Source organism: Amycolatopsis sp. NPDC041971 (assembly GCF_055588925.1).
Genome location: NZ_JBVJCE010000006.1, coordinates 300,437 through 355,863, shown reverse-complemented (window position 1 = coordinate 355,863; position 55,427 = coordinate 300,437). Strand labels below are relative to the sequence as shown.

Below are 55,427 nucleotides of genomic sequence, written 5' to 3'. Positions count from 1 at the left end.
CGAGCGATCGCCGATATTGCCGCATATATTGAATTGCGCTACAATAATCAACGTCTCCACTCCGGACTCGACTACAAGACCCCCAACGAGGTCTATGCCGAGTACCTGAACCGGCAGCAAGCAGCGTAGGTAAAACCCACTAAACAGCTGTCCGGAAAGACCGAGGCCGCTCAGTGCCGGGAAGCGGTAGATATCGGCCAAGGTCATGTACTCGGTGAAGAAGGGGTCCCACCGCTCTGGGTAGTACATCCCGCTTGCGAGGTCGGTGTCGGTTTCTGCGTCGAGACGCTGATGGAGGCGGGTGATGGTCCGGTCGCAGAGGTGTTTCATCGCCCGGCGGCTGAGCGTGTTCCCGGCGAACCACGAACCGAGGTAATTCACGACGTCGAACGGCCGGGTTCCCGCGTTGAGAAGCCGGGCGTACCCGCCGCTGACGCCTGGCGGAAGTGGGCCGAGTATCCGGACGAGGTTCAGCAGGGCGCGCATGATGAGGAAGCCGAGCAGCATGTGGAACAGCAGCTGCCGGTTGGTCCATCGTGTCCCGTTCGAACGACGGCGCAGGTCGGCGTCGCCCGCTTCGTCGAGGAGGCGAGCGAAGGTGCGGCGCACTCGTTCCCAGTCCTGGTGAACCGCGTCCCGGTCCATCCACCCAGTGTCCGACGCCGGGGCCTGAGTCGCTAGTCGCCGTCCTGGCGGCTGCGCCAGGCGCCGAACGCGGATTCGGAGCAGTACCGCCAATGCCGCGGCGGTGCCGGTGGTGTGGTCCGGCGAGCCGACCCGGCCACGTTTAGGAACGTCACCGCCGCGAGATGGACTACGATCATCCCCGGTTGTGACCTCTCGTTTCAGTGCCAGCAGCATCGCCGAGTCGGGAACGGGTATCGAGGTCGTGTCCAGCTGGAGCACGTGATCGACGCCGCCACGGTTTCGGCACCCTGACGATGCTGAGGCACCGATACGGGCGCTCGTGCTCGTCGACGCCGGCGAGCACGGGGGCGGAACTTCGTTGCCAGTCCGCGCGCCCGTCGATGGAGATCAAGGGCATCGGGTTCCGGGGGATCAAGACCGAGGTGGTGGTCATCGTGTGGGGCGATGACATCAGCGCATCGGCGGGATTCGCGTTGCGGCAGTCCGATATCCGACACTCGCTGGCGGTTGGGTGCCGCGATCACGTTGATTCGCCGACCGCCGGAGGTTAGGCGTAGCCGCGTTTGAGCATCATGCCGGCGGCCTTGTCGAACTCGGCGTCGGTTGGGATGGCGAAGTCCAATGCGTTGGCGTAACGGGTGACGATGTTGAACACGGCTGCGACCGCGGCCGCGTCTTCGAGCTGTTGCCGGGTGGCCCCTGCGGCCAGCGCCGTTCGGATTTGTCCGCCCTCCAGTTCGTCAGGACGCAGGGTCACGGTTTCCAGGACGGTGAGTGTGGCGCGCAGGGGGTCCGAGATCGGCGCGGTTCGGTAGTCGGAGAGGGCCGCGTCGGCCACCGTCTTGTCCATTCCGTGCACGGCGATGGCCCGGTGAGCTCCGATGCAGAACGGACACGAGTTCCACTTGGCGACCATCGCGGCCATCAGTTCCCGCTCTGCTATGGACCATTCGCTCGGCCCGCGCATCGCATCCTGCGTCCACGCGCCGAGCGCTGTGCCGACGAAGCCCTTGTGGTAGAAGGCAACGCGGGCCGCGTCCGGGAGGCGCGCTCCCAGTGCCAGGGAGATGACCCGGATCAGCGTCCTGGTGCGGAGACTGTCACCGCGTTCGACTTCAGGCAGGCGCATCGGTCGCCTCCGCGATCACTCGGGTGGCGGCGTCCCATCGGGCCAGGCCCGCCCCGACGCAGGCGGACATGACGATCTCGAACGCGGCCTTGTCGCTGCCGGCCGCCTGCCGGACGGCGTCGAGTTCGGCGTCGGTCACCCGGTAGGAGGCGTCACCGATCTGCCGGGCCAGATCGTCGTACGGTTCGGCGACAGGCGGCCCGCCCGCCGAGCGGGCCGCCACCGCGGTCCGCAGCGCCACCTCGGTGATTCCGGTGTCGCCGGCCATCGCCGAGCGCAGCGTCTCCGCGTGATAGCGGTGTAAGTCGTCGGTGCCTGTGCTCATGTGGCCTTTCCGCTGACGCTGGGATCGGGTCCGGTGTGGACGGTATCGGCTTCAGTCCCCGGCGGCATCCCGTTGTGTCGCGGCGCGGAACCGCTCGAGATACAGCGGCCAGCCCGAGCCGGCACTTAGGCTCGTGAAGCTCTCCCAGCCCTCGCCGTGCCGGTCGAGATGCCGGTGTTCGAGCGAGACCCGGGTATGTTCGGCACCGTCGGCGATGAACCGGATCTCGACCTCGCTGGTGTGGCTGGGGTCGGACTCCAGCTGCCAGCGCGGGCTGATGTCCCAGCTGAGGACCAGCCGCTCCGACGGCTCGTACGCCAGGACCCGCGCCCAGGTGCAGCGGCTGCCGTCGGAGCCCACGTCGTACACGGTGCCGCCGGCCCGAGGTTCCAGCACGGTCCGCTTGATCGGCGTCGCGAGCAGGTTGTGCTCGCGAGGCTTGATTTCGTCGAACCGTTCGGTGAACACACCGAAGGCGTTCTTCTTGCCGACATCGACGACGACGTCGGCCTTCACGGAGGTCACGGCTTGGGAAGTGCTGTTCATGGGGGTGGTCCTTTCGGTGAATCGTCAGTTGACGCACCAGAGGACGAATGACCACCGGGCTTCTCGACAGCTCAGTTCATCGAGTTTCCGGTTTTTTGAGAGCGCGCATGCGGCCGGCGAGGTAGCGCTGGTCGGCGGGGTTGGTAGCGAGCTCGTGTGCGCGCCGGTACGCCGCGACCGCGTCGTCGGTGCGGCCGAGACGGCGTAGGAGGTCGGCGCGGGCGGCGTGTAGCAGGTGGTAGCCGTCGAGGCCCTCGATCCGGTCGATCAACGCTAGCCCCTCGTCCGGGGTGGTGGCCATGGCAACCGCCACAGCGTGGTTGAGCGCGACCACCGGCGACGGGGTCGCCGTGAGCAGCTGCTCGTACAGTGCGGCGATGGCGGGCCAGTTCGTCTCCTCGGCCGTCGGCGCCTGGGCGTGCATGATCGCGATGGTCGCCTGCAGCAGATACGGCCCGGGCGTCCCGACCCGCAGGGCCCGGTCGAGGAGCCGGACGGCTTCGGCGATCCCGGCGCGGTCCCAGCGGGACCGGTCCTGGTCCTCGAGCAGGACCACGTCCCCGGCCGGCGTGTACCGGGCGGCCGAGCGCGCTTGGTGGATCAGCAGTAGCGCGCTCAGGGCAAGAGCTTCCGGTTCGTCGGGCATGAGGGTGGCGACGAGCTTGGCGAGGCGGACTGCCTCCTGCTGCAACTCGCGGTACTCCGGCTCGCCGCCGCCGGCGGTGTAGCCGCGGGTGAAGATCAGGTAGATCACCGCGAGGACGCCGGAGAGCCGCTCGGGCAGAAGGTGGTCGGCGGGAACGTCGAGGCTGATGCCCGCATCGCGGATCTTGCGCTTCGCCCGCACCAGGCGCTGGGCGAGTGTGGGTTCGGCGACGAGGAAGGTGCGGGCGATCTGCCCGGCGGTCATCCCGGCCACGGCCTGCAGCGTCAGCGCGACGCGGGCTTCTTCGGCCAGGGCGGGATGGCAGCAGGTGAAGATGAGGCTGAGCCGCTCGTCGCCGACGCCGAGCAGGCTGCTCTCGCCGAGGTCCACGGTCGTCGCCTCCGGTCCCGGTCCGAGTTCGGCGAGCTTGTCCCGGCCATTGCGGGCACGCCGGAGCCGGTCGATGGCGCTGTTGCGGGCCGCGGTCAGCAGCCAGGCCACCGGATCGTCCGGCACGGCGGCGTCCCATTTGCGCAGGGCGAGCGCGCAGGCGTCCTGCAGCGCGTCCTCGGCCAGCTCGAAGTCGCCGAGGACGCGGACCAGTGCCGCGAGCATGCGGGACCGGTGTTCGCGGTAGACGGCGCGCAGGACCGGCGCCGGGCTCATACTCCGGCCGAGGGCCGGTGGTCGAGGTCGGGAACTCCGGCGATTGGGCGGACTTCGATCGTGCCCACCTCGGCCAGCGGGCACAGCGCGGCCAGTTCGAGTGCTTCGTCGAGGTCGCGGCAGTCGAGGATGTAGGCGCCGCCGAGGTGTTCGTGGGTCTCGGGGAAGGGGCCGTCGGTGATCAAGGTCTTGCCGTCGCGGACGCTGACCGTGGTGGCGGTGTGCTCGCCTTGGAGCGGATGCCCGGCGACGAACACGCCGCGGCGGCGGCACTCTTCGGCGAAGGCGTTCACCCTGGCGAGCGCCTCGGGGAACGCCGGATCCGTGGGTTCGGGCCGGTCGCAGTTGTAGATCAGCAGCATGTAGTGCACGTGTCCTCCAGCTCGGGCGGTGTCGATCCGTCGAAGAGGATGACGAACGGCTCGACCGTAACTCGACAGGTCGCGTCAAGCTTCTCTGAACCCATCAGGTCGGGGCCCCGTCCCGTGGCGGTGGCGTTCGACGATGTGCCGGGCGAGGTGGGCGGCGTCGTGGCCGACGAAACCGAGCAGGGCCGAGCCGGCGGTCCGCTGCCACGGCAGGCCGAGGACGTACAGTCCGTCGACCGGGGTGTGCGCGCCGTGATGGCGGAGCCGTCCACCGGTGAGCGCGTCCGGGATGTGTACCCAGACAGGAGGTCCTGGTGGGAACGGAACAGCGAGTCCTGGTCAGTCACATTTGTTGACAGCCGGGTTACGCAGACCCCGATTGCCGAGGACGACGTCCTAACCGGGGTCGGCCAAGATAATGAAAGACTGGCAATGAGTGCAGGTCATTCTCTGTTGCGTACGACGTGCAGTGCGAGTTGGGTGCGGTTCTGGCAGTCCAGCAGTGTCATCAGCCGGGATACGTTGCCTTTCACGGTGCCCTCGCTCAGGTACAGCCGGGCGGCGATGTCCGCATTGGTCAGTCCTTCGCCGAGTAGGGCGAGCACTTCGCGTTCGCGGTCGCTGAGCGCGTCGAACCGTGGATCCGGCTCGGGTTTCTTGGCGCTGGCGGCATGGCTGTTGTCGCGCAGCCGTTGCAGCGCTTCGGGGGAGAGCACCGAGGCACCGGCCGCGGCGGCCAGCACGAGCGGGACCAGCCTGCTGGGTGGTGTGGTCTTCAGGATGAACCCGCTCGCGCCGGCGTCGAGCGCGGCCAGCACCTGTTCGTCGGTGTCCACTGTGGTCATCGCCAGCACCGCTGGCGGTTGCGGCAGGCTGCGGATCTCCGCGGTGGCCGCGATCCCGTCCACCTGTGGCATTCGCAAGTCCATCAGCACGACATCGGGCTGGTACCGGACCGCGGCCTCGGTGCCCGCGGCGCCGTCATAGGTCACCGCGTCCACGACGATCCGGCCGGTGTCGGACAGGATCGTGCGCAGGAACTCACCGACCATGGGCTCGTCGTCGACCACGACGACATGCACGACATCATCGGCAGTCAACTCTGCTGCGTCGGCTCGGTCCACGTACCATCCCGGATGTCCGTACGGGCCGCCCCGTCGAGGGGCAGGATCACCTGCACAGCGTAGCCGCCGCCGGATTCGGCGGCATGCTCGCAGCTACCGCCGAGCATGCCGACCCGCCTGCGCATCGCCTCGATGCCCCGCCCGGAGCCGGTGCCGCTACCCTCGGCCGTTCCTGGTCCGTTGCGGATGGTCACCCGCAGCACGTCGCGGTCGGTGGCCACGGTGACCCGGACTTCGCTGCCCGGCGCGTGTTTGCGCGCATTGGTCAGTCCTTCCTGGACGACCCTGGACACGGTGCTCGCGGTCGCCGGTGGCAGTTCCGGTTGCTCCCCCTCGCGGCGCAACTCCACCCGCTGCCCGGCTTCCACCGCCCTGGCGACAAGCGTCTCCGGCGGATCGTCGGCCGGTCGGTTGCCCAGCCGCACCGATGCCGGACCGGCCGGTGCGTCGAGCAGTGCGAGGATGTTCCGCAGTTCGTCCAGCCCCGCGTTGCCGAGTCCGCTCATCCGTTCCGCGGCCGAGCGGGTCTCGGCTTCCTTGCTGCTGACGGTCAACGCGTTGGCGTGCAACACCAGCAGGGTCAGTACGTGACCGAGGGTGTCGTGCAGATCGGCCGCCAGCCGTTGCCGTTCGTCAGCCCTGGCCCGGTAGGCCAGCGCTTCCCGTTCACGCGCCAGGGCGGCGACCCGGTCCCGCCGGGCCCGGCGCAACCGGACGGCGAGGCTCGCGACCAGTCCGCCCAGCAGCGGCGCGGCGGCCCCGAGCACCGCTGTCCCGGCCGAGCCCGTGGTGCCGTCCAGCCCGTCGAGCACGCCGGCGAGTGTCACGTGTGCGACGGCGATCGCGGCGGAAATCTGCAGCTGCCGCGGCGTCCGTGCGCATTCGACGACCCGCACGGTCGCCCAGGCCAGCGCGACGGGCACCCACGGCACCGCCTGCTCGGCCAGGAGATGCTGCCACGGCGAGGGAGTCGCCCGCAGCAGCGACGCCACGAGCACCACGGCGCCGATGCCGAGATCGGGGCGCGCGGGCATGCCCGCCACGAGTGCCGACGCGAGCAGTTGCCCGGCCAGTCCGATGCCCAGTGTCGCCGCGAGTCCCGGCCACGGTTCGCCGAGCACGGCCGCGGCGAACCCGGTGCCGAGCAGCGCGAGCAGCGCGGTGATGATCAGCAGGTACCGCTCACGTCGGGCGTTGCGCACCGGCCGGCCGGATTCGTCCGTCGTGGCCACCCCGCGATGGTAGGCCCGCCCGGCCCGGCCGCAGTCGGGCCGGGCCGAGGTGTGGACGTTCGTCGCGCCGGACTGACTTTCGTCGCACGGATTCCGACGAACGATCCGCCAGGACTGGTCGTCCGCGAGTCGCGGCGCCGACTACACGTGACATAGCTTGCGCGGTGTTCCCGATCCCGACCGGAAGGCCGATCTCCATGCGCCGTGTGACCACCCGTCGCAGGCTCGCCACTGCCCTACTGCTTGCCGCGACCACGGTCGGATCGACGGCCTGCACGAACGAGGCGGGGGCCGATCCGACGCACATGCACACCGGTTCCGGGGAGCTGCGTGGTGTGCGGGACAACGACATCGTCCGGTTCCGAGGCGTGCCCTACGCCGAACCGCCGACCGGTCCGCAGCGCTGGGCGCCGCCGAAACCGGTGCGCCCGTGGGACGGGGTGCGCGAGGCGTCCGCCCCGGGGCCGCCGTGCGCGCAAGCGGGCAACCCGCCGGAGGGCAGCACCGCCGAGGACTGCCTGTACCTCGATATCACCGTGCCGGCGAACTCGGCTACGGTCCGGAGACCGGTGCTGGTCTGGTTGCATGGCGGCGGCTTCAGCAGCGGCGCCGGCACCGAGTACGACCCGCGCAGGCTTGCCGTCCAGGGCGATGTGGTGGTGGCGACCGTCGACTTCCGGCTGAACATCTTCGGCAACCTGGCGCTACCGGGGATGACCGACGGTGGCAGTTACGGCTTGCAGGACCAGCAGGCGGCGCTCGCCTGGCTGAGGCGCAACGCGGCGGCGTTCGGCGGCGATCCAGGCAACATCACGCTGTTCGGCCAGTCCGGTGGCGCGGTCGCAATATGCGGTCAGCTCACCTCGCCCGCCGCGAAAGGTTTGTTCAGCAAGGCGATTTTGCAGAGCGGCTCGTGCCACACCACGCTCGCGGCGAACGCGTCCGGTCCGGAGAGCCCGGCGTTCGGCGCGTTCTGGCGGCCTAAAGTGCAGGCCGAACGCAGCAGTGCCCAGGCTGCGGCCGCGCTCGGCTGCCCGCCCGGCGGCGACCAGCTCGGCTGCCTGCGCGCCCTGCCGGTGGACAAGCTGCTCACCCAAGCCGGGACGGCGACCGCGGCCACAGTGGGCGGCACGACGCTGCCGGTCGATCCGCGGGACGGGCTGAAGCAGGCGCCTGACGTGCCGGTACTGTCCGGGAACACCGCGGATGAACAGCGCATGGTCGCCGGCGTCTACGAACTGCTCGGCAAACCGATCACTGCCGCGCAGTACCCCGAACTGCTGGCCAAGGGATTCGGCGCGGCCGCGGCCGCGGTCCAGCAGCAATACCCGCTGCGTGCCTACCCGACGCCGGGGTTGGCCTGGGCCGCGGTCTACACCGACTCCGGATTCGCCTGCCCACAGCAGCAGACCGACACCGCGCTCGCGGCGCGCGGCCCGGTGTTCGGTTACCGCTTCGCCGACCCCACCGCGCCACCACTGATCCCGGTGCCGCCGACGTTCCATCCCGGCGCCTCGCACGCCTCCGAACTGTTCTACCTGTTCGACGTCAAGGGAAAGCCGGTGCACCTGGACGGTTCGACGTATCCGCTGACAGCGGCCCAACAGCAACTGGCCGAGCGGATGATCGCCGCCTGGTCGACGTTCGCGCACACCGGAAACCCCGGTCACACAAGAACTGCCGACCAGTGGCCGGTGTGGGACTCTGCCGCGCCGAAGGTGCACGAGTTCACCGCCGACGCCGCCCGTCCATCCACAGTAGACCCGGCCGCCGCGCACCAGTGCGGCTTCTGGTCATCGCTGCACTAAACCCGCGAAGCCGAGGAGATCCGACATGCCCGAAACCCGTTCGAAGTCCCAGCGTGTCATCGCGCTCGCCATTGCCGTGGTGTTGATCATCGGCGGCATCACCGGGGTGAGCACCGCGCACGACGTGCCACTAGCCACGATCAGTTCAGCGGTGGCGATCCTGGTCGGCCTGCTATTCCTCCGGATCGCCGCCCGCAAATCCTGACCTCACAGAAGCATCGACCTGCCGATCTGCGCCAGATCACGCTGGTGCAAGGTCCTGTCCGCAGTGACCCGAATTTTCGGGGCCTCGCTCGCGCGACCGGTTCCAGGTCAAACTCCGGACCGGCTCTCGGTCGCCGGGAGATGCCGGCGGTGTTGGCAGCGTTGGATGGGTTGGCTTGGCCCAGTGGGTCGCAGTGATCGGGCGTCCTGGAGCGCCTCCAGGGAACAGCCACGGGTGGATGTCGGCGTGGCTGCGTCGATTGTTGGCGAGCTGGTGCATGAGGTCGTCCAGCGGGCTGGGCAGTCCAGCGGTTCGGCGCCCGACACATGGTCCGGGTTCCCTTGTCGTCGTGGACGATCTGGTCGCGGGTCGGTTGGGCTACTTTGGATAGTGGCTGTCCGAACAGGAGCAGACGGGCGACTGGGCCATGGATGGTGACGGTGTCGTCATGCAGGAGGCGGCGGACCAACGCCCAGCGGTGATCGTCCTCGATGGCGGCTCGGTTGCCACGCCCGCGGAGTTCGTCGGGGATGTCGATGCCGCCGATGTGGTGGTTGTGGTGGGTCCAGAGCAGGAACGCTCGAACCTTCCGGTTGCGAGCCGGGTTCTCAGCCAGCCACCGCAGACCGGTGTTCGGCTCGTTGGCCGCCAGCGCCGGAAGCCATGCGCGCCGCTCACAGCACGCCCGACATCCGAGCCTCGCCCGGTCGATCGAGTGAGGGGTGACCTGCTAGACCCCGGTTACCGCTGGACCCGCCATGCTCTTGCGAGATCGCTGATCGAGCCTGCCTGTCAGGAGAAAGCCGCTACTCTGTGGCCTGTGACCGGTGGTTCTGGACAGCGTCCGCTGCTCTTCCTTGACGTCGACGGGCCGCTCATCCCGTTCGGTCTCGCGCCGCGACAGTATCCGACCTACCGGACAACGCCAGACCCACAGCAGAACAGCTCGAACCCGCTGCTGAGCAGAATCAACCCCGAGCACGGCCCTCGCTTGGCGGCACTGCCGTGTGAACTGGCCTGGGCCACCACATGGATGCACGACGCCAATGAGTGCATCGCACCACGGATTGGGCTGCCGCGGTTGGCGGTCGTGATCTGGCCGGAGCCATCCGGTGTCGATGAGCAGGACGAACGCAACGGACTGCATTGGAAGACCCGTACCCTCGTCGACTGGGCCGCGGGACGCCCCTTCGCCTGGGTCGATGACGAGATCACCGACACCGATCGGGTTTGGGTGTCCGCACACCATCACGGATCTGCTCTGCTGCAGCGGATCGATCCCCGTCACGGCCTGACAGCGGCCGACTATGCCGCCCTCAAGGAGTGGCTACAGAAGACGGAAACTGAAAGTGGCTGAGCTGCCGTCTGTCGACGACCTGCCCGACGGTTTCGCCTACCCGCCGGAATTCGTTCGCGTTGTCGAATTGGGGCTTACCGACCTTGAGCCGTGGTGGATCGTCGAAGGCGACCTGCTCCGCCGCAGCAACGCGATACTGGCGAAGTCGTATCCACACCGGCGCCTGGTGATGTTCGCCAGACGGCAGGACAACGACGACTGGGCCTGCTGGGATCTCGACCGTGGTGACGTCGCGCTCGTGCATGTGGGCGCAACCCCCGGCTGGGAGCAGCGCGGGCACCGGTTCCCGGACTTCAACGCCTGGCTACGACAAGCGATTGAGGACCTGATCGAGTTCGGCACCCTGTGACAACACCTCGAACGACACGCCCAACCACCAACAGACACCAGATTTCTCTCGTCACTGTCCGTGAACGCCGAAGTCAACAGGTCGAGCGATCCGTATTCAATGCTGCCCCGGCTCGATGAATTGCCGTCCGACTTGGAAGACGGGAAGCGCGCGCCGCGTCCGAGGGCCGGCCGGGTGAGATCAAGGGGATTGACCGCACCCTTCAGCGCTTGCGCGGCAAGCGCGCCGACGCGCTGCGGCTCACCCGCATCACCCGCCAGGTCGACCTCGAGATGCCTGCCATCGGCACGGCTCGATATTCACGCAAGCCGGATCGCTCCGAGCGACTGAACCACGCCGGCAGCGATCCGGCCGCGAGCCAGCAGAACGTCCTCGACACGACAGAAGTGGATGTCGACCCAGGGGCAAACAGGGATACGCGTCCCACGGCTTAGCTCCCAGGAGGCTCTAAGGCAAGTTGACGGCTAACGGCGTTAGCCTTAAGCTGAAGCTAACACCGTTAGCCGTCCATTGGGGGTCCTGTGTCTGTCGTTGTCGCACCCGTCCGCCAAGTCGCGAAGCGGGTGGCATGGGCCGCTCTGGCGGCGTTCCTACTGGCTTTCATCGTGCTCGAGGTGATCAACCACGGCGGCTCGGCGCTGGTCGCCGCGCTCCTGTTGCTGATCGCACCCGACCTGACGATGTTCATCGGCTTCGGCGTTGCCGGCAAAGGCAAGCTGTCGCCGAAAGCCGTGCCCTGCTACAACGTCATGCATCGACCATGGATCCCGCTGGCCGTCTTGGTCGTCTACAGCGCCGGCGGACTAGGGGATTGGGTACCGCTGTTCACGGCTGGGCTCGGCTGGCTGGCGCATATCGCGTTGGATCGGGCGTTCGGCTACGGCCTGCGTGAGCGTGACGGGAGCCGGCGTGCGTGAGCGGACCGGGCAGATCGTCGACGCAGCACGCGTGCTGATCGACGAAGGCGGCTCCGCGGCGCTGACCATGCGTGCGCTCGGCGACCGGCTGGGCATCCGCGCTCCGTCGCTCTACAAGCACTTCCCGGACAAGGGTGCGGTTGAAGCGCAGGTGATCACGCTCGCCATGCGGGAGCTGGCGAGCGCGCTGGCACGAGCCGACTCCTTGGTCGCGCTCGCGGCGGCCTACCGTGCCTACGCGCTCGCGCATCCCCATCTCTACCGGCTGATGAACTCCGGACCCCTCCCTCGCCACCTGCTGCCGCCCGGGGCGGAGGAAGCGACCGCGCTGCCGCTGATGCGCGCTGTCGGCGGCGACATCAACCGGGCACGTGCTGTCTGGGCGTTCGCCCACGGCATGGTCATCCTCGAACTCGACGGCCGTTTCCCGCCTGACGCGGATCTCGACAGTGCTTGGCGCACAGGGCTGGCAGCGTTTGCCGATCCCGCTCGACACAGTTGAGCCTGTCCCCGGCGGCGACGGCCAACCCTAAGCTCCGAATCGCCCATGGCCCTACGATCGCTGACCCGGTCGTCAGGCTGGCGGCACAGTCGTGAACACAGTGACGCCATCCCACATGGTGAAGAGGCGCAAGAGCTTTCCGGGAATGACGGTGACTCTTTCAACGAGGCGCAGGCACGCCGCATCTTCGGCCATCTATACGAACAGGCCGGAGGTGCGGTCGAGGGTGCCGGTGTCCGGAGGTCGTTCTCGAACCAGCGGTCGACTTACCAGCCCGACGAGCAGGAAGTCCGATCGGGATGGACTCCTACTGCGTCTCGACCGAACGAGGTATCACGGTGTACGGCTGCCTGCGCGGCGTGCAATTGACCGGTGCGCTGCTCACCCTGGAGTTCACGGCCGAGGACGCGGAAATCCTGCACGTCCCGACGGCCGTGGCGGCATGCCAAGAAAAAAGGCCGCAACCGCAACGCGGGGCCGCCGGTGCACGACGACCTGGTGCGCCGCGACTTCACCGCCGGCGCGCCGAACGTGAAGTGGCTGACCGACATCACCGAGCATCCCACCGCCCAGGGCAAGCTGTATCTGTGCGCGATCAAGGACTGCTACTCCAACAAGATCGTCGGGTACTCGATTTACTCCCGCATGAAATCCTCACTCGCCCTCGCCGCACTCCGCAACGCGATCACACTGCGCGACCCGGCCGGCGTCATCGTGCACTCCGATCGGGGTAGCCAGTTCCGGTCGAAGCCCTACCGGCGCCAACTGCGTAACAACGGCTTGATCGGGTCCATGGGCAGGGTCGGCGCCTGCGGTGACAACGCCGCCATGGAATCATTCTTTTCCTTGCTACAGAAAAACGTTCACGACACCCGACGCTGGACCACCAGAGACGAACTACGCCTCGCCATCGTCACCTGGATCGAAACGAAGTACCACCGCAAACGCCGACAACGAGCCCTGGGCAAACTCACCCCAATCGAGTTTGAGACCATCTACACCGCCGCCTCAGCGGCCTGAAACACCCACCCCCTGGTGTCAACCAAACTCGGGGCAGTCCCCCGTGGGCGGGTTCGGTTCTGCGTCCGCTCGGCGTACCCGGCGCACTAGGGGAGTGGGTCTTCCCACGCCGTCCACCACGCGGTGGCAGCGGGTCGGCCGGCTCCAGCAATGGTAGGAATGCCTGGTGACCGAACCGAATTTGATCGAAGCAGCCGCCGAAGAGGCAGTCACCCTCACCAGTGAACTGATCCGCATCGACACGACCAACACGGGTGACCCCGACACGCTCGTCGGTGAGCGCGTCGCGGCGGAGTACGTCGCCGAGAAGCTCACCGACGCGGGCTACGAGATCACCTATGTGGAGTCCGGTGGCAAGGATCGCCACAACGTGATCGTCCGGTTGCCGGGTGCCGACCCGTCGCGCGGTGCGCTCCTGATCCACGGTCATCTCGACGCCGTTCCCGCTGACGCCTCGGAGTGGTCGGTGCACCCGTTCTCCGGTGCGATCCAGGACGACTACGTCTGGGGCCGCGGCGCGGTCGACATGAAGGACATGTGCGGGATGGCGCTCGCGCTGGCCCGCCACTACAAGATCAACGGCGTCGTCCCACCGCGTGACCTCGTCTTCGCGTTCCTCGCCGACGAAGAAGCGGGCGGCAAGTACGGCGCGCAGTGGCTGGTCGAGAACCGGCCCGAGCTGTTCGAAGGGGTCACCGAGGCGATCAGCGAGGTCGGTGGCTTCTCGATCACGCTGAAGGACAACGTCCGCGCGTACCTCATCGAGACGGCCGAAAAGGGCATCCGCTGGATGAAGCTGCGGGTGCGCGGCACCGCCGGCCACGGTTCGATGATCCACCGCGACAACGCCGTCACGAAGCTGTCCGAGGCCGTCGCCAGGCTCGGCAACCACCGCTTCCCGCTGGTGATGACCGATTCCGTACGCGAGTTCCTGGACGGCGTCACCGAGATCACCGGCTGGGACTTCCCTGAGGACGACATCGAGGGTTCCGTCGCGAAACTCGGCAACATCTCCCGGATGATCGGCGCGACCCTGCGCGACACGGCGAACCCGACGATGCTCGCCGCGGGGTACAAGTCGAACGTCATCCCCTCGGTCGCGGAGGCCTCGGTCGACTGCCGGATCCTTCCCGGTCGCCTCGAGGCGTTCAACGCCGAGCTGGAGGAGATCCTCGGCCCGGACATCGAGAAGGAGTGGATGGAGCTGCCGCCGGTCGAGACGACCTTCGACGGCGCTCTCGTCGACGCGATGACCAACGCGGTCCTCGCCGAAGACCCGGGCGCACGCACGCTGCCGTACATGCTTTCCGGTGGCACGGACGCGAAGTCGTTCCAGTCGCTCGGGATCCGCAACTTCGGGTTCGCGCCGTTACAGCTGCCCGCGGACCTCGATTTCTCCGCGCTGTTCCACGGGGTCGACGAGCGCGTCCCGGTCGACGCGCTGAAGTTCGGCGTGCGCGTGCTCGACCGCTTCCTCCGCTCGGCCTGATGCCCGGTCTGCTGGCGGCCGACGGCACACCCCTGCACTTCGAGCGCTGGGGTGATCCGTCGGCGCCGGTGACCGTCGTGCTCCTCCACGGGTACGCCCTCGACAGGCGGAGCTGGCGCGCCATCGCGCCGGTACTGGCCGAGGCGTCCGAAGCATCCGGGTCTTCGGAGGAACGGATCGCAGTGGTGGCCTACGACCAGCGCGGGCACGGTGAATCCGGGGCGGTCCGGGCGGCGTCGGCCACCATGGGGCAACTCGCCGACGATCTGGCCGAGGTGCTGGAGAAGGTGATTCCCGACGGCCGTGTCGTCTTGGTAGGCCATGACATGGGTGGGCTCGCGATCCTTTCGCTCGCACAGCGCCATCCGGCCCTTTTCGCGGCGCGGGTGGCGGGAATAGGGCTGCTCGCCATGTCCGCGGGCGGTGTCACCCCGGACGCGATCTGGCCGAACGCGCTCGGGAAACTCGGCCGGGACCTGGAGATGGTGTTCGGGTCGAAGCTGATCGGCCTGGTGCGGGAGCATACGAGCAAAGCGGTCACCGCCGGGCTGCGATGGTGGCTCTTCGGCGACGACCCGGTACCCGCCGACGTCGAACTGACCGTGCGGATGATCCGCGGTAATTGGCCGCAAACGGTCTCCGCTTTCCGGCCTGCCTTGGACACCTACACGCGGGAATCGGCGTTGTCGCAGGTCGGCGCGGTACCGGTGACCGCGATCGTGGGGGAGCGCGACAGACTCGTGCCCACGGCGGACGTGGAGGAACTGGCAGGCGCTGTGGAGAACGGGATTTCCGTGGTGCTGCCCGGGGTGGGGCACGTCGTCCCGCTCGAGGCGGCTCCGCAGGTGGTTCCGCGCCTGCTCGCTCTGGTGACCAGGGCTCGCCGACAAGCCTGACATTCTTGACAAATTCTCTTTTCGGTGAAACCTTCTTTCCTATGTTCTCCGTTGCGGTGATCGAGGACGCGGAAGCGGCCGAAGTGTCGCTGGATCCGGTCCGGGCCCGGCTGCTCGCCGAACTCGCCGAACCGGCGTCGGCCACGATGCTGGCCGCGCGGGTCGACCTGCCGAGACAGAAGGTGAACTACCACCTTCGCGCGCTGGAGAAGCACGGGCTGGTCGAGCTGGTCGAAGAGCGGCGCAAGGGCAACGTCACCGAGCGCATGATGCGCGCGACGGCGTCCTCGTACGTCATTTCACCGACGGCGCTTTCGGCCGTGCAGCCCGATCCGGCCCAGTCGCCGGACCGGCTGTCCGCCCGCTGGCTGCTCGCGGTGGCCGGCAGGCTGGTGCGCGACGTGGGCCTGCTGATCACCGGTTCGGCCAAGGCTCGCCAGCGGGTCGCGACCTTCGCGATCGACGGCCAGGTGCGCTTCTCGTCCGCCGCGGACAGGGCCGCGTTCGCCGAAGAACTCACCGTCGCGATCACGAATCTGGTGAGCAAATACCACGACGAAGGCGCCGAACAGGGCCGCGACCACCGGATCGTCGTCGCCGTCCACCCGAGCGTCGAAACCGAGCCCGAGGAGCGCTGAATGGGCCACGAATTCGAGATCACCGACCGCCTCGAGGTCGACGCGACACCGGAACAGGTCTGGGACGCCATCGCCACCGGGCCCGGGCTCACGTCGTGGTTCATGGGGCGCAACGAGGTCGACGGCGGCGTCGGAGGCACCGTGAAGACCGCTTTCGGCGGCTACGAACCCACGTCGGCCATCACGGCGTGGGACCCGCTGGAACGACTCGTCTACGGCACGGAACCCGCGCCGGACGGGCGATTCGTCGCCTACGAATTCCTCATCGAGGGTCGTTCCGGCGGCAGCACCGTGCTGAGGACCGTGACGAGCGGCTTCCTTCCCGGCGACGACTGGGAAGACGAGTTCGAGGCGATGACCGCCGGCGGCGAACTGTTCTTCCGCACCCTGGTCGAGTACCTCAACGGCTTCGCGGGCAGGCGGGCGGTGCCGGTCACGGTGTTCGGTCCGATGATCGGGGACTGGGACAGCGCGTGGCTGAAGCTGGGCCGGGAACTGGGCCTGGCCGGGCGGCCGGAAACCGGGGACAAGGTCCGCCTGTCCACCGGCGCTGTGTCCACTGTGGACGGCGAAGTCTATTTCGCGAACGTGCAGACGGTCGGGATCCGGACCGAGCACGCGCTCCTCAGGTTCGTCCGCGGCTTCGCCGGACCGATGGTCGCGATGCATCACCTGTTCGGCGACGTCGACTCCGCGGAACAGGACGCGCTCTGGGCCGACTGGCTCGGCCGGGTGTTCAAGTGAGCTGAAGTCCCCTTCAGCTCAGGTGATGAGGCCGGGCAGGGGAGTGGCGGTGCGCTTACGGCGCAACCACACCCTCCTGGTCCCATCGGAGTAGAGCCGGACGGTCGAGAGCTCCCATCCGGCGAACTCGGCGTGGATCGACAGCTGTGTCGCCGCCGCCCTCCGGGAAACACCGGGAGGCAGTTGCAGCCGCCGGTACTCCCAATCCCCTTCGACCACCGCCTCGTCCACAGCTGTCATGGCGTGATCACCTGGATCCCTTCTCCGATGGCCGAGCCGACGACCACACGGCCGCTCTCCTCGTCGACGGTGACCGAATCTGGCTGCCGCACGGTGGGGAACCGGTGTTTCTCGATCGGCTCCCCGCCGCGGACGTCGAAGCCGACGACCTCGTTGCGTCCCGTGAGCGTGACCCACACGTGGCCACGCGGGCGGTCGTAGGCAAGGCCGTACGCCCCGCCGGGGACGGGGTAGCGCTGGCGCAGCAGCAACGGCGTCGTGGAGAACGCCAGCAGCGCGCCCGCGCGCGCGTCGGTGACGAAGACGCGTCCGAGGTCGTCGGTGACGGCGTTGGCCGCGCCGTCACCGGCACGCAGGCCCTCGCCGATCTTGCCTTCGGTGAGGTCGACGGCGAACAAGGCGGTCCGCAGTTTGTCGAGCACGACCACGCCGTCGCCGGTGTTCAGCACGTCGTCGGCGCTGTAGATCTGGCCGGTGATGGTCTTCGGACCCGCGTTCTTCGACAGCACCTCGACGGCTTTGCGATCGCGGACCGAGACGAGCGTCGCGTCACCGTCGGCGAGCCCGGCCGACGGCTGCCCCGCGACCGGAACCGTCTCCAGCGCGCCACCGGGCAGGGAAACCTTCGCCAGCAGGCTCTTGCCGGGAACGCTGGCGAGCACCTGTGAACCCGACACCGTGAGCCGCTCCGCCGGACCGGGCAAGGCCACGGTCGTCTTCGGGGAGTCCAGAGCGGCGAGATCGTAGATGCGCAGGGAGGGTGGCTCCGAGACGGCGACGACCAGTGTCTTGCTCACGTCGTCGGTCGCCAATGCCTTCACACCCGGTGCTGTGAACACCGAACCCGCGGGTTTGGTCGTCACCGCGGGGGAAACCGCGGCGGTCGCCGCGACGGGGTTCTGCACGATTTGCAAGGTGTCGTTCGGTGTGTCGTCCGTACTACAGGACGAGAGCACCAGGACACCGGCGAGCGGGATCGCGATCCGGGAAACGGCGGACAGCCGACCCACCTTGGTGCCTCCACCTGCTACTCGTCGGACGGACCTGTCCAGCATCCTCCAGGAACTCCACCACGTCACGTCCGCGTCACCCAACAGACACCTGATCCAGTATTCGAGACGGCTCACAGGCCGCGTTCCGGGTAACCGACCTCGATCGCGCTGACGTCGTCGAGCGCCGAGCGGATGGCGGGCGGGAGCGTGATGTCCTCGGCCGCGAGCGAGCCGGTCAGCTGACCGGTGTCACGGGCCCCGACCACGGGCGCGACCACTCCGGGCCGGTCGCGGACCCAGGCCAGCGCGACGGCCAGCGGCGAGGTCCCGAGGCCGTCGGCTGCCGTCGCGACCGCCTGCACGATCCGGGCCGCGCGTTCGGTCCGGTGATGTTCGACATAGCCCGCGAAAACACTCGAAGCACCGCGCGAATCGGCGGGTGTCCCGCTGCGGTACTTGCCGGTGAGCACACCCCGGCCGAGCGGCGCCCACGGCAGGAGTCCGATGCCGTGGTGTTCCGCGGCCGGGACGACCTCGCGATCGACGCCGCGCTCCAGCAGCGAGTACTCGACCTGCGTCGAGACCAGCGGGGCGACGGCGGAACTGCGGGCCGCGGCGGTCGCCAGCTGCCAGCCGGAGTAGTTGGAGACACCGACGTAGCGGGCCTTGCCGCAGGTCACGGCGTAATCGAGGGCGCCGAGGGTTTCGTCGACCGGCACGGTGGTGTCCCAAGCGTGCAGCTGCCACAGGTCGATGTGGTCGGTACCGAGCCGGCGCAGCGAACCTTCGAGCGCGCTCAGCAGGGCGCCACGTGAGGCTCCGCCGCCGAACGGGCCGTCGGTGCGGCGGGCGACGGCCTTGGTGGCGAGCACGATGTCGTCGCGGGGGACGAGGTCGCCGAGCAGCGCGCCGAGGACGCGTTCACTCTCGCCCTCACCGTAGATGTCGGCGGTGTCGACCAGGGTGCCCCCGGCATCGACGAACGCGACCAGCTGGCTGGCCGCCTCCTCCGAATCGGTGTCGCCACCCCACGTCATGGTCCCGAGGGCCATCCGCGAGACCCGAAGTCCCGACCGGCCGAGCTGTCGCTTTTCCACGACGGGCGAGCCTAGCCGGAAGGCAAGTGAGTGACGCGGAGCAGGTGAGCGTGTCGTCATCGAGTACCACCGTGCGGGTCATCGGCTGTCAACACCCTGAACGGAGGAGTGGCACTCCGATGGATACATTCACGCCGTGCGACTCGGACTGAACTTGGGCTATTGGGGCGCGGGGAACGACGCGGCCAACCTGGCATTGGCGAAGAAGGCGGACGAACTGGACTACGCGGTCGTCTGGGCCGCGGAAGCGTACGGCTCGGACGCGCCGACGGTACTGGCGTGGGTGGCGGCGCAGACCTCACGGATCGACGTCGGCAGCGCGGTGTTGCAGATCCCCGCGCGGACTCCGGCGATGACCGCGATGACCGCCGCGACCCTGGACACGCTTTCGGGTGGCCGGTTCCGCCTCGGTCTCGGCGTTTCCGGCCCGCAGGTCTCCGAGGGCTGGCATGGGGTGAAGTTCGCGTCGCCGCTCGGCCGCACCCGCGAATACGTCGAGATCGTCCGCAAGGCGCTGAGCCGAGACCGGGTCCGCTACGACGGCGACCACTTCCAGCTTCCCCTGCCCGGCGGACCCGGAAAGGCGCTGACCCTGACCGTGCATCCCGTGCGCGAAGAGATCCCCGTGTACCTGGCCGCCATCGGCCCGAAGAATCTCGAACTGACCGGTGAGATCGCGAACGGCTGGCTGCCGGTGTTCTATTCGCCCGAGCACGCCGGTGAACAGCTGAAGCTGATCCAGACGGGGGCCGACAAGGCCGGGCGCTCGCTCGACGGCTTCGACGTCGTCCCCACCGTCCCGCTCGTGGTCGGGGACGACTGGGAAACCTGCGCCGACGCGGTCCGCGGGTACGCGGCGCTGTACATCGGCGGGATGGGCAGCCGGGAGAAGAACTTCTACAACCAGCTCGCCTGCCGGATGGGCTTCGAACGCGAAGCGGCCGACGTCCAGCAGAAGTACCTGAGCAAGGACTACGCGGGCGCCATGGCGGCCGTCCCGCTCGAGTTCATCGACGCGACGTCACTGCTGGGCCCCAAGGAGCGGATCGCCGACCGGATGCGGGCCTTCGCCGAGTCCGGTGTCACGACGCTGACCGTCGCACCGTCCATGCCCGATCCGGAGGGCTCCGCACGCGCCCTCGAGATCGCGGCCGAAGCGATCGAACTGGCCGGTGTCGTCCGATGAGTTGGTTCGAAGCACTGGTCCTCGGTCTCGTCCAGGGCCTCACGGAGTTCCTGCCGATCTCCTCCAGCGCGCACCTGCGGATCACCGCGGCGCTCGCCGGCTGGGACGACCCGGGCGCCGCGTTCACCGCGGTGACCCAGATCGGCACCGAACTCGCGGTCATCCTGTACTTCTCGAGCAAGATCGGGAAGATTCTCCGCGCCTGGTTCTTCTCGATCTACAAGAAGGAGTGGCGTCGCGACCCCGACGCCCGGCTGGGCTGGCTGATCATCGTCGGCTCGATGCCGATCGTCGTCCTGGGCCTGCTGCTGCAGGACGCCATCGATGAAACCTTCCGCGACCTGCGGATCACCGCGACCACGCTGATCGTGTTCGGGCTGGTCCTGCTGGTGGCCGACCGCATCGGGAAGCAGCAGCGCACCCTCGACCACCTGACCGTGCCGCACGGCCTCGGCTTCGGGTTCGCGCAGGCGCTGGCGCTGATCCCGGGTGTCTCCCGCTCCGGCGGCACCACCAGCGCCGGTCTGCTGCTCGGCTACACCCGCGCGGAGGCGGCGGAGTACTCCTTCCTGCTGGCGCTGCCGGCGGTGTTCGGCTCGGGCCTGTACAAACTGACCGACATCGGCAAGGACGGCGCCCCGGCACAGTGGGGGCCGACGATCCTGGCGACGCTGGTCGCGTTCGGCGTTGGCTACGCCGTCATCGCCTGGCTGATGTCCTACATCAAGACCAAGAGCTTCGTGCCGTTCGTGATCTACCGGCTCGTGCTCGGTGCGCTGCTGTTCGTGCTGATCTTCACCGGTGTCCTGGACCCCGGCGCGGGCCCGCACCTGTGAGGCTTAGTACCTACGTGGATTCCGGCTGCGGTTGATCCCAGGCCCGGTCCGTGAAGGCCTCCTTGAGGGACTCTGGGTCCCTCAAGGAGGCCTTCACGGACTCGATAATCGCCACGTTCGCCCCACATGCACCAGCAGTCACAACAGCTACGTGCCCCTTGCCTCGGCTCAGCCGAGGAAACTCGACCTTCACACCTTTCTCGAGCGGGCAAGGAAACTGGCACCTACGCCCGAGCACCTCACCGGTCTCGGGTTGATTGCTCAGCGCACGTCGAGAGGGCGTTCCGGTGTCGGTGCAGGAGGATTCCGGAAGGTCAACGCCCGGAATCCTCCCCGCTCAGGACATCACCCAGCACGAACCCGAAGCGAGAGCGAGGCAAGGCCGGATTCCCGTGGGCAGGCGACTACAGGCCACCAGAACCGTCCCTACCACTCACGAGGCTTCCCGCGGGGCAAAGCACGGCACGTAGGGTGGGCTACGTGAGTACTGTGATCCTTCTGCGCCACGGCAAGTCCACGGCGAACGGTTCGGGCGTCCTGGCCGGGCGCACGCCCAAGGTCGGCCTGGACGACACCGGCCGGGCACAGGCGGCCGCGCTCGTCGAGCGACTGGCGCCGGTACCCCTTGCCGAGTTGGTGGTCTCACCGATGCTCCGCTGCCGTCAAACGGTCGCGAAGCTGGCGGAGGCGCGCGGGATGGACAAGGTCAAGGAGCCTGGTTTGTCCGAAGTGGACTACGGCGAATGGACCGGTCGCGCGCTCAAGGATCTGTTCAAGGAACCCCTGTGGCGGGTCGTGCAGGCACATCCCTCGGCCGCGGTCTTTCCCGGCGGCGAAGGGCTCGCCGAGATGCAGGCCCGGTCGGTCGCGGCCGTCCGCGCGCATGACGCCCGGATCACCGCGAAACACGGGGAAGACGCGGTGTGGCTCTTGTGCAGTCATGGCGATGTGATCAAGGCGATCCTCGCCGACGCGCTCGGCCAGCATCTCGATTCCTTCCAGCGGATCGTGGTCGATCCGGCGTCGGTTTCGGTCGTCCGGTACACCGAGACTCGTCCGTTCGTGTTGCGCGTCAACGACAACGGTGGAGACCTGGCCGGTATCGCCCCGCCGGAACCCAAGGCCAAAGCCAAGCGGGGCAAGGGAAAGCGGAGCTCCGACGCGGTGGTGGGCGGTACCACCGGAGCGTGACCACCGCCGTCGGTGGCGTCACCGCCACGGACGGCATCCACCGGCCCCTCGCTGCCCGTAAGGTGGCCAGACCAGCAGATTCGACGACCCGGGAGCAACACCGATGATTTCGCAGGACAACCCGTTCGCCGCGCCGAGTGAGCTGCCCTACGCCCTTCCTCCGTTCGACCGGATCGCCGACGAGCACTTCCTCCCCGCCTTCGAAGCGGGCCTGGCCGAGCACGCCGCCGAAATCGACGAGATCGCGAACTCGGCCGAGCCGCCGACCTTCGAGAACACCATCGTCGCGCTCGAGAAGTCCGGCAGGCTGCTGTCCCGCGTCGCCAGCGTGTTCTTCAACCTCGCCGGATCGAACGCGAACGACGAGATCCAGCGCGTACAGGCCGAGATGGCGCCGCGGCTGGCCGCCCACGCCGACGCCGTCAACCTGAATCCGGCGCTGTTCGCCCGGATCAACACCTTGTTCGAGCGCAGGGAAGAACTCGGTCTCGACCCCGAGTCGCTTCGTCTGCTGGAGCGTCACCACACCGACGTGCGCCGCGCCGGCGCCGGGCTTCCCGAGGCCGACCAAAAGCGCCTGCGTGAGCTCAACGAACAGCTTTCGACTTTGTCGACCAAGTTCCAGCAGAATCTGCTCAAGGACACCAACGAGCTCGCCGTGGTCGTCGACGACGTCGCGGAACTCGCGGGTCTTGGCGAGGCCGAGATCGCCACGGCCGCCGAGACCGCCGGCGAGGAGGGCAAGTACGTCCTCAAGCTGACCTTGCCGACGGCGCAGGCCGCGTTGGCCTCGCTGGAGGACCGCGCCTTGCGCGAGCGGATCTTCACCGCGTCGGTGTCCCGTGGCAACCGGGGCAACGAGTCGGACAACAACGAGATCGTGGCTCAGCTGGTCCGGCTGCGCGCCGAGCGGGCCGCGGTGCTCGGCTTCCCAGACCACGCTTCGTACGTCATCGAAGACGAGACCGCGAAGACCGCCGCGGCCGCGGCGGGCCTGCTCGAACGCCTCGCCCCGGTCGCGGTCGCCAACGCCAAGGCCGAAGCCGAGGAGCTGCGGCGTCACCTCGAAGCCGACATCCCGGGCGCGATCCTGCGACCGTGGGACTGGGCGTTCTACGCCGAACGCGTCCGCAAGGATCGGTTCGACGTCGACACCGCGGCGCTGCGCCCGTACTTCGAACTGAACCGGGTGCTCACCGACGGGGTCTTCTTCGCCGCGTCCAAGCTGTACGGCCTGAGCTTCACCGAGCGGGAGGACCTGCCGAAGTACCACCCGGAGGTCCGGATCTTCGAGGTCTTCGACGCCGACGGCACGGAACTCGGCCTGTTCCTGCTCGACTACTACGCCCGCGACTCGAAGCGCGGCGGCGCCTGGATGAACAACTTCGTCGACCAGACGAAACTCCTGGGCACCAAGACAGTCGTGGTGAACGTGCTCAACGTCGCGAAACCGCCGTCGGGCGAGCCGACCCTGCTGACCTTCGACGAGGTCGACACCGCGTTCCACGAGTTCGGGCACGCACTGCACTCGCTGCTTTCCGACGTCGAGTACCCGATGTTCTCCGGCACCAACGTGCCGCGTGACTTCGTCGAGTACCCCTCGCAGGTCAACGAGATGTGGATGCTGTGGCCCGAAGTGCTGGCCAACTACGCGAAGCACCACGTGACCGGTGAGCCCCTGCCGCAGGAGCAGATCGACAAGCTCGTGGCGTCGCAGCTATACGGTGAAGGTTTTTCGACCACCGAGTATCTCGCGGCGGCCCTGCTCGACCAGGCTTGGCACGCGCTCGGCACCGAGGACCAGGTCGACGACGTCCAGCGGTTCGAAGCCGAGGCGCTGGCCAAGGCCGGTGTCGCGGTGGAGGCCGTGCCGCCGCGCTACCGCACCACCTATTTCGCGCACATCTTCAGCGGTGGCTACAGCGCCGGGTACTACTCCTACATCTGGAGTGAGGTCCTCGACGCCGACACCGTTCAGTGGTTCCGCGAGAACGGCGGGCTCACCAGGGAGAACGGTGACCACTTCCGCCGTGAACTGCTCGGGCGTGGCGGCAGCGTCGACCCGATGGCCGCCTTCCGCGCGTTCCGCGGCCGTGACCCGGAGATCGAGCCGCTGCTGAAGCGCCGCGGCCTCGCCGGGGCCTGATCCCTGACGGTTTCCCTGCCTGGCCACCCCCAGCGCCCAGGCAGGGAAACCGCGTTCAGTCGGGGAGTTCGGCCACTTCTCGCCGCGGCGCCGGCGGGGGAGTGTCCTGAGTGGACTGTCACGCGCCCGGACCGCGAGAGCGGGGAGCGGTTCTTCGCCACCGAGCCAGCCGGACCGTTATCGCCGAACACACCGACGGCATCCACGGCTCGAGAAAAGTGTATAACGACATATACGCCGCAGGTCAGGTCAAAATCACATCAAGAAGCAGAAAAACACCACCGCCGAGGACGACACCGCCAACCATTCCTGCCGTTACCTCGGCCTTGGTGTGATCGCCGAGTTCGACGCGGGACCAGCAGACCCAGCCGACCCCGAGGAAGACCAGTGCGAGCCAGGGGCCGTAAACGCGAATCAGCATCGCGGCCGCGCCCGCCGCCACCATCGCGTGCATCGAGATCTTGAACTTCCAGCCGAAGGTGATCGCGAGCGCGGCGACCAGGCAAACGAGTTCGGCGGCCGCGAGCGCGATCATCTCGTGCGGGGCGCCACCGGCGATCAGGACGACGAATCCGGCGGCCAGTGATCCGATGCAGACCGCGAACGGGACGAGCCGTCCGGCTCGATCGGTGACATGGTGGCTCTCCCACTTGCCTTTCCGGGCGCCGCGCACGATCACGGCCATCGGGATCAGCGAGCCGGTGACACCGACGATCAGACCCCAGAGCGCAGTCTCGCCGAGGTGGTGACCGGTGACCTTCCAGGCGACGACCAGCGGGAGACCGAGCACCCAGACCCAGGGTGCGAGCACCTCGGTCGCGATCCGTGCGAGGTGTCGGCGGGTCCCGGGGACCTCCGTGGACTGGGGCGACATGGTGCGTGCTCTCCTCGGGGATCGGGATCGGAGTCGCTCCTGCCGGACTCGCGTCCGGCAGGAGCGGTGATCATCGTCGCAGACCCCGACGGCCCACTCGCGCGAGGATGTCGGCGCCCGCCGGGTCCGTTTGGACGGTCTCGTCGAAACTCTCCTTGGGCAGCAAGGTGTTCCCAGCCACGGTCACCGTCTCAGGTGGGGTGTCGTAGCCGTCCGGCAGGACGTCCCAGAAGTTGCCGACGAAGGCGACGTTCTCCATCGGCGGGCCCACCTGGAGGACGATCGGGGTGTCGGCCCGGTGGACGATGTTGCCGAGGACGGTGATCCACGCGGCGCCGTAATCGGCGTAGAGGCCGAAGTTGTACGAGGTGAGGACGTCGCGGATCACGTTGCCGCGGACCAGCGCCCCGCCGGCGAACGACGAGCCCTGCGGTGCCGAGAGGTAGATCCCGCCGCCGTCCATCAGTTTCCCCATGCTGCGTTCGACGAGGTTCGAGATCACCTGGGTGCCCCTGGCCCGCTCGCCGCCGGTGACCACGATGCCGTTGTGCGGGACGTCGTGGATCTCGTTGTGGGCCACGGTGGTTTCCTCGGACTCGACGACGAGGACGGCAGGGGAGCCGCGGTACTCGGTGCCGACGTGGTGGACGAGGTTGTCCTCGACGGAGACCCGGGTGCTCGTGTGGACGGCGATCCCGCTGCCCGAGATCTCGTCGAAGACGTTCGCCCGGATCCCGACGTCGGTGCCTTCCTCGATCAGGAGTGCTCCCGCGCCGAGCCGGGTGAAGTGATTGCCCTCCAGTGTGACCTGGCTGGCCGAGGTGAGGCTGACGTTGGCGGGCAGTTGGACCGGCTCCGCCGGCACGTGGACGTAGCCCACGTCCGCACCGAGGTCGATCTTCTGGAAGTCGCCCCGCTCGTAGCGGGCGTTGCCGTGATAGTGCAGGTAGCCGCCGGTCTTCGTGGGGCCGGACCAGGTCGCGTCGGTGAAGGTGAAGCCGCGCAGCACGACGTCGTGTACGCCCTGTCCGCTGACGAGCGTCTCGAGCATCGGGGCGACGACTCTGGTCTTGCCGATCTCCTCGCCAGGGCGCGGACGGTAATGGAGGACGTGGCCCGCCGGGTCGATGCGGCTGACGGCGAAGGTTCCCGGCTCGGTCAGGAAGGCCACGTTGTTCTCCAGCACGGAAGGTGCGGCGAGGCCATCCCAGGTGCCGTCTCCGCCGACGCCGTACCACTTGGAGTCGTAGAGGGATTTGGCGTTGTCGAAGGCTGGTTGGGCCATGGTGATCGTGGACGACGAGGCGCCACCGGAGATCGATGCGACCGCGAGCCGGGCTTCGGACCACGGGTAGACGCCGGGGTAGACGAACTCCAGTCCGGACGGGTCAGGCCAAGACTGGGGTTCTGTGCTGTCCGTGACGTAACCGGTCGCTGTTTTCGTCACGCTTCCGGGAAGCCCGACCTTGCGAGCCGCTCGTGTGGCGGGGCGGCCATCGACGGTGAGCCGTCGCGGCATCAGGTCGCCGATCGGCGCCGTCCAGATGCCGCCGTCACCCATCGACCAGCCAGTGATCACGCGGCCACCGCACAATTCGACTTCGGCCTGTTCGGGGGTTCCGTAGCCATGGGCCTGGTAGATCACGCGGAAACCGTTCATGCCCGAATCGCCCAGTGCGTCGTCGAAAGCAAGGGGTTCTTCGAGGTGATGGACGCCTGCTGCGAAGGTGACGATCACGTCGCCGGTCATGAAGGCGGTGACGATGCGGACGGCTTTCTGTGCTGCTTTCGGAGTGGCGAAGGGCTCATCGGCAGAGCCGGACCAGTCGTCTCTGCCGTCGGGGGACACGAAGAACCTGATTTCAGGCATGCTGAAGCGCTCCTGTGAGAGGTTTATGGGATATACTGAGGTTTATCAGCTAAACACGTTCGACTGATGAGAGTCAAGGGAGTGGCCGGTGACGGAAGACGACGCGCAGCCGGATCCGGAGCGCGCGATCGAGCTGCTGTGGGGAGCCGGCGAGCCGGAGCGGCCCGGCTTGAGCCTCGGCCGGATCGTCGCCGCGGCCGTCGAAGTCGCGGACGCCGAGGGGCTCGCGGCACTGTCGATGCGCAAGGTCGCGGAACGGTTCGGCACCACCACCATGTCGCTCTACCGGTACGTGCCCGGCAAGGCGGAACTGGTGGAACTCATGCGTGACGCCGTGCACGGCGAGTTCCCGGTGGAGCCTTCGAACGGCCTCGGCTGGCGAACGGGCCTGGAACGCTGGGCTCGGCGGGCATGGGAGATGTACCGCCGGCACCCGTGGCTGGTCCACAGCGCCGGAACCCGACGCCTGCCAGGACCGAACATCATGGCGGGGTACGACCACGCGCTCGATGTGGCGTCTCGGAGCAACCTCGCTCCCGCGCAGGTGATCGCGGTGGTGAACCTGGTGGGCGGATTCGTCGAGTCCGTCGCGCGCCAAGCGGGGGAGACCGCCGAACTACAGCGGCGCACGGGCGTGTCCCATGAGCGCTGGTGGAGCGAACGAGAATCCCTCTTCGAGCGTCTGGATGGCTATCCGGCCTTGGAGAAACTGTGGAAGGGCGGCGGGATGGACACGCCGCTCGACCCCTTCGAATTCGGGTTGCAGCGCACCCTCGACGGCGTCCAGGCGCTCGTCGACGGCCGGGGGAGTGAGGTAATGCGTGACGAAATCGAAGCGGGGGAGTGTGTTGTCTGCGGCAAACCGTTGGATGGGGGAGGGCGGGGCAGACCTCGGGACTACTGCTCACGGGCTTGCCAGCAGCGTGCTTACCGCAGGCGGCAGGCCAAGCTGGACTGACTTGGTCTTTCCAAGGTGTATAACGACCTATTCATTCCGGCGAGATACAAGATCAAACTTAATCGAAAAGCAGAATCCGCAAAGAAGGTCAGGGGTTCTGGCTACGGTTTCCAGATGATCACCGAGGTCTTGCTGGAGCAGGTCGAGGAGGACGCCGGTTCTCTTCAAGGGTTTCTGGACCCCGGAGCTCAGTCGCTGCCCGTGGTGGGAAGACCGCCCGTACCGCGCTGCCGGTCGCGGGTGAGGTCGAGAAGTGGTGCGGTTGACTTCGGAGGGTCGGCCGGTCAGGAGAGCGTCCAGGTGCACTGGGTCAACTTAGCGGTCCGAGGCGATCGACGATGGAGGATTCGGGACGTTGAGTGTCCCGAATCCTCCATCGTCACGTGCGAGCCGGGGGCCCACTGTGGTCGGCGCCGGCAGTTCCGCGTTAGCTCGCGGCGAGCCTGGCGAACCCGTCGGAGCCGTGGCCGGCGGTGATCGCTTGGTGCACTTGGGCTCGGGCGGCGGTGAGGACGCCGTTGTCGAGGTCTTGCGCGCGGATCGCGTCGAGGATGTGGTCCATCGTCGCGGCGGTGGCTTCGAGGGTGCCCGCGTCTCCGGAGTAGTTCTCGGTGGCGACCTGCTCGGCGAGCAGGTCGATCATGCCGGGGAAGAAGCCGAGCAGTGCTTTCGCGTGTCCGGCTATCTCGGTGGCGCCGATGTTCTCCGCCTTGGCGAGCGCGAACATGTGGATCACTCCGCTCATGGAGGTCCAGAGCATGTCCTGCAGGGCCGCGTCGAACGCGGCGGCGCGGCCGGGGGAGTCGCCGACGTACTGTGCGTTTTCGCCGAGTGCGGCGAGCGTGGGGCGGTGTGTTTCGTAGACGTCGGCGGGTCCGCTGAAGAACAGGGCCGCGTCCGGGCCGCCGATCGCGTCGGTGGTCGCCATGATGACGCCGTCGAGGTAGTCGATGCCGTGTTCGGTGGCCCATCTCGCCATCGCGCGGGCTTGCCGTGGTGATCCGCCGCTGAGGTTCACCAGGGTGCGGCCTTTGAGTGCGTCGGTGTCGAGGATCGACTGTGCCACGGCGTAGTCGCGCACGCAGACGATCACGAGCGGGCTTGCCGCGATCGCGCCCGCCGCGGTCGTGGCGACGGTGGCGTCGAGGCCGTTTTCCTTGCCAGGAGTGCGATTCCAGACGGTGGTGGGATGGTCGGCGGCGGCGAACGCGGCGGCGAGGGCGTGCCCCATGGGGCCGAGTCCGAGGACGGTCACGGTGGTCATGGCGGTTAAGCTAAACCTTGACATTGACGTGAGAGTCAAGTCTGGAGTGTGGATGCGGATCGGGGAACTCGCGCGGCGGACCGGGGTCAGCGAGCGCGCGCTGCGGTACTACGAGGAGCAGGGCCTGCTCACCCCGCAGCGGCGGCCGAGCGGTTATCGCGTGTACGGGGACGCCGATGTGGCGGCGGTGCGGCGGATCAGGATCCTGCTCGGGGCCGGGCTGAACACCGCCCAGATTCTGGAGATCCTGCCCTGCATCGTCGACGAGGACGGCTGGTTGACCCCTGATTGTCCCGAGTTGGTCGACGCCTTGCGGCAGCAGCGTGACCGGATCGACGCGGCGATCGGTGAGTTGGAGACCACCCGCGGGAACCTCGACACGATCATCGGCGGCGAAAAGGCGGCCGCGTCCCGGGGGACACGGCCGCCTTCGTGAAGCGGGTCAGGCTCAGATGAGGCCGAGCTTCTTCACCGCGTCGCGCTCTTCGGCCAGCTCGTTGACCGAAGCGTCGATTCGGGCGCGCGAGAAGTCGTCGATCTCCAGGCCTTGGACGATCTTGTACTCGCCGTTCGCGGCGGTGACCGGGAACGAGGAGATGAGGCCCTCCGGCACACCGTAGGAGCCGTCGGACACGACCGCAGCCGAGGTCCAGTCGCCCTCGGGAGTGCCGTTGACCCAGGTGTGGACGTGGTCGATCGCGGCGGAGGCGGCCGACGCCGCGGAGGACAGGCCGCGGGCCTCGATGATCGCCGCGCCGCGCTTGGCGACGGTGGGGATGAAGTCGTCGGCCAGCCACTGCTGGTCGGTGATGACCTCGGTCGCGGGCTTGCCGGACACCTCGGCGTGCGCGATCGACGGGTACTGGGTCGCGGAGTGGTTGCCCCAGATCGCGACCTTCTTCAGCTCGGTCACCGGCACGCCCAGCTTCTTCGACAGCTGCGCGAGGGCGCGGTTGTGGTCGAGGCGGGTCATCGCGGTGAAGCGGTCGGCCGGGACGTCGGGCGCGTGCGCTTGGGCGATGAGGGCGTTGGTGTTGGCCGGGTTGCCGACCACGAGGACCTTGATGTCGCTCGCCGCGCCGGCGTTGATGGCCTCGCCCTGGGGCTTGAAGATGCCACCGTTGGCCTCGAGCAGGTCGCCGCGCTCCATGCCCTTGGCGCGGGGGCGGGCGCCGACCAGCAGGGCGACGTTCGCGCCCGCGAAGGCCTGCGTCGGGTCGTCGAAGATGTCGATGCCCGACAGCAGCGGGAACGCGCCGTCTTCGAGTTCCATCGCGGTGCCCTCAGCCGCCTTGACCGCCTGCGGGATCTCCAGGAGCCGCAGCTTCACCGGGGTGTCCGGGCCGAGCAGCTGACCGGACGCGATGCGGAAGAGCAGCGCGTAGCCGATCTGGCCGGCCGCACCGGTGACGGTGACGTTGACAGGGGCTTGGGTCATTGCGGTTCTCCAGCTTGAGGCGACATCGACTTGTACCGCGATGCTAGTCCTGTCCGGAGTTGTCGTTCGGGTGCGTCCAGTCACTGTCTTCTTGATCGATGCCGTTGTCCGTCGCTGAAGCCGGCGCGGATCCGCTTGTCGTGCGCGATCGTCGCCTTGGCCGGCCGGTAGGGACCGTTTCACCCTCGTCGGTGAGTTCGACGACATGCACGCGCCGGTTGTCCGGGGCACGCCGCCGAGTGATCCGGCCCGCGCTCTCCATGGCTTTGAGGTGGTGGGTGAGCGTGGCGCCCTGGATACCGACCGCGGCCGCGAGCTCCCGCTGGTCGGCCATGTGCCGGGTCCTGAGTGTCATTTCGTCGAAGGCGCGGAGGAAACTTCATGTGGAGTACGGAGATCGAGCCCGAAACCCGCGCTGTCTCTCCGGAATCGTCAACACCGAAACCGCGAAAGCATTTTTCATATCGTGCGAACCGAATGGTGTTTTCCGGGCCGAGTGGCGTTGTCATGTGCTCCGGAAAACGGTTACAGACCATAATTCCATTTCATGAACCGATTGCCGAGACGGATTTCGTCCGATCGGCGGGCGGCATCGTGAAGATCGTTTCGCTAACATGAGTCCGCCCAGTTCCCCGCCCCCGTGTGGAAGTTTTCGGGAAGGACCCCATGCTCAATGCAGTGGTTGCCGCCGTATCGCTTTTCTCGTCGATGATAACGCCGAACAGCATGTCGCCGCCGGTACCCCCGCCCGACCGGGTCGTCATCGACGTGGTCACCGTCAATGGTTCCGGCTGTCCGCCGGGTTCGTCGGCGGTCGCCGTCGCCAGGGACAACAGTTCCTTCACGGTCACCTACAGCGAATACACCGCCCAAGTCGGCGTCGGCGCGAAGCCCACCGACTTCAGGAAGAACTGCCAGCTGAACCTCAACATCCACATACCGCAGGGATTCACCTACGGTATCGCCAGCGCGGATTACCGCGGTTTCGCTTCGCTCGAATCCGGCGCCAAAGGGCTCCAGCGGGCGAATTACTACTTCCAGGGAAATTCGCCGACCGCGCAGGTGAGTCACCCCGTCAACGGGCCGGTGTCGGACAACTGGCAATTCCGTGACGAGGCCGAAGGTGGCGTCATCATCTACAAGCCGTGCGGTGAAGACCGGAATCTCAACGTGAACACGGAATTGAGGGTCGGCGCGGGTTCGTCGGATCCGAAGAAGACCACCAGTTTCATCACGATGGATTCGACCGACGGCGCGTTCAAGACCACCTACCACTTCTCGTGGAAGACCTGCCCGGCCTCCTGACCGTTCCACCAGGGTGACGGCCTGCTTCCCGGTCCGGAAGAAGGCCGTCCACCCCTGCCCGTTCAGGGCCTTGGCCGCTCTGAACGAGGACTCCGCAGCTCGTCGCCGCCCTGCCCGGTGGCGACGAGTCTTCTCGACGACTCCATTTTCGGCGGTCACCCCTGTGTCCGGTGACCGAATCCGTTTTCGTCCCGATCGGCGGGCGGCCGGGAAAGAACGTCTCGCTGACCTCGAATCCGCCCAGTTCCGCCGTGTGGAAGCTTTGGGAAGGATCCCATGCTCAACGTGCTGGTCGCTGCCGTGACCCTGTTGTCCTCGGTCGTCACGCCGAACGCCTGGGTGCCGCCGCCGTTGCCGTCCGACAAGATAGTCATCGACGTCGTGACGGTCAACGGAACCGGATGCAGACCGGGTACGGCGGCTGTTTCCGTGTCCCCGGACAACACCGCGTTCACGGTCACCTACAGCGAATACACCGCCCAGGTCGGGGTCGGCGCGAAGCCGACCGATCTGCGCAAGAACTGCCAGCTCAACCTCTATGTCCACGTGCCGCAGGGCTTCACCTACGGCATCGCGGGCACCGACTACCGCGGATTCGCCTCATTGGCCGCGGGAGCGACCGGACTGGAACGAGCCAACTACTACTTCCAGGGCAATTCCCCGACGTCGTTCGTGAACCACAACCTCAAAGGCCCGTTCGAGGACAACTGGCAGTTCACCGACGAGATCGAAGTCGGCGCCATTGTCTACAAACCCTGTGGTGAGGACCGGAACTTCAACATCAACACGGAATTGCGGGCCGCGGTCGGCACTTCCGATCCGAAGAAGACCACCAGCTTCGTCACGATGGACTCGACCGACGGCGCCATCAAGACCACCTACCACTTCTCCTGGAAGTCCTGTCCCAAACCGAAGAGCTGATCCCTGAAGCGGCGCCGGTGAGGCGGTGGCCGCGAGCCTCGTGGGTGGTGGGAACCGTCCCCACCACCCACGAGGCCGTCCACGCCACTCACTTCCCGGACGGCGCCGGATCCGTGGCCTCGACCCCGAACACGCGGCCCAGTGCGATCACCGTCTCGTCGAGATGCCCGAGACTGTTGAGTACCGAACGTGCCTGCGGATCGTCGATCCGGTCCGCCACCGGCGTACCGTCGTCCCGGACCAGCGTTCCGTGCCCCGAACCGCCGGGAGCGCCGATCGCCTTCCTCAGCACCGCGGTGTTCTCCCGGATCCGCCCGGTGTACAGCAGCAGTCGATCGGCCTCGTTGAGCAGCAGCCCTGGCTGTGCTCGCGCCGCGACGTGCCGGGCGCGGAAGGCGATCGTCTCCACCGTTGTGAGCACATGCCAGCCGTAGTCGCGGCGGCTGCTGAGATTCACCGGATGGGTGAGCGGCTCGATCGTCGTGCGGACTTTGTCCACCGCCCGGTCCAGATCCCGCGACTTCTCGATGACGCTCACGTTCTCCGCGCCGGACAACAGGCCCGCGGCCTTGTCGACGAACTCGTCCAGCTCTTCCAGCAACGCCGAGACGTCGTCCAGCATCACCGCCCGCGTGCGCACCGGCACGATCACCACCGCCGCCAGCACCCCGGCCGCCGCGCCGACGGCGGTCTCCGCGACCCGGATCCACAGCACCTCGATGCTGAACGTGCCCAGCAGGCTGTACAGCAAGCCGAGCATGCTGGTGATGAAGAACGCCATGATCACCTGCGACACCCGTGCCATGTAGACCATGCCGAACACGCACACCAGGATCAGCGCCAGCGTCGCCGGCACACTGCCCGACACGAGCAGCGTCAGCACCAGCCCGCCGACGATCCCGATCAGCGTGCCGCCGAGCCGCCGGACGCCCTTGACGAACGTCGCGCCCGCTGTGGACGAGCCGATGAACACCACGAACACCGTCAACACCGCCCAGTACCACCGCTGGCTCGACACCAGCTCCCCGCCGATCACGGCGAGCCCGCCGCCCACCACGGCCTGGATGGCGCTGCGCGTCTGGTTGTCGTAGGCGAACGCGGCCGATTTCCCCTCGTCCGGGTCTTCGGGATCGTCGGCCGTGTCGGAGACGTCGTGCTCGGCGACCCGCTGTGCCCGCACATCGGCCAGCGCGAGTTCGGCGAGCGCCCGGCGGACGCCGTCGCCGGGTGCGGCGTGTTCGTCGATCCGGCTGCCTTCCACCAGCATCTTGCTGAACTCTTCGGTCTCGCTGATCAGCGGCAGCTCGCGGGGATCGCGTTCGATCAGCGACCGGAACCGCCGCATCCGCGCGATCAGATCGTCCCGGACGTCCTCGTCGAGATCTTCGGCACAGGTGCGCTGCACCGTGATCGTCAGCCACTGCACCGCCAGTTCGACCTCGATGGCCCGGCGGCGGAGCCGGTTCGCCGATTCCGCGCCGGTCACCTCCGGCGCGGTGTCCTCGATGAGCAGCACGGATTCGTGCATGCGTGCGTTCGTCCTGCGGAGCCGTTTGCGGGTGCGCTCGCTGCCGCCCACGGCGAGGTGATCCTCCGCCGCCCGCACCACCGCGGCGAGCCTCGCCCGGAACGCCCGCCGGATCCGGAGGAACTCCGCGTCGGTGTCCCTGCGTACCAGGACGAACCGGACCACCGCGTTGGCCGCGATCCCGATGGTCAGCGCCAGCAGCAGCACCGGGACCTGCTTCAAATGCGTCTGCAGGAACATCGCGAAGAAGAACAGGAAGAACGACAGCGAGCCCAGCGCGATCCCGCGTGAACCGAACCGCTGGGCGTAGACCGCGACGAAGATCAGCAGCACGAACACGACGCTGTCCAGCGGCGGCACCGCCGCACCCACACTGGCCGCGGTGAGCGACGCCGCGCCGAGCACCAGTCCCAGTACCAGCGTCACCGCTTGTTTCCCCGGGGTCGCGTCGTTGACGGTGAAGGCGGAGGTCATCGCGGCGATCGCGGCGACGAGGGTGACCGTGAGCGGCTGGTGGAACGGCAGGATGGCCAGCACCGCGACGACGATGCTGAGGACAGCCGAAAGACCGAGCCGGAGCCGGACCAGGCCGGGATCGGAGGCGACCAGACGGTCGGTCGTGGCCTGGGTGATGCGGGTGATCATCGGGCGAGCAGCTCTCCTTGGGCGAGGGTGACCCGCCTGGCGGTGGACGAGGTGACGCGAAGACGGTATCGGGCGTGCCGTGCCGGCTCGGCGAGGGCGAACGGCCGTGTCTGACGGCGCCATGGGAACGTCTCGCCCTCACGCTGGTCCAGCAGCGTCCAGTGCTCGCCGTCGTCGGATCCCTCCAGCACCCACGAACGCGGATCACCTCGGCGGCTTCCCGAGGTCAGCGTGTACATGACGACGTCGCGAGAGGCGTCCTCGACGGGGAACTCGATGACAGGCTCGCGCCCGGGGAAGGTGATCTCGGTCTTGGTGGTGTCGTCGAACAGGGGGCCGTCGCCCGCCGTGATGTCCGTGAGCGGTCGCGGGTCGGCGGGCTCGACGGGGGAGCGGCCCCAGTCCGAGGGCCGTTCGCCCATCGTGAACTCCAGCACCGCGCCTTCGGCCAGCGCGGAATGCGGGAGCGTGGTGCTTTCGTGCGGCCGTCCGTCGATCGTCAGTCCTTGGACGTACACGGTGTCGTCGGTGTTGCCGGGTGCCTGGACCACCAGGTCCTTCCCGTTCTCGAGGTGGACGGTCGCCTTCGTGAACAGCGGCGCGCCGATCGTGTACTCGGGACTGCCCATCGCCAGCGGGTAGAACCCGAGCGCGCCGAAGACGTACCAAGCGGACATCTCGCCGTTGTCCTCGTCGCCCGGGTAGCCCTGGCCGAGGTCGCTCCCGACGTAGAGCCGCCGCAGGACCTCCCGCACGATCCGCTGTGTCTTCGAGGGCGCGCCCGCGTGGTTGTAGATCCAGGGAATATGGTGCGACGGCTGGTTGGAATGCCCGTACTGTCCCATCCGGACGTCGCGCGCCTCGGTCATCTCGTGGATCAGCCCACCGTAGGAACCCGGTTTGCGGCCGGTCTCCGGCGTCGCGAAGAACGTGTCCAGTTTGGACTCGAGCGCTTCCGCCCCGCCGTGCAGTGCCGCGAGCCCGGCGCCGTCGTGGGGAACTGAGAACGCGGTGTTCCAGGAGTTCGTCTCGGTGAAGTCGCCGCCCCACGCTTCGGGGTCGTAGCCCTCGGCGGGGAAGTGGCGGCTGCCGTCACGGTTGCGACCCTGGAAGAACCCGATCAGGTGGTCGAAGTGGTTCGCGTACTGCTGCGAGCGCTGCCGGAAGTACGCGGCGTCGTCGTCATGTCCGAGTGCCTCGGCGAAATTGGCCAGGCCGAAGTCGTTGACGCAGCCCTCCAACGCCCACGACAGGCCCTCGTGCACCGACGTCGGCGTGAAGCCGAGGAAGATCGACTCGTGCAGGCCCTTCCGGCCGACGCTCTGCCCGCGTGGCGTCGCCGTCGCGTTCTTCAACGCCGCTTCGTAAGCGGCCTCGACGTCGAACCCGCGCACACCCTTGAGATACGCGTCGGCGAACGCCACGTCGGAACTGGTGCCGGTCATGAGGTTGGCGTAGCCGGGGGAGGACCAGCGTGAGATCCAGCCGCCTTCGCGGTACTGCTGGACAAACCCGTCGATCATCCGCCCGCACCGGCCGGGGGTGAGCAGCGCGTACGCGGGCCATGTGGTGCGGTAGGTGTCCCAGAAGCCGTTGTTGACGTACATCTCGCCGTCCACGACCTTCGCGCCGGTCCTGGTGCGGGTGCTGGGCCAGAGACGGCGGATGACCGGGCTCGCGTGGCGGACACCTGTCGGGGTGTCCTCGTACGCGGTGTTCGGATACAGGAACAGGCGGTAGAGATTGGAGTAGAACGTGTCGCGCTGGTCCTCGGTCGCTCCCTCGATCTCGACCCGGCCCAGCACCTCGGCCCACTGCGCGCGTGCCCGCTCGCGCACCTGCTCGAAGGTCGTCCCGGCAGGGATCTCCTGGTCGAGGTTCCGTTTGGCCTGCGCGAGGCTGATCAGCGACGTCGCGATCCGCATCGTCACCTCGCCGGCCGCGAACTCCAGGAACCCGGTCACCGTGCGCCACGCCGGGCGCCGGATCCTCCCGCCGTTTTCGGCGGGGACGTCGAATTCGGCGTGGACGAACATCCGCCGCGCCCCGGCCGACAACCTGCTGCGCACCCAGGTGTGACCGGTGAGGACGCCGTTCGCCGCGTCGAGCCGCAGCCCTCCCCGGTTCCGGGCGTTGTCGAACAGCAGCCAGCCGCGGTCACCCGGGAAGGCGAACCGGAACAGCGCCGCGTGATCCGCCGGTGCGATGTCGGTGGTGATGCCGTTGGCGAACCGGACACCGTAGTGATACGGCCGGTCGATCTCGTCGTCGTGGGAGAACGCGAGTGCGCGGCGGGCCCGGTCCGCCTCGACCGGGCCTATCCCCGGCATCACCTGGAAGGTGTGCCGGTCGCCCATCCACGGACTCGGCTGATGCGACAGCGCGAACGCCTGCAGAGCCGGACGGTTCGCGGCGTCGTTGTGCCGGTGGTAGCTGTAGATCCAGTTGGTGGCGCTCGCGTCGGTGACCGGGGTCCAGAAGTTGAAGCCGTGCGGGACCGCGGTCGCGGGGAAGTTGTTGCCCCGCGAGAACTCGTCGCTGGAATGTGTGCCGCGGGTGGTGCGGACATGGTCGACCGGCTCACGGATCTCGATCGCGCGTTCGGCGATCCGGACGTCGTCCACCCAGCCCGCGCTCTCGCCGTCCGGTGGTTCGCTGACCAGGACGATCCGGGCGATCCGCCGTCCGGCGAACTCGCCAAGTCGGCGGCGCACGAGGTTCCACTGGTCCACGTACAGCGTCTTGTCCAGGCCTTGCCGGGCGGCGCTGAACCCGGCGGCCGTCCCGTCGGCGAACTCGACGTCCAAGGCCACGAAAGTGCCGCGGTAGTCGGCCCCCGCTTCAGGGAAGACCACATAGGACAGTTCGGTATCGCCGGTGACCTCGATGTCCACTTCGAACAGCGTGGCGCGCAGCGTGTTCTGGTAGCGGAGGGCGTGCGCGCCGGTGAACCCGACGTCGGTCTTCGCGGTCGGTGACGAGCGTGGTCCGGTGCCGACACGCAAGGCCGGATCCACCGGCTGCGGATCACCCGTTTCGAAGGAGGAGAAGAACCCGGTGATCGTCACCAGGCCACCGTAACTCGCACGCGTGAGCCCGGCTCGGTGTGCCGCATCCAGAGGACTAAACGCGTGAGGAGAGGAACTCCTCGAAGGTGCCCGCACCGGTCACGTTCTCCGGCGTCAGGTTGCCGCCCGCCCGGAACGCCCGAGCCGCCTTGCCCGGCAGCCACAGCGACACGATCGGCTTCCGGCGCCTCACCGCCCGCTGGTACGCCTCCGCCAGGTCACGGGCACTCCGCACCTCGGGGCCGCAAGATCATGCTCACCGGACTCGTACTGCTCGGTGCGGCGAGCCTGGCCACGATCTTCGTCACCGCCGCGTGGCAGCTCATCGCCGTCCGCGCCCTCATGGGTGTCGCGGCCGCGATGACGACACCGGGATCGCTCGCCCTCGCGTTCCGCCTGTTCGACGACGACGTGCTGCGTGTCCGCGCGACCACCCTGATCTCGACCGTCGGCTTGATCGGCCTCGCCGTCGGCTCCACTGTCGGCGGGCTCGCGCTAGCCGTCGCGCCATGGCAGGCACTGCTGCTGGTGAACGTGCCGGTCGCCGCGCTCGCGTTCTTCGGCGTCCGGGCCGGCATCCCCGCCGACGATCCCGCAGACCTGCCCCGTGTTCCGCTCGACGTCGCGGGCGCCGTACTCGGAACCGCGACGGTCGTCCTCGCGCTGCTCACACCCACACTGTTCGTCGAAGCAGGTGCCGCGTCGGCTTTGCCCTGGGCCGCCGCCGCGACCGCGCTCGTCGCCGGCATCCGCTGCTCGACCTGAAACTCGTCTCCCGCCCACTCGTGTCCAGTGGTCTGGCACTCGAAGGCGCTGCCTCGCTGGACCGCCGGGCTCGGCCACCTGGTGACACTGCACCTCCAGTTCGGTCTCGACTGGGCGCCGCCCAAGCCGCGATCGGGATGCTGCCTCCGGTAGTCGTGCTGATCGCCGGCGGCGCCCTCGTCACCCCGCTGATCGCTCGCGTCGGGCTCACCAAGGCCGCTTGGCTCAGCGCCTGCGCGGTCGTGTGCGGGCTCACCGTCTACACCGCGTTCGGCGGGCTCGGTTACGTCTGGATCGCCGTCGCTCTCGCCCTTGTCGCGGCGGGTATGCGCGTGGTCGGTGTCGTGGCGGGCACCAACGTCATGCGTGGCTTGCCCTCGAACCGGACGACCATCCGAGCCGCGCTCATCGACACCGCCGGCGAGGTCACGACCGGGATCGGCATCGCGTTGAGCGGCACCACCCTGGCACTGGTGTTCCCCGGCGCGCCGGCGGAGGCCCGGCGGACGGCCGAATCCTCCGCGGCCGCCGCCCCGAATAGACGTGAAGGCCCCCTTCATTGCGCCTGGCGCAATGAAGGGGGCCTTCACGTACTTATCGGAGGACTACAGCTTCGCGCACTGCCCGGCGGCCGGGCCGCGGACGGTGTTCTGCAGGTCGTAGTCCGTCGGAGCGGGGGAGTTGGCCGCGCACGCCAGAGGTCCGCCGATCGTGCTGGCGGTCAGCACCGGCCCCTTGTTGCCCGTCAACGCCACCGGTCCGCCGATCTCGGTCAGCTCGATCGAGACCGGCCCGGTCGTCCCGGTGATCGCCACCGGACCGTTCACCTTGGTCCGGTTCAGCACGATCTGCGCCGCACCGTTCGCGGTCAGCGGACCGGAGATCGTCCCGCCGCGCACGATCAGGCTCGCGCCCGCCGCCACCGAGACCGGACCGGACACCGTCGCACCGTCCACACAGGTCACCCCGCTCCGCACGGTCAGCGGGCCCTTGCGTTCGCCCGTGATCGTCTGCGTGCACGCCGCGTCGGGTTTGCCCAGCACCTCGAACTCCGACAACGACGCCTCCCCGCCCGTGGTCGTGGTGACCTCGAGCCGGTAGTAGGCGTAGTGCGCCGGATTCGCGATCTTGAACGCCTTCGTCTGCTGGCGCCACGAGAACTTCTGGTCGGTCCGCTGATCCGCGACCGCCCACGTCTTCCCGTCGTAGGAACCCTTCAGCACCCAGCTCTTCGCGTCGCCCGCGCCCTTCCCGGAAGTCAGCGTGTAGAACGAACCCGCCTCGTTCGTCGAGGGCACCTGGTACTGGATCGGCGCCTTGACCTTCGCCTCGGTCCGCGACGTGTTGTCGAAGAACGCGGCGTCCCCACCGGAGACCGGCTTGGTCAGGTCGTGCACCGGCGTCGGCACCGCGTCGCCCTTGGTGATCGACTTCGGCGCGTCGTCCGGGCCGGTACCCCACGAGGACGGGTTCGGGCCCATGTCGAAGTCGAGCGTCCCGCCTCCTCCGATCGTCGAATGCGCCAGCGACGTCGAGGTCTGCGCCTTGCCGTTCACCTTCAGACCCTGGACATAGACGTTCTTCGCGCTGTTCTTCGGCGCGTTGACCACGATCTTCTTGCCGCCCGGCAGGTTCACGGTCGCCTTGGTGAACAGCGGCGAACCGATCGCGTAATCCGAACTGCCGACCTGCAGCGGGTAGAAGCCCAGCATGCCGAACAGCCACCACGCCGACTGCTCACCGTTGTCCTCGTCGCCGCCGTAGCCTTGGCCCAGCTCACTGCCGACGTACAGCCGAGACAACGCCTCGCGGACCTTCGCTTGGGTCTTCGAGGGCTGACCCGCGTAGTCGTACATGTAGAGCGTGTGGTGGGCGGCCTGGTTGGAATGCGCGTACATGCCCATCCGCACGTCCCGCGCCTCGGTCATCTCGTGGATGACCCCGGGGTAGGTGCCGAACTTGAGACCCTGCTCGGGTTTGGCGAAGAACTCGTCCAATTTGGACGCCAGCCCCGCCTTGCCGCCGTAGAGGTTCGCCAGACCCTGTCCGTCCTGCGGAACCGAGAACCGCATGCCGTACGCGTTGGTCTCGGTGTAGTCGATACCCCAGACCTCCGGGTCGAACTCCTTCTTGCTCCGGGTGAACTTGCCCGCCGCGTCGCGGCCCTGGAAGAAGCCGACACTCGGGTCGAACACGTTCACGTACTGCGTGGCCCGCTCGGTGAAGTACCCGTAGTTGTCCAGATACTCCTGTTTGCGCGGGTCGTTCGCCGGGGCCTCGTCGTAGAGCTTCTTCGACATGTTCGCGATGGCGTTGTCGTTGACGTAGCCCTCGATCGCCCACGAGAACCCGTGGTCCGCGGTGTTCGGCGCGTATCCGAGGAACGTGCCCTCGTCGATGCCCTTGCGGCCGACGGCTCCGTTCGGCGGGGTCACCGTGGCGTTCTTGATCGCCGAGTCGTAGGCCGACTGGACGTCGAAACCCTTGACTCCCTTGAGGTAGGCGTCCGCGAAGGCGGCGTCCGAGCTCGTCCCGGTCATCAGATCCGCGTAACCGGGGGAGGACCAGCGCGAGATCCAGCCGCCGTCGCGGTACTGCTGCACGAAACCGTCCACCAGCTTACCGGTGGTGTCCGGACTGAGCAGCGAATACGCCGACCACACCGTGCGATAGGTGTCCCAGAATCCGTTGTTGACGAAGAACTCGCCGTCGACCAGTTTCGCCCCGGTCTGCGTCGGAGTGTCCTGACCGGTCTTCGGCGACACCGGGCTCGCGTACTTCTTCACCGGCTTCTCGACCGTGCCGACGTTCTCGAAGCCCGAGTTCGGGTACAGGAACAGGCGATACAGGTTGGAGTACAGCGTGATCAGCTGGTCCTTCGACGCGCCCTCGACCTCGACGACCTTGAGCTTGTCGTCCCATGCCTTCTGCGCGGTGTCGGCGACCGAACCGAGCGTCGCGTTCGGGGCGAGCTCCTGCTCCATGTTCTTCTTCGCCTGCTCGACGCTGATCAGCGAGGTCGCGATCCGCATGTTCACCGTCTTGTCGGCACCCGCGTCGAACTTCAGGTAGCCGAGGACGTTGTCCCGCTTCTGGTCACCCGAACCGGTCGACAGCTTCGAACCGGCGGTCACCGGCTTGTCGAAGGTGGCGTAGACGAACATCCGGGTCGCACCGGCGGACAGCCCGCTGCGCACGTCGCTGTACCCCGTGATCGCCCGGCCGGCCGGGTCGAGGGTGAGCCCGCCGTTGTTGTTGACGTTATCGAAGATCAGATTCGAGTCCGTACCGGGGAACTTGAACCGGTACAGCGCCGCGTGATCGGTCGGCGCGACCTCCGCCTTGATCCCGTTCTCGAAGTCGACGCCGTAGTAGTGCGCCCGCGCCGTCTCGTTCGAGTGCTTGAACGGCAGCTTCCGCGCCTCGCGGTCGGGATTCGGCACCCCGGACGCGGTCGAAGGCAGGAACTGGAACGTCTGCCGGTCCGCCATCCACGGACTCGGCGCGTGGCTCGCGGAGAACGCCTGCAGCGCCGGGAGGTTCTGCTCGTTGTTGCGCGAATGGTAGGAGTACATCCAGCTCAATGTGCCCGCGTCGGTCGTCGGGATCCAGAAGTTGAACCCGTGCGGCACCGCGGTCGCGGGCATGTTGTTGCCCCGTGAGAACGAGCCGTTCGACAGCGAGCCGCGCGTGGTCAGCACGTTGTCGGACGGGCGAAGGCTCGCCGGTGGCGTCGGCGTCGCCGAGACCTTGAGGTCGTCCAGCCAGCCCTGCAGCGAACCCGGCCCGTCGGCGTTGTCGTAGCCGACCAGGATCCGGTCGATCGTCTTGCCCTTCGCGACCACGCCGATCTGCGAGCGCACCAGGTTCCACTGGTTGGTGTAGAGCACCTTGCTCGCGCCCTGACCCTGCGGCGAGAGCCCGAAACCGTACTGGTCGACCGCGCCGAGCCGGCTCAGGTACGTGCCGTCGGTGAACGCCAGGTCCACCGCGACGTTCGTGCTCGGGTACTTGAGGTCACCGCGGATGAACTCCGGCTGCACCTTGTACGACAGCTCCGAGGTCGCCGCCACCGGGATGTCGACGTCGAAGATCTTGTTGTACGACCAGCCGTGCCCCTGAGCCTTGTGGCTGCCGGAGTAGCGGAACGCGCGCAGGCCGGTGAAGCCGACCCGGTTCTTGCTGGTGTAGCCGCTGCCGGGACCGCTGTCGGCGAAGCTGCGCATGTTCGGCAGCGCCGGCGGGGCCGGGTCCTCGTTGGCCAGCAACAGCTCCGAAAGCTGCATGATCGGACCGCCGTTGTTCTTGGTGACGTCGAGCCGGAAATACTTGTACGCGGCACTCGCGGCCGCGAGGCGGTACTCCTTCGTCTGGAACGGCTCGCTGAACTTCTGCCCGGTCTGCCTGTCCAGCTCCGTCCAGCTCTGGCCGTCGGCGGAACCCTGCAGCGTCCAGTCCTGCGGGTTGCGGTTGTCGAAGTCGTTCGCCGAGGACAGCGCGTACCGCGTGATCGACGTCGGCTCGGACAGGGTGACCTGCGCCCAGCCGGTCGGTGTCCAGGCCAGCCATTTGGTGTCGGTCGAGCCGTCGACGAGGTTCGACACCCCCTCGTTGGGGGTGTTCTCGCTGATGGCGGAGGTCTCGGTGACCTTGCCGCGGATGTCACCCGGGATGGTGGTGGCGTTCGCGCCGTCGACACCGAAGGTCTTCGGTTTGCCCGACGGGTCGATGTCGACGGTGTCGCTCCACGTCGGCTCCGGCTCGCCCGGCTCGAACGAGGAGTAGAAGTCCGATGGGGCCTCTGTGGCGGTGGCGGTGGCGGGGAGGGCTACCAGCCCGGACGCCACGACCGTGGCACTCAGAAGGCTGCAGACCCAAGGTCTGACGCTTCGGGGCATCGTTGCACCAATGCTTTCTCGCGGGGGCATGCGGTGCGCCGCACAGGCGGGGGACCGGGGGCGCCAAGAGAGAAGAACTCGGTTGTGACATCGATGTCAAGACACCCGGACAAACCTGGCCCGAACTGGACAACGCGGATGCCTCGAAACCTGGTGGACAACGGACGGGAGCGAGGCCAGGGTGGACGAGCCAACTGAAGGCGATCCGGAAACTGGGGTGGGGAAATGCGGCGGTTGTCCATGCTCGGCGTGGCAGCGCTCATCACGGCAGGCTCGATACTCACGGCTCCGGCGGCCACCGCCGGCGAAACGACCTTCCGCCCGGTGCGCACCTGCGCCGAACTGGTGCGGACCTACGACCTTCCCGGGGCGGTCACGCACGTCAAGACCGCGACCGTGGTGCCGGCGACGGCGACCGAACCGGAGAACTGCGACGTCAGCGGCTACGTCGAACCGGCGGTGAAGTTCCAGCTCCGGCTGCCGACCAAGACCTACGCGGGCCGGTACCTGCAATTCGGGTGCGGCGGGTTCTGCGGCGTGGTCAACACGCCGCCGTTCGCCGATTGCGGCCTCCCGCACGGCGGCGACGTCGCGGTCGCGGCCACCGACGACGGTCACGTCGGCAAGACCCCTTCGGTGGTCGACGACGGCAAGTGGGCCGAGAACGACCAGGCCGCCCGCGACGACTTCGCGTTCCGTGCGCCGCACGTGGTGTCGAAGGCGTCCAAGCGGCTGATCACGGCGTTCTACGGCGCTCCGCCGAAGAAGTCCTACTTCAGCGGCTGCTCCGACGGCGGCCGCGAGGCGCTCCTGCTGGCCCAGCGCTACCCGCACGACTTCGACGGCATCGTCGCCGGCGCTCCCGCCGGATACTGGGGCCCGCTGCTCGGCGTCTACCAGACCTGGCTCGCGAAGGTGAACACCGGCGCCGACGGCAAGCCGATCCTGACCGCCGGCAAACTCCCGGCCCTGCACGCCGCCGCACTGTCCACTTGCGACAAGTCCGACGGCCTCGGCGACGGTGCCATCGACGACCCGCGCACCTGCCGCTTCGACCCGGCCACGATCGCCTGCCCGCCGGGCACCGACAACGCCGGCTGCCTCACCGCGGCGCAGGTCGCGGCCACCAAGAAGATCTACGCGCCGCCGACCGACGAACGCGGCCGCAAACTGTACCCGGGCGGCCAGACCATCGGCTCCGAACTCTCCTGGTACGGCTGGATCATCCCGTCCCCGGAAACCGGCGGCGCCCCCTTCGCGCAGGCACTCGCCGACAACTACCTGAAGTACATGGCCTACCCGATCGGGACACCGAATTCGTCGGTCGAGAAGTTCGCCTTCACAGCACGCGAATTCGACCGGCTGACCCCGGAAGGCATCCGCTCCAACGCGATGTCGACGGACCTTCGCGAATTCCGCCGCGCGGGCGGGAAACTGGTGATCTGGCACGGCTGGGCCGACCAGGCGATCCCGGCCGCGGGCACCATCGACTACTACCAGCGGCTCACCCGCGCCAACGGCGGCCCCGCCGCGACGAAGAGCTGGGCGCGACTGTTCATGGTGCCCGGCCTGTACCACTGCGCGACCGGCGACAAGCTGACCGAGTACGACCCGCTGAAGGAACTGGTCTCCTGGGTCGAACGCGGCACCGCACCGGACCGGACCGTCGCCACCGGCCGCGACGCCGACGGCAAGGTCTTCCGCACCCGGCCGGTGTTCCCGTACCCGCTGCAGGCCAAGTACGACGGCACCGGAAGCGTCGACGACGCCGCGAACTTCGTGCCGGTCCCGCCTTCGCGGCCTTCGCAGGACGTCGTGAACTGGGCCGGGAACGACCTGTACAGGAAGGCGGGTCCTGTCGCTCCCTAAAGGCGTCAGCCAAGGCTCAGTGACAGCACCGGTCCGTGAAGGCCTCCTTGCCTACCCTGAAGGTCAGGGTTCCGGCAAAGTCGCATAGCCGCTGGTCGGTGACGCTTTTGGTGATTCGAACCGGACTTCCGACGGGCGGATGACAGGGTGCTTTGAGCGTCAAGTGTCCACAAAGGGGATTATCCGGCCACTGAATGTCCATTTGATGAGTTTATGTACGTTTTTCGACTGGGGGTCGTGAGTGAAATTTAGGGCTAGAACCCTCTTTTTCACTCACGACCCGGTCGAAAAACGCCCTAATCGGGCACTGCAGCCTCGCAGGCGTCCTTTGTGGACAGTTGAGAAAGATGTCAGGCGACTGTGACGAGCCCGCCTCTGTCACCGCAACACCCACTTGCCCAGCGGTTATGCGACTTTGCCGAGGCCCTGACCCTGAAGGTAGTGAAGGAGGCCTTCACGGACCACACACCTGACCCGGCACCGCCCAATGGCGAGTCAGGAAAGAACGCCGTCCAGCAGGCGGACCCGCCGGTCGGCGATCCGGTGCACGTCGTCGTCGTGGGTCGCCACGATGACCGCGGCGCCCTCCTCGGCGCACCGCCGCAACAACCGGAGCACGCGCGGTGTGCTCCCGGCGTCCAGATGCGCTGTCGGCTCGTCGGTGAGCAGGACCCGCGGCCGCCCGCTGACCGCCCTGGCGAGCGCGACCCGCTGCTGCTGCCCGAACGAGACCTCGAGCGGGTAGCGGTCGCCGAGTTCACCGATCCCGAGTTCCTCCAGCAGCCCCGAAACCCGCGCGTGGATATCCTTCGCGCTGGGTTTGGGGACGTCGGAGCGGAGCCGCAAAGGCAGCGCCACGTTCTCCGCGATCGTCAGTTCGTTCGCGAGGCCGAGTGCCTGCGGCAGGACGGCGCAGGTGTGCCACGGCGGCGCGCCCGCTATCGGGACGCCGTCCAGCAGAACACTGCCGGAATCGGGCGAGTCGAAGCCGCACAGCAGCGCCAGCAGCGCGCTCTTGCCGGAACCGGACCGGCCGGACACGGTGACCAGTTCGCCCGCGGCCACGCGCAGTTCGAGTCCGCGCAGCACTTCGACGTCCCCGCTGGGGTGGGGGAACCGGCGGCGCAACCCGACGGCCTCGAGGGCGGGTTCCGCCATCACGGCACGACCTCCCGTTCTTCGACTCTTTCCAGTCTGCCCTTGTGCATCCGCGCGACCCGGCTGCCGAGGTCGATGAGCCGGTCGTCGTGCGAGGCGACGATGACGGCGAAATCCTGACCCGCCAGGTACTTCAGGGTGTCGAGCACCCGGTCGGCGGATCCTTCGTCCAGTTGGGACGTCGGTTCGTCGGCGAGGACGACGGTCGAGCGGCGAGCCAGGGTGCAGCCGAACGCGAGGCGCTGCTGTTGCCCGCCCGACAGCGCGGAGATCCGCCAGCTGCCGGTCCCGCCGAGACCCAGCCGATCGAGGATGTCGTCGGGCAGGCATTCCGTCCCGGCCGATTCCGCCGCCGCGCGGAGATTGTCGGCGACGCTCAGGTACGCGAGCAGGTTGTCGGTCGGGTTCTGGAACACCAGGCCGAGGTGGTCCCGCCGCAGCGTCCGCCGGTCGCGATGCCGCAGTTTGCCGGTTTCGGTGCCCTGGAAGGAGATCGTGCCCCGCACGGGCTGCTCGAACAGGCCGAGCGTCCGCAGCAGGGTGGACTTGCCGGAGCCGGACGGCCCCGCCAGCACGGTGATCCCGCGTCCGGGGATGTCGATGGTGACGTCGTCGATGCCGGTGACCGTGCCCGCCGGCGTCTGGTAGTCGACGCCGAGCCCGCGCAGCCGGAAGATGGGTTTCTCAGGCACGGATCAACTCCGCGGTCCGGGCGGTGCGCACCGAGCGCATCGCGATCCAGCCCGCCAGCGCCACGACGAGCACACCGACGGCGAGCACGGTCAAAGCGAGCGGGGTCGGGTCGGGCAGCGCCGACTGCGGCGGGAGGAAGGTCGCCGGATCGAAGCGCGGCACCGAGAGCCCCGCGACCGAGACACCGCAGACGACACCGATGACCACGGCGAGCCCACTGAGCGCGCCCAGTTCCATCAGATGGCTCGCCAGCAGGGCACGCGGCCGCATCCCCATCCGCAGCACCAGCGCCCCGGCCAGCGCGTTCTGGCGTCGGCGGACTTCGACCGCGACCAGCAGCGACAGCACCGCCACCACCCCGAGCACGGCACCGAGCAGGGCCATGAACGAGAACGTCCAGGACACGACGTAGAACGGGAGCGCGTCGAGTGCGGACTCGCGGGTGACGCGGTTGACCGCCGTCGCCACCCCGACGGAGCTCAGCGCCTCGGTCACCTGGGTCATCGACGAACTGGACAGCACACTCCACTTGGGGACGGCGCGCAGCTGCGCGCCGCCGAGCGATTCCCGGGAGATCACGTATCCGGCCTTGGTGCCGATGATCGGGAACATCGGCAGTTCGCCGACCGCCCTGGCGTCGCCGAGGCCGGCGGGCAGCGCGGTCTTCTGGGCGGCGTCGTTCCCGATCCTGATCGCCGGGACACCGGCACCGGGACTCGACAGGCCGCCCAGCAACCGGTCGACCTCGGCGCCGACGAGCGGGCCGAGCGTGGCGACGCGCCGGAAGGTCCGCGGGTCCACGACCAGCACGACATTGCCGGTGCCGGTCAGCTCGCCGACGATCGTGGTCGTGTCACCGACCGAGGCGGGCAGCCGGACCTGTCCGGTACCGACGACGCTTTCGGTGTCGACCCTCGTCTCGGCCCCGACGAAGATGGCCGATTTCGTTTGCAGCGCTTCTTCCTGGCCGCGGGCGATGCCGATCCCGGTCGCCAGTGTCCCGATGGCCAGCGTGCCGATCACGAGGACGCCGGTGACCGGCGCGCGGGCACTGGCGAGCCGCCGGATGGCCAGTTGCAGCGCCGGCCGGGACCACAGCCGCGCGCGATGTGACGCGTGCAGGGCGAGCCACGCCAGCCGTGCGGCGATGAGCCCGACGGTGAGCACGACGAACACCGGGTACGTGAGCGCCAGCGGGTCGACCTGGGGGAGCGGGTTACCGATCCGGGAGCCCTTGCCGTAGTCGACGAGCCGGTTCCAGCCGATCAGGGCGACCCCGGCGGTGATCAGCTCCCACGGGAAGAACGCCAGGATCTTCACCCTCCGGCGACGCCCAGAACGGACGCGGCCGAGCTCGAACTCCCGGTGGGTCCGGACGGAGATCACCCCGGCGAGCAGTGCGAGTGAGACGAGCAGGATGGCGGCCGCGACGAGCGACCCCCACAGCATCGCCCCGTCGCCCAGTCCCCCTGGTGGTCCGTACACCCCGACCAACAGCCGGGCGAAGACGGCGCCCGCCGCTCCGCCGGCGACGATGGGAAGCCCGAGTTCGGCGACCGCGAGCAGGCCGAGCGCACCCGGGCCGCTGCCGCGGGCGGACAGCAACCTCAACTGCGGGTGCCGCCGCTGGTACCACTGCAACGCGACAGTGCCGATCCCCGCGCAGCCGACCAGGATGCTGATGGCCGCGAGCGGCAGGATCGAGATCAGGACATTGGATTCGGCCTGGTTGCTGATCTCCACCGAACGTTCGAACGGTAGCGAGCCGACGATAGCGTCGTCGAGGCCCCGTGCGCCCAGATCCGCCTTGACGGCGGCGATGAGGGCCTTCGAACGTTCCTGCAGGTCCTCGGCCTCGCTCACGGTCTTGGGAGGAGTCTCGTAGAACGACAGGTGCAGCGTCTTGATCACCGGGATGCCCAGCGCGCGGACCGTGTCGTCGAAGGTCTTCCCGTCGGTGGCGAACATGACCGAGTCGAGCGGGTCGTTGGCGAGCCTGCTGACGACGGCGTTCCGCTGCTGCGAGCACCACCAGCGCGGCGCCGGATCGGCGAGGTCGCGGTACAGCCCGGTCACCGGGGGCAGCGGCGTGCCGCGGATGCTCGGCGTGGTCCCGGTTTTGATCCCTTCGGCCCCGGCGACGACGGTGCCGAGCCAGAACCCGGCGCTCGCCGACCCGTCAGCCAGGTCGAGATGGCCCGGGAGAGCCTGGTCCCGGTGGGCGAGGACGACCTTGTAGTTGGGATCGCCGTTGAACTCGGTGCCGGTGAGGTACGGCGTGTACCGGGAGGTGACCGGCGCGGAGAAACCGTGCGCCGGGGCGTTGCGGCGGACCGAGTCGGCGACCTGGGGAGCGACCGCGGCGGGGACGTTGTCCTTGCTGAAGACGGGGCCGTAGTAGTCAGGGCACGCGATACCGGACTGGTACGTGACCGCGGCGCCGCCCGCCGCCGAGGCCTGCAGGACGGCGGCGGTGCCGAGGAAACAGGCCAGTAAGGCGGTCACCGCGGCGATGATCAAAGTCAGGGGACTGGTCAGTGCCGCCCTCGGAGCCGCCCGCCACGGCATTGTCACCCTGGGCCCGCCGGGAGCCCCCCACCTCACCCGCATGGATACGCACGCTACCGGTCGGGACGCTTGGGCGACAGAAAGAAATCACCGTTTGTTGCTGACGTGAAGTAAGGCCTGGTCCATTGCGGTGATTCGGGTGCCTGCCTACTGACTGTCGGTCACCAAGTGATCGATCGGGGTCGTCTCGCCCACCGCGTGCGCCTCCGAGAATGTGGTTTCTCCTAGCGCGGCGATGACGGCACCGGTGATCCTGTCGACGTCGCCGCGTTCCGCCTTCGGCAGGGGAGCGCCCACTGATCGCCGCGAAGCCGCCGCGGCGCCCAGCAGCCGCGCGGCCTGGTGATGCGAGCCGGCTGCCGCTTCCGCCCCGGCCAGGCCTTCCAGACCGAGGGCGATCGCGCGGGGATCCTCGCTGTGACGAGCGATCGCGAGACCGTCCCGCTGGAGCCGCTTCGCTTTCGCCGTGTCTCCGCGTTGCTCGGCGATGAACCCGAGTTCGGCGAGGGTGAGGGTGCTGCCCGCTTCGGACTCCACGCGGCGATGCCAGTCCAATATGGACAGCAGCCGCTGTTCGGCCGCCTCGAACAGCCCCTGACGTCGCTCGCCGAGCGCGAGCCCTGTCTCGGCGTAGACCTCGCCGGGTTTGAAGCTGTGTTCGACGGCCAGCGCCCTGGCCCGCTCATGGAACTCCTTCGCCCCCTCGAAGTCGCCCGTGAGCAGTGCCGTCCGGCCCAGCCAGGACAGTTTGTAGGCGACCTCCGGCCACAGCTCCAGTTCCTCCGCGCGGCGAAGGCTTTCTCGATGGACGCGGGCGGCGTGGTCGTAATCCCCGGCTATCGACGCCAGCATGCCGACGACGAACGACGCTTGAAGCCAGCCCCAGCGTTCACCGAGGCTGTCGAAGATCCCCGCGCTCTGAGCGGCGATCCGGCCGGCTCCGGTGAGGTCACCACCGGCGATGAGGTGGGACGCCCTGTCGCTCAGCGCGGCCGCGGCGCTCCAGTCGTCACCGATGTCGCGGGCGGTTTCCAGCGCGCCGAGGGTGAGCTTCTCCGCCCGGCACAGGTCGCCGACCGTGGACCACGCGTAGCCGAGGAACCACAGCGTCCGCGCCCGTGCGAGCGGATCGGCGATACGCCACGCGGCCTCCTCCGCCGCGCCCTCGGTGCAGGTGCCGTCGAGGACGGCGATCCCGGTGCACCAGCCGAGAGCCTGCGCGTACTCGTCGCCGGAGTCGATCTCCGTGTCGAGTACCAGGTTCAGCGAGCGACGGGCCTCGGTGAGCCGCCCGCGGAGGAACCAGAACCACGCCGTCGCGTTCACCAGCCGCAACGCGAGCCGGTGTTCCCCTTGCCGCAGCAGCGTTTCCAACGCGCGCCGGGTGTTGGCACCTTCGGCGTCCAGCCTGTCGAGCCAGCGCCGCTGCTCCTTTCCGCGCAGCCCGGTGTCACCGCGTTCGGCCAGCTCGACGTGGAAACGGGCATGCCGCAAGGACAGTTCGTCGAGTTCGCCTGCCCGTTCGGCGTGTTCCAAGGCGTACGCCGAAACGGACTCCAGCAACCGGAACCTCGGCTCGCCGGATCTGCCCGGCCTGCTGACCACGAGCGACCTGTCGACGAGCCGGGACACCAGATCCATGACGTCGTCGGCGGCGATCTCACCGCCCGCGCAAACCGACTCGGCCGCGTCGAGGCCGCAGCCTTCGGCATGGACGGCGAGCCTGCGCAGCACGATCTGCTCGGGCTCGCTCAGCAGGCTCCAGCTCCAGTCGATCATCGCGCGGAGAGTCTGCTGGCGGCGCGGCCCGCCCCGCCTGCCCGAGGACAGCAGGCCGAACCGGTCGTCGAGGCGGGCGAGGAGTTCGTGCACGCCGAGCGTCCGGACCCGGGTGGCGGCGAGTTCGAGTGCCAGCGGGATCCCGTCGAGCGTGCGGCAGATCCGGGTGACGACGGCAGCGTTCCCGGCGTCCAGCGCGAACCCCGGCGCGGCCGCCGCGGCACGGGCGGTGAAGAGTCGGACCGCGCTCGATTCCCGCACGGCGGCGAAATCCGCCTGCTCTGGCAGTTCGAGCGGCGGCACCGCCCAGACGTTCTCCCCGGGCAGCCCGAGCGGTTCCTGGCTGGTGGCGAGGACACGCAGCCGGGGTGCCGCCGCGAGCAACCGTTCCACCAGGGCCGCGACCGGTTCGACGACCTGTTCGCAGTTGTCCAGGACGAGCAGGATCTCCTTGTCCCGCAAGGCGTCGGCCAGCGCCTGCGTGACCGACTTCGCCGACGTGGCCTCCTCACGGAGGTCCAGCACGGCCGTCAGGACGACGGCGACGAGGTCCTCCGGCGGGCACGTCGGGCACTCGACGTTGTCCAGGCCCGCGAGCTCGACGAGCCAGGTGCCGTCGGCCATCGCGAGCTTCGAGGCGGCCTCGATGGCGAGCCTGGTCTTGCCCACGCCACCGGGGCCGGTGAGGGTGACCAGCCGCGCGTCGGTGACGAGCGCTCCGACCTCCTTGACCGCCGTCGTGCGGCCGATCAGTTCGGTGAGTGACTCCGGCAGGTTCCCGCGCACCGGCTCGGCGGCGCGGACAGGCTCGAGATCCGGACTGCGGGTGAGAATCGCCTGGTGCAGGGCCGCGAGGTCCGGCCCCGGTTCGAGACCGGACTCGTCACGCAGACGAGCACGGAGCTCGGCGTAGGCCTCCAGCGCTTCACTGTGCCGCCCGGCCGCGTACAAGGCGCGCATCAGCAGACCGCGGAGCCGCTCTCGCAACGGATGCCGCGAGACCAAAGCCGCCAGTTCCCCGGTGAGGAGGCCGTGTTCGCCGAGCGCGAGCCGGGCTTCGGCTCTGTCCTCTTCGGCGAGCAGCCTTTCTTCCTCCAGCCGCTGTGCCGTGGCCACGGCGAAGAGTTCGTCCTCGAATCCGGCGTACGCGGGACCTCGCCACAAGGCCAGCGCGTCCGCCAGCAGCGCGGCACGCGCGCGCGGATCGACGGTGTCACGGGCGCGGGCGGTGAGCGCCCGGAACCGGTGGACGTCCAGGTCACCGGCCTCGACGGTGAGGACGTACCCGGCGGGTTGATGAGTCACGGCCTCCCTGGCGCCCGGCTCGGCCCGATCCAGCGTGCGGCGCAGCTGGGAGACCTTGGTCTGCAGGGTGTTGCCCGGATTGCCCGGCGGATGCTCGCCCCACAGATCGTCCGTCAACGACGGCACCGACGCCGCCCTGCCCTCCCGGCTCAGCAGCGCGGCGAGCAGGAGGCGGACCTTGGCCTCGGGCACGACGACGGGCTCGCCCGCGGTCGTCCACACGGCGAGTGGTCCCAGCACTCCGAAACGCACGAAACCGACGTTAGCGCGGACCACCGACAAGATCGTGCGTGGACCCGCAGCGATCCGTGCGCGGGCGGCGTCACGGTGGTCCCATGAGCGAACACGGCAAGACCCCGGTGACGGTACTGGGGCTGGGCGCGATGGGAACCGCGCTCGTAGAGGCACTACTGACCGCGGGACATCCGGTCACCGCGTGGAACCGGACCGCGAGCCGCGCCGAGGCGGTGGCGGCGAAGGGAGCTTCGGTCGCTTCGACCATCTCAGAGGCCCTCGCGGCGAACAACATCGTGATCGCCTGCCTGCTCGACTACGACTCGGTGCACGAGGTCCTCGACCCGGTCGCGGCCGGGCTCGACGGACGGCGGCTGATCAACCTCACCAACGGCACCCCCGGCCAGGCACGTGAAATGGCCGCCTGGGCCGAAGAACTGGGCGCGGAGTACCTGGACGGCGGGATCATGGCGGTCCCGCCGATGATCGGCACTCCCGCGGCGTTCATCTTCTACAGCGGATCGGGCACCGTCTTCGGCCACGCCCGCACCGCGCTCGACACCCTCGGCGGCGCCAACTACCTCGGCGCCGACCCCGGGTTGGCGCCGTTGCACGACATCGCGCTGCTCAGCGGGATGTACGGGTACTTCATCGGCGTCATCCAGGCGTACGCGCTCGTCGGCTCGGCGGGGGTCAAGGCGCGGGAATTCGCGCCGCTGCTCCGCGGCTGGATCGACGCGATGAGCGGCTTCCTGGAGCGCGCGGCCGAACAGATCGACGACGGCGACTACCTGACCGACGTCGTGTCGAACATCGGGATGCAGGCCGCCGCCTACCCGAACCTGGCGCAGACGGCGGAGGACCAGGGCATCAGCGCCGAGTTGCTCACGTCGCTCCAGCCGCTGATGGACAAACGAGTCGCCGACGGACACGGCGCCGAAGACCTCATCGGCGTCATCGAACTCCTCAAGAAGTAAGGAAACACAATGATCACACTGATCGGGCTCGGCCCGATGGGACAGGCCATGGTCCGGGTACTCCTGGAGAACGGCCACGGAGTGACGGTCTGGAACCGCACCGCCGCCCGCGCGGACGGCGTCGTCGCCGCGGGTGCGGTGCGCGCCGGGACACCGGCGGACGCGGTGGCGGCGTCGGAGCTGGTGCTGCTGAGTCTCACCGACTACGCGGCGATGTACGACATTCTCGGCAAGGCCGAGGATGCTTTGGCGGGCAAGGTGATCGTCAACCTCAGCTCGGACACCCCGGAAAAGACCCGCGAAGCCGCCGACTGGGTCAAGGCCCGCGGCGGGCAGTTCATCACGGGTGGCGTGATGGTGCCGGCTCCGCTGGTGGGCAAGGAGGAGGCGTACGTCTTCTACAGCGGTCCCACCGACGTGTTCGAGAAGTACCGGGAGGTCCTGGCGCTGATCGGACGGCCGGACTTCCTCGGCGAAGACGTCCGGCTGGCGCAGCTGTTCTACCAGGCGCAGCTGGACATCTTCCTGAACTCGCTTTCGGTGTTCCTGCACGCGAGTGCGCTCATCCGCTCGGCCGGGGTGCCGATTGCGAAGTTCCTCCCGTACGCCAAGGAAAACTTCGCGATGATGGGCTTCTATCTGGACACCACGGTGGAGCAGATCGAGAAGGGTGAGCACCCCGGCGACGAGGCCTCCGTGACGATGATGGGCGCGTCAGCCGACCACATCGTGCAGGCGAGCCGGGACGCCGGGATCGACGTCGTCCTGCCGGAGGCGATCAAGTCGCACTACGACCGGGCGATCGCCGCGGGACACGGGAGCAGCTCGTGGACCAGCCTTTACGAGATCATCAAGGAAGGACGCGAGTAGCCGCCTGATCGCGGGGCAATGCGAGCCCCGCGTTCCGTGAAGGCCTCCTTGAGGGACTCTGGGTCCCTCAAGGAGGCCTTCACGGAACTTCACGGGTTCATGGCGTAGGCGCCCGAGAGGTCCCGCACCAGCGACCACACGTG

General features: G+C 68.2%; 49 protein-coding genes and 1 pseudogene. 24 read left to right on the top strand and 26 right to left on the bottom strand.

Annotated features, from left to right (window positions below; all coding sequences use genetic code 11):
- The 9 genes from ACZ6DT_RS16055 to ACZ6DT_RS16015 all read right to left on the bottom strand — a co-directional run.
- A partial coding sequence (locus tag ACZ6DT_RS16055; protein ID WP_465594856.1) for a DinB family protein occupies positions 1 to 645 on the bottom strand: 645 nt, incomplete at its 3' end.
- A 32-nt stretch (positions 646 to 677) separates the two neighbouring features.
- Positions 678 to 824, bottom strand: coding sequence for a hypothetical protein (locus tag ACZ6DT_RS16050; RefSeq protein WP_465594853.1), 147 nt, complete (start codon positions 822 to 824; stop codon positions 678 to 680).
- A gap of 371 nt (positions 825 to 1,195) precedes the next feature.
- The gene (locus ACZ6DT_RS16045) at positions 1,196 to 1,777 is read right to left on the bottom strand and encodes a carboxymuconolactone decarboxylase family protein (RefSeq protein ID WP_465594850.1); all 582 of its coding nucleotides are present in this window, start codon (positions 1,775 to 1,777) and stop codon (positions 1,196 to 1,198) included.
- Positions 1,764 to 2,102, bottom strand: coding sequence for a hypothetical protein (locus ACZ6DT_RS16040; protein ID WP_465594848.1), 339 nt, complete (start codon positions 2,100 to 2,102; stop codon positions 1,764 to 1,766). Before ACZ6DT_RS16040 ends, ACZ6DT_RS16045 begins: the two co-directional genes overlap by 14 nt.
- 51 nt (positions 2,103 to 2,153) lie before the next feature.
- The gene (locus ACZ6DT_RS16035; protein WP_465594845.1) at positions 2,154 to 2,648 is read right to left on the bottom strand and encodes an SRPBCC family protein; all 495 of its coding nucleotides are present in this window, start codon (positions 2,646 to 2,648) and stop codon (positions 2,154 to 2,156) included.
- A 76-nt stretch (positions 2,649 to 2,724) separates the two neighbouring features.
- Positions 2,725 to 3,960: an RNA polymerase sigma factor gene (locus ACZ6DT_RS16030; protein WP_465594842.1), complete on the bottom strand. Its 1,236-nt coding sequence runs from the start codon at positions 3,958 to 3,960 to the stop codon at positions 2,725 to 2,727.
- Positions 3,957 to 4,331: a YciI family protein gene (locus ACZ6DT_RS16025; RefSeq protein ID WP_465594839.1), complete on the bottom strand. Its 375-nt coding sequence runs from the start codon at positions 4,329 to 4,331 to the stop codon at positions 3,957 to 3,959. The genes ACZ6DT_RS16030 and ACZ6DT_RS16025 overlap by 4 nt, the downstream gene beginning before the upstream one ends.
- A gap of 440 nt (positions 4,332 to 4,771) precedes the next feature.
- Positions 4,772 to 5,428 carry a response regulator gene (locus ACZ6DT_RS16020; protein WP_465594836.1) on the bottom strand — a complete coding sequence of 219 codons (657 nt, stop codon included), beginning with the start codon at positions 5,426 to 5,428 and terminating at the stop codon, positions 4,772 to 4,774.
- The gene (locus ACZ6DT_RS16015; RefSeq protein WP_465594833.1) at positions 5,425 to 6,684 is read right to left on the bottom strand and encodes a sensor histidine kinase; all 1,260 of its coding nucleotides are present in this window, start codon (positions 6,682 to 6,684) and stop codon (positions 5,425 to 5,427) included. The genes ACZ6DT_RS16020 and ACZ6DT_RS16015 overlap by 4 nt, the downstream gene beginning before the upstream one ends.
- Positions 6,685 to 6,890: 206 nt before the next feature.
- Here ACZ6DT_RS16015 and ACZ6DT_RS16010 point away from each other — a divergent pair, with 206 nt between their 5' ends.
- The 12 genes and pseudogenes from ACZ6DT_RS16010 (at position 6,891) to ACZ6DT_RS15955 (ending at position 16,609) form a co-directional block, all read left to right on the top strand.
- The gene (locus tag ACZ6DT_RS16010; protein ID WP_465594830.1) at positions 6,891 to 8,492 is read left to right on the top strand and encodes a carboxylesterase/lipase family protein; all 1,602 of its coding nucleotides are present in this window, start codon (positions 6,891 to 6,893) and stop codon (positions 8,490 to 8,492) included.
- Positions 8,493 to 8,517: 25 nt separating this feature from the next.
- Positions 8,518 to 8,697: a hypothetical protein gene (locus ACZ6DT_RS16005; RefSeq protein WP_465594828.1), complete on the top strand. Its 180-nt coding sequence runs from the start codon at positions 8,518 to 8,520 to the stop codon at positions 8,695 to 8,697.
- A gap of 448 nt (positions 8,698 to 9,145) precedes the next feature.
- A complete protein-coding gene (locus ACZ6DT_RS16000; RefSeq protein ID WP_465594826.1) occupies positions 9,146 to 10,054 on the top strand; it encodes an HAD domain-containing protein in 909 nt (302 codons plus the stop codon).
- Positions 10,047 to 10,403 (top strand): hypothetical protein, encoded by a 357-nt coding sequence (locus ACZ6DT_RS15995; protein ID WP_465594822.1) that lies wholly within the window; start codon positions 10,047 to 10,049, stop codon positions 10,401 to 10,403. The genes ACZ6DT_RS16000 and ACZ6DT_RS15995 overlap by 8 nt, the downstream gene beginning before the upstream one ends.
- Positions 10,404 to 10,612: 209 nt before the next feature.
- Complete coding sequence (locus ACZ6DT_RS15990; RefSeq protein WP_465594819.1) at positions 10,613 to 10,837, top strand: hypothetical protein; 225 nt, start codon at positions 10,613 to 10,615, stop codon at positions 10,835 to 10,837.
- 87 nt (positions 10,838 to 10,924) lie between these two features.
- Positions 10,925 to 11,320 (top strand): DUF4260 family protein, encoded by a 396-nt coding sequence (locus ACZ6DT_RS15985; protein WP_465594816.1) that lies wholly within the window; start codon positions 10,925 to 10,927, stop codon positions 11,318 to 11,320.
- The gene (locus ACZ6DT_RS15980; RefSeq protein ID WP_465594813.1) at positions 11,313 to 11,822 is read left to right on the top strand and encodes a TetR/AcrR family transcriptional regulator; all 510 of its coding nucleotides are present in this window, start codon (positions 11,313 to 11,315) and stop codon (positions 11,820 to 11,822) included. Before ACZ6DT_RS15985 ends, ACZ6DT_RS15980 begins: the two co-directional genes overlap by 8 nt.
- Before the next feature lie 420 nt (positions 11,823 to 12,242).
- A pseudogene (locus tag ACZ6DT_RS15975) lies at positions 12,243 to 12,842 on the top strand (IS3 family transposase); the annotation flags it as partial.
- Between the two features lie 166 nt (positions 12,843 to 13,008).
- Positions 13,009 to 14,331, top strand: coding sequence for a M20/M25/M40 family metallo-hydrolase (locus tag ACZ6DT_RS15970; protein ID WP_465594810.1), 1,323 nt, complete (start codon positions 13,009 to 13,011; stop codon positions 14,329 to 14,331).
- Positions 14,331 to 15,227: an alpha/beta fold hydrolase gene (locus ACZ6DT_RS15965; RefSeq protein ID WP_465594807.1), complete on the top strand. Its 897-nt coding sequence runs from the start codon at positions 14,331 to 14,333 to the stop codon at positions 15,225 to 15,227. The genes ACZ6DT_RS15970 and ACZ6DT_RS15965 overlap by 1 nt, the downstream gene beginning before the upstream one ends.
- 41 nt (positions 15,228 to 15,268) lie before the next feature.
- Positions 15,269 to 15,865, top strand: coding sequence for a winged helix-turn-helix domain-containing protein (locus tag ACZ6DT_RS15960; protein ID WP_465594804.1), 597 nt, complete (start codon positions 15,269 to 15,271; stop codon positions 15,863 to 15,865).
- Positions 15,866 to 16,609 carry an SRPBCC family protein gene (locus ACZ6DT_RS15955; RefSeq protein ID WP_465594801.1) on the top strand — a complete coding sequence of 248 codons (744 nt, stop codon included), beginning with the start codon at positions 15,866 to 15,868 and terminating at the stop codon, positions 16,607 to 16,609. It begins immediately after the preceding gene.
- A gap of 18 nt (positions 16,610 to 16,627) precedes the next feature.
- Here the strand turns inward: ACZ6DT_RS15955 and ACZ6DT_RS15950 are convergent, their stop codons facing one another.
- The 3 genes from ACZ6DT_RS15950 to ACZ6DT_RS15940 all read right to left on the bottom strand — a co-directional run bounded on the left by ACZ6DT_RS15950 (position 16,628) and on the right by ACZ6DT_RS15940 (position 18,938).
- The gene (locus tag ACZ6DT_RS15950) at positions 16,628 to 16,849 is read right to left on the bottom strand and encodes a DUF5703 family protein (protein ID WP_465594798.1); all 222 of its coding nucleotides are present in this window, start codon (positions 16,847 to 16,849) and stop codon (positions 16,628 to 16,630) included.
- Entirely contained in the window at positions 16,846 to 17,859 is a 1,014-nt protein-coding gene (locus ACZ6DT_RS15945; RefSeq protein WP_465594796.1) for a YncE family protein, read from the bottom strand. The genes ACZ6DT_RS15950 and ACZ6DT_RS15945 overlap by 4 nt, the downstream gene beginning before the upstream one ends.
- Before the next feature lie 113 nt (positions 17,860 to 17,972).
- Positions 17,973 to 18,938, bottom strand: a complete 966-nt coding sequence (locus ACZ6DT_RS15940) for an aldo/keto reductase (protein WP_465594793.1) — start codon at positions 18,936 to 18,938, stop codon at positions 17,973 to 17,975.
- Positions 18,939 to 19,074: 136 nt separating this feature from the next.
- Here ACZ6DT_RS15940 and ACZ6DT_RS15935 point away from each other — a divergent pair, with 136 nt between their 5' ends.
- The 4 genes from ACZ6DT_RS15935 (at position 19,075) to ACZ6DT_RS15920 (ending at position 24,297) form a co-directional block, all read left to right on the top strand.
- Entirely contained in the window at positions 19,075 to 20,124 is a 1,050-nt protein-coding gene (locus ACZ6DT_RS15935; RefSeq protein WP_465594790.1) for an LLM class F420-dependent oxidoreductase, read from the top strand.
- A complete protein-coding gene (locus ACZ6DT_RS15930) occupies positions 20,121 to 20,960 on the top strand; it encodes an undecaprenyl-diphosphate phosphatase (RefSeq protein WP_465594787.1) in 840 nt (279 codons plus the stop codon). The genes ACZ6DT_RS15935 and ACZ6DT_RS15930 overlap by 4 nt, the downstream gene beginning before the upstream one ends.
- A 480-nt stretch (positions 20,961 to 21,440) precedes the next feature.
- A complete protein-coding gene (locus tag ACZ6DT_RS15925; protein WP_125795666.1) occupies positions 21,441 to 22,151 on the top strand; it encodes a histidine phosphatase family protein in 711 nt (236 codons plus the stop codon).
- Between the two features lie 103 nt (positions 22,152 to 22,254).
- Positions 22,255 to 24,297, top strand: coding sequence for a M3 family metallopeptidase (locus ACZ6DT_RS15920; RefSeq protein ID WP_465594784.1), 2,043 nt, complete (start codon positions 22,255 to 22,257; stop codon positions 24,295 to 24,297).
- Between the two features lie 244 nt (positions 24,298 to 24,541).
- Here the strand turns inward: ACZ6DT_RS15920 and ACZ6DT_RS15915 are convergent, their stop codons facing one another.
- Positions 24,542 to 25,171, bottom strand: coding sequence for a hypothetical protein (locus ACZ6DT_RS15915; protein WP_465594781.1), 630 nt, complete (start codon positions 25,169 to 25,171; stop codon positions 24,542 to 24,544).
- A gap of 70 nt (positions 25,172 to 25,241) precedes the next feature.
- A complete protein-coding gene (locus tag ACZ6DT_RS15910) occupies positions 25,242 to 27,041 on the bottom strand; it encodes a right-handed parallel beta-helix repeat-containing protein (protein ID WP_465594778.1) in 1,800 nt (599 codons plus the stop codon).
- Between the two features lie 88 nt (positions 27,042 to 27,129).
- Between ACZ6DT_RS15910 and ACZ6DT_RS15905 the strand changes: the two genes are divergently transcribed.
- Positions 27,130 to 27,999: a TetR/AcrR family transcriptional regulator gene (locus tag ACZ6DT_RS15905; protein WP_465594775.1), complete on the top strand. Its 870-nt coding sequence runs from the start codon at positions 27,130 to 27,132 to the stop codon at positions 27,997 to 27,999.
- 427 nt (positions 28,000 to 28,426) lie between these two features.
- Here ACZ6DT_RS15905 and ACZ6DT_RS15900 read toward each other — a convergent pair whose 3' ends face one another.
- The gene (locus ACZ6DT_RS15900) at positions 28,427 to 29,263 is read right to left on the bottom strand and encodes an NAD(P)-dependent oxidoreductase (RefSeq protein ID WP_465594772.1); all 837 of its coding nucleotides are present in this window, start codon (positions 29,261 to 29,263) and stop codon (positions 28,427 to 28,429) included.
- 52 nt (positions 29,264 to 29,315) lie between these two features.
- Between ACZ6DT_RS15900 and ACZ6DT_RS15895 the strand changes: the two genes are divergently transcribed.
- Positions 29,316 to 29,699: a MerR family transcriptional regulator gene (locus ACZ6DT_RS15895; RefSeq protein WP_465594769.1), complete on the top strand. Its 384-nt coding sequence runs from the start codon at positions 29,316 to 29,318 to the stop codon at positions 29,697 to 29,699.
- 12 nt (positions 29,700 to 29,711) lie between these two features.
- Here the strand turns inward: ACZ6DT_RS15895 and ACZ6DT_RS15890 are convergent, their stop codons facing one another.
- Both ACZ6DT_RS15890 and ACZ6DT_RS15885 read right to left on the bottom strand, forming a co-directional pair.
- Positions 29,712 to 30,701 carry a malate dehydrogenase gene (locus ACZ6DT_RS15890; RefSeq protein ID WP_465594765.1) on the bottom strand — a complete coding sequence of 330 codons (990 nt, stop codon included), beginning with the start codon at positions 30,699 to 30,701 and terminating at the stop codon, positions 29,712 to 29,714.
- Positions 30,702 to 30,744: 43 nt separating this feature from the next.
- On the bottom strand, positions 30,745 to 31,056 hold the full coding sequence (locus tag ACZ6DT_RS15885; protein ID WP_465594762.1) for a MarR family winged helix-turn-helix transcriptional regulator: 312 nt from the start codon (positions 31,054 to 31,056) through the stop codon (positions 30,745 to 30,747).
- 311 nt (positions 31,057 to 31,367) lie between these two features.
- Here ACZ6DT_RS15885 and ACZ6DT_RS15880 point away from each other — a divergent pair, with 311 nt between their 5' ends.
- Positions 31,368 to 32,006 (top strand): DUF4360 domain-containing protein, encoded by a 639-nt coding sequence (locus ACZ6DT_RS15880; protein ID WP_465594759.1) that lies wholly within the window; start codon positions 31,368 to 31,370, stop codon positions 32,004 to 32,006.
- A gap of 276 nt (positions 32,007 to 32,282) precedes the next feature.
- Positions 32,283 to 32,927, top strand: a complete 645-nt coding sequence (locus tag ACZ6DT_RS15875) for a DUF4360 domain-containing protein (RefSeq protein WP_465594756.1) — start codon at positions 32,283 to 32,285, stop codon at positions 32,925 to 32,927.
- A gap of 88 nt (positions 32,928 to 33,015) precedes the next feature.
- Here the strand turns inward: ACZ6DT_RS15875 and ACZ6DT_RS15870 are convergent, their stop codons facing one another.
- The 3 genes from ACZ6DT_RS15870 to ACZ6DT_RS15860 are packed head-to-tail and all read right to left on the bottom strand — an operon-like array spanning position 33,016 to position 38,361.
- The gene (locus ACZ6DT_RS15870; RefSeq protein WP_465594753.1) at positions 33,016 to 35,100 is read right to left on the bottom strand and encodes an FUSC family protein; all 2,085 of its coding nucleotides are present in this window, start codon (positions 35,098 to 35,100) and stop codon (positions 33,016 to 33,018) included.
- Positions 35,097 to 38,168: a GH92 family glycosyl hydrolase gene (locus ACZ6DT_RS15865; RefSeq protein ID WP_465594750.1), complete on the bottom strand. Its 3,072-nt coding sequence runs from the start codon at positions 38,166 to 38,168 to the stop codon at positions 35,097 to 35,099. The genes ACZ6DT_RS15870 and ACZ6DT_RS15865 overlap by 4 nt, the downstream gene beginning before the upstream one ends.
- Before the next feature lie 55 nt (positions 38,169 to 38,223).
- The gene (locus ACZ6DT_RS15860; RefSeq protein ID WP_465594747.1) at positions 38,224 to 38,361 is read right to left on the bottom strand and encodes a hypothetical protein; all 138 of its coding nucleotides are present in this window, start codon (positions 38,359 to 38,361) and stop codon (positions 38,224 to 38,226) included.
- 59 nt (positions 38,362 to 38,420) lie between these two features.
- Here ACZ6DT_RS15860 and ACZ6DT_RS15855 point away from each other — a divergent pair, with 59 nt between their 5' ends.
- Positions 38,421 to 38,933, top strand: coding sequence for an MFS transporter (locus ACZ6DT_RS15855; protein ID WP_465594744.1), 513 nt, complete (start codon positions 38,421 to 38,423; stop codon positions 38,931 to 38,933).
- 283 nt (positions 38,934 to 39,216) lie between these two features.
- Here ACZ6DT_RS15855 and ACZ6DT_RS15850 read toward each other — a convergent pair whose 3' ends face one another.
- Entirely contained in the window at positions 39,217 to 39,396 is a 180-nt protein-coding gene (locus ACZ6DT_RS15850) for a hypothetical protein (RefSeq protein WP_465594741.1), read from the bottom strand.
- Positions 39,397 to 39,538: 142 nt separating this feature from the next.
- Positions 39,539 to 43,831, bottom strand: coding sequence for a GH92 family glycosyl hydrolase (locus ACZ6DT_RS15845; RefSeq protein WP_465594738.1), 4,293 nt, complete (start codon positions 43,829 to 43,831; stop codon positions 39,539 to 39,541).
- Positions 43,832 to 44,056: 225 nt separating this feature from the next.
- Here ACZ6DT_RS15845 and ACZ6DT_RS15840 point away from each other — a divergent pair, with 225 nt between their 5' ends.
- Positions 44,057 to 45,700 carry a tannase/feruloyl esterase family alpha/beta hydrolase gene (locus ACZ6DT_RS15840; protein ID WP_465594735.1) on the top strand — a complete coding sequence of 548 codons (1,644 nt, stop codon included), beginning with the start codon at positions 44,057 to 44,059 and terminating at the stop codon, positions 45,698 to 45,700.
- Between the two features lie 495 nt (positions 45,701 to 46,195).
- Here the strand turns inward: ACZ6DT_RS15840 and ACZ6DT_RS15835 are convergent, their stop codons facing one another.
- From ACZ6DT_RS15835 to ACZ6DT_RS15820, 4 genes are all read right to left on the bottom strand, one after another.
- A complete protein-coding gene (locus tag ACZ6DT_RS15835; protein ID WP_465594732.1) occupies positions 46,196 to 46,858 on the bottom strand; it encodes an ABC transporter ATP-binding protein in 663 nt (220 codons plus the stop codon).
- Positions 46,858 to 47,550: an ABC transporter ATP-binding protein gene (locus ACZ6DT_RS15830; protein WP_465594729.1), complete on the bottom strand. Its 693-nt coding sequence runs from the start codon at positions 47,548 to 47,550 to the stop codon at positions 46,858 to 46,860. Before ACZ6DT_RS15830 ends, ACZ6DT_RS15835 begins: the two co-directional genes overlap by 1 nt.
- Positions 47,543 to 50,119, bottom strand: a complete 2,577-nt coding sequence (locus ACZ6DT_RS15825; RefSeq protein ID WP_465594726.1) for an FtsX-like permease family protein — start codon at positions 50,117 to 50,119, stop codon at positions 47,543 to 47,545. Before ACZ6DT_RS15825 ends, ACZ6DT_RS15830 begins: the two co-directional genes overlap by 8 nt.
- Before the next feature lie 147 nt (positions 50,120 to 50,266).
- Complete coding sequence (locus tag ACZ6DT_RS15820; protein WP_465594723.1) at positions 50,267 to 53,455, bottom strand: BTAD domain-containing putative transcriptional regulator; 3,189 nt, start codon at positions 53,453 to 53,455, stop codon at positions 50,267 to 50,269.
- 83 nt (positions 53,456 to 53,538) lie between these two features.
- Here ACZ6DT_RS15820 and ACZ6DT_RS15815 point away from each other — a divergent pair, with 83 nt between their 5' ends.
- Together ACZ6DT_RS15815 and ACZ6DT_RS15810 are read left to right on the top strand one after the other, a co-directional pair.
- The gene (locus tag ACZ6DT_RS15815) at positions 53,539 to 54,414 is read left to right on the top strand and encodes an NAD(P)-dependent oxidoreductase (protein ID WP_465594720.1); all 876 of its coding nucleotides are present in this window, start codon (positions 53,539 to 53,541) and stop codon (positions 54,412 to 54,414) included.
- A gap of 9 nt (positions 54,415 to 54,423) precedes the next feature.
- Positions 54,424 to 55,284, top strand: coding sequence for an NAD(P)-dependent oxidoreductase (locus ACZ6DT_RS15810; protein WP_465594717.1), 861 nt, complete (start codon positions 54,424 to 54,426; stop codon positions 55,282 to 55,284).
- The last annotated feature ends 143 nt before the right edge of the window (positions 55,285 to 55,427 follow it).

Bases quoted from the DNA above. Each gene is read 5' to 3' on its own strand.
- ACZ6DT_RS16050 (WP_465594853.1), bottom strand. From the start codon at position 824: ATGATCGTAGTCCATCTCGCGGCGGTGACGTTCCTAAACGTGGCCGGG.
- ACZ6DT_RS15900 (WP_465594772.1), bottom strand. From the start codon at position 29,263: ATGACCACCGTGACCGTCCTCGGACTCGGCCCCATGGGGCACGCCCTC.
- ACZ6DT_RS15855 (WP_465594744.1), top strand. From the start codon at position 38,421: ATGCTCACCGGACTCGTACTGCTCGGTGCGGCGAGCCTGGCCACGATC.
- ACZ6DT_RS16005 (WP_465594828.1), top strand. From the start codon at position 8,518: ATGCCCGAAACCCGTTCGAAGTCCCAGCGTGTCATCGCGCTCGCCATT.
- ACZ6DT_RS15810 (WP_465594717.1), top strand. From the start codon at position 54,424: ATGATCACACTGATCGGGCTCGGCCCGATGGGACAGGCCATGGTCCGG.
- ACZ6DT_RS15965 (WP_465594807.1), top strand. From the start codon at position 14,331: ATGCCCGGTCTGCTGGCGGCCGACGGCACACCCCTGCACTTCGAGCGC.
- ACZ6DT_RS15920 (WP_465594784.1), top strand. From the start codon at position 22,255: ATGATTTCGCAGGACAACCCGTTCGCCGCGCCGAGTGAGCTGCCCTAC.
- ACZ6DT_RS16030 (WP_465594842.1), bottom strand. From the start codon at position 3,960: ATGAGCCCGGCGCCGGTCCTGCGCGCCGTCTACCGCGAACACCGGTCC.
- ACZ6DT_RS15835 (WP_465594732.1), bottom strand. From the start codon at position 46,858: ATGGCGGAACCCGCCCTCGAGGCCGTCGGGTTGCGCCGCCGGTTCCCC.
- ACZ6DT_RS15910 (WP_465594778.1), bottom strand. From the start codon at position 27,041: ATGCCTGAAATCAGGTTCTTCGTGTCCCCCGACGGCAGAGACGACTGG.
- ACZ6DT_RS16000 (WP_465594826.1), top strand. From the start codon at position 9,146: ATGCAGGAGGCGGCGGACCAACGCCCAGCGGTGATCGTCCTCGATGGC.
- ACZ6DT_RS15930 (WP_465594787.1), top strand. From the start codon at position 20,121: ATGAGTTGGTTCGAAGCACTGGTCCTCGGTCTCGTCCAGGGCCTCACG.
- ACZ6DT_RS15960 (WP_465594804.1), top strand. From the start codon at position 15,269: ATGTTCTCCGTTGCGGTGATCGAGGACGCGGAAGCGGCCGAAGTGTCG.
- ACZ6DT_RS16040 (WP_465594848.1), bottom strand. From the start codon at position 2,102: ATGAGCACAGGCACCGACGACTTACACCGCTATCACGCGGAGACGCTG.
- ACZ6DT_RS15895 (WP_465594769.1), top strand. From the start codon at position 29,316: ATGCGGATCGGGGAACTCGCGCGGCGGACCGGGGTCAGCGAGCGCGCG.
- ACZ6DT_RS15875 (WP_465594756.1), top strand. From the start codon at position 32,283: ATGCTCAACGTGCTGGTCGCTGCCGTGACCCTGTTGTCCTCGGTCGTC.
- ACZ6DT_RS15890 (WP_465594765.1), bottom strand. From the start codon at position 30,701: ATGACCCAAGCCCCTGTCAACGTCACCGTCACCGGTGCGGCCGGCCAG.
- ACZ6DT_RS15845 (WP_465594738.1), bottom strand. From the start codon at position 43,831: ATGCCCCGAAGCGTCAGACCTTGGGTCTGCAGCCTTCTGAGTGCCACG.
- ACZ6DT_RS15880 (WP_465594759.1), top strand. From the start codon at position 31,368: ATGCTCAATGCAGTGGTTGCCGCCGTATCGCTTTTCTCGTCGATGATA.
- ACZ6DT_RS15915 (WP_465594781.1), bottom strand. From the start codon at position 25,171: ATGTCGCCCCAGTCCACGGAGGTCCCCGGGACCCGCCGACACCTCGCA.
- ACZ6DT_RS15825 (WP_465594726.1), bottom strand. From the start codon at position 50,119: ATGCCGTGGCGGGCGGCTCCGAGGGCGGCACTGACCAGTCCCCTGACT.
- ACZ6DT_RS15840 (WP_465594735.1), top strand. From the start codon at position 44,057: ATGCGGCGGTTGTCCATGCTCGGCGTGGCAGCGCTCATCACGGCAGGC.
- ACZ6DT_RS15950 (WP_465594798.1), bottom strand. From the start codon at position 16,849: ATGACAGCTGTGGACGAGGCGGTGGTCGAAGGGGATTGGGAGTACCGG.
- ACZ6DT_RS15815 (WP_465594720.1), top strand. From the start codon at position 53,539: ATGAGCGAACACGGCAAGACCCCGGTGACGGTACTGGGGCTGGGCGCG.
- ACZ6DT_RS16035 (WP_465594845.1), bottom strand. From the start codon at position 2,648: ATGAACAGCACTTCCCAAGCCGTGACCTCCGTGAAGGCCGACGTCGTC.
- ACZ6DT_RS15955 (WP_465594801.1), top strand. From the start codon at position 15,866: ATGGGCCACGAATTCGAGATCACCGACCGCCTCGAGGTCGACGCGACA.
- ACZ6DT_RS15885 (WP_465594762.1), bottom strand. From the start codon at position 31,056: ATGACACTCAGGACCCGGCACATGGCCGACCAGCGGGAGCTCGCGGCC.
- ACZ6DT_RS16045 (WP_465594850.1), bottom strand. From the start codon at position 1,777: ATGCGCCTGCCTGAAGTCGAACGCGGTGACAGTCTCCGCACCAGGACG.
- ACZ6DT_RS15870 (WP_465594753.1), bottom strand. From the start codon at position 35,100: ATGATCACCCGCATCACCCAGGCCACGACCGACCGTCTGGTCGCCTCC.